Source organism: bacterium, from assembly GCA_012517375.1.
In the GTDB taxonomy this organism is placed as follows: domain Bacteria; phylum Hydrothermota; class Tepidihabitantia; order B3-TA06; family B3-TA06; genus JAAYVC01.
Map to the genome: position 1 here is coordinate 1 of JAAYVC010000029.1, position 41,931 is coordinate 41,931.

Genomic DNA, 41,931 nt, shown 5'->3' on the forward strand with positions numbered 1-41,931 from the left:
CGACCACTGCCCGTACAACGACACCGTTCGCCGCAACGTAGTAGTGCTTCTGACGCACGACGTTGGCGTAACCGAGATAGCCCTGAGCCCTGATTTCGACAACCCACCTGATCGCTACAATACAGGCAGGGCGGTAACGATAACGGCCACAGTCGAGAACTTCGGCTACAACCAGGAGAGCAACGTACCCGTGCGCTGCGAGATACTGGACAAGACAGCCGATCCTGACACGCTGGTCTATCACAACATCCAGACCATCGTGACGCTTGACTGGCGCGGCAACACGCTTGATAACTCCTACACTGCGGAAGTAACCTTCCCTGTGTGGACTGTTCCGAGCACTAACTGGTTCACCATCACCTGCAAGACCGAACTTGCTGGCGACATGTGCCCGGATGATGACTTCGAGGTTTTGAATCCAGGCGCAATCGATGAAGGAAAAACCGGACCTAAAGCCTACTTCCTGGAGGTCACGAATGCTATAAATGAAGGAGAAGCGCGGTTGAGGTTTGCCGTACTGCACTCAGACTGGGTAAAGATAAGCGTCTTCGATATAAACGGCAGGTACGTTGCAAGCGTCCAGAACAACCCCATGGAACCCGGCTACTACACGCGTACCTGGAACGGTAAAGATGATTCAGGCCGCAAATGCTCTGCAGGCATATATATTGTCCGCATGGAAGCTGAAGGATTTACGGCATCGAAAAAGGCAGTAATACTCAACTAAGCCCCTGAATCACACAATTAAGCGGTTGGCTAGAATGTTAAGCCAGCCGCTTTCTTTTACACTTTTGTATAACCGTACGCGTTCCCCCTCCTCCTCTTCACTCGCAAAGCCTTGAGGCACAAGGGTCTTTTTTATGTAACCTGGCACGTAAATTGCTCATTATTAAGATAAGAACTAAATCCCTTAGGAGGGGAAAAATGAAGCGTTTTTGTGTTGAAAAGGTTACATGTTTGTGGGTCTTAGGGATGCTGGGGTGTGTTATTTCATTGTTCGGGCAGATTCATGACCTTAAGTGTTACGAAATAATACAACCTGAGGGTGATTTTGTGCTTGCGGATTCGGCAATAGTGCCAGTGCTCGGAATCGCCAACCTGGGTTCATCGCCGGAGGAAAATTTCTACGTCTATATGCAATCGGTAGATATAGCTGAAGAGGATACTGTCTACGCCGAAAGCGTTCTTGTAAGCCACATAGGTGCGTATCCTGACTCAATTGAGGTCGAGTTCCCTGCCTGTCCGCCTGAAGGAAAATGTGACCCATACGATGGCGACTATGTCGATGGCGTTAAGTACGAGCTCCTAGGGATTCCGGAGGCTGAGTTAGACAAGGACCATTCGAATGACTCTTGCTTTGAAGAAGTCACTTCGTTACTTGAACATGATGTGGGAGTGACGGATTTGGACTTTAATCCTCCCCCACCAGACGGTGATTGTTATGAACCAGGAACAGAAGTTGTAATTACAGGTACAGTAGAAAACTTTGGCTTCAAAAGTGAGGAGAAAATTCCCCTTAGATTGGTGTTTTTAGATAAAACAGCGGACCCCGATACGGTAGTATATGAGTCGATTCAAACCGTTGAATTAATTGGGTCCAGATCGGATACCACGACTGGTGACTACTACCTCGACGTAATTTTTCCAGTTTGGGTTGTTCCTAGCAAAAACTGGTTTACCATTACATGCGCCACAAAATTAAATAATGATGAATGTCCTGATAACAATTTCGAATCATGTTCCTCAGATCCCTGTGCTGGTATTGAGAATGAGCAAGAAATAAAAACCTTAGAACTAGAGGCACCTCTTTACAGTAATGGAGTGTATATCATCAACTACTCCCTCCCCCTCTCATCCTGGCTAAGGCTGGACCTCTACGACGCATCGGGCAGGTTCGTGCGCAACCTGTACAACGACCCGTGCTCGGCAGGCACGCACACACTTACCTGGGACGGAAAGGACTCCGGAGGGAAGAGGGTGTCTTCAGGCGCCTACTTTGTGAGGTTGGAAGCAGGGGAGAATAAGTTGATTTCAAAAGTCGTTATGATAAGATAGGAGGAGATTTGAAGCACATTGTTATATCACTTGGCATATTCTCTCTTTGCTCAACAGGATATGCTGCGGTTGACCTTGTATGCGAGGCGATACTAGAGCCGTTGGCGGATTACGTTCTTGCGGACTCGGCTATCGTGCCGAAACTCAAGATAACCAACCTTGGCGACCAGGGAGCAAGTAACTTCTGGGTGAAGCTGATTATCGATGAAGTGTCTACAGGGGAAACTGTTTACGTCGCTAGCACTAAGATAGGCTACATAGGAGCAAACCCTGCAACAATCGAAGTCGAGATGTTGGAGTGGGCACCTGAGGGGAATTGCGAAGACGCTGATCCTAACGGATATGGACCATTCGTAGATTACGAGCTCCTAGGAATCCCGGAGGCAGCATTTGACACAGATCAAACCAATGATACTTGCTATGAAGAAGTAACCGCGTTACTTGAACATGATGTAGGGGTGGTCGAGATGGAGTTCGATCCGTATCCAAATTTACCCCCCGATTTGTACGTACCCGGAACAGAAGTGATAGTAACGGCTACAGTAGAGAATTTTGGATACCGGCCGGAAGCTGATATACCTGTCAGATTGGAGATTCTGGATAAATGCGCTGACCCCGATACCCTGGTTTATCATAATATTCAGCCGGTGAAGGCCATCGGCTGGAGAGGAGATAGCATTACAGGTATATACACGGCAAGGGTTGTTTTTCCTCGGTGGGTAGTGTCACATCTTAGTTGGTTTACGCCGATGTGCAAAACTGAGATGAAGGGTGACGAATGCCCGGACGATGATTTTACTGTATGGAATGTAAACTATTATTCAGAACCTGACGATCCTTGTTCAGGTTTAAGTGCCGAAGAGCATTCTGCCGTCGAAACCACGAGCCTTGAAGAGCCGCTTTTCAAGGACGGAACTTATATCATCAACTACTCCCTTCCCCTCTTTTCCTGGCTCAGGCTGGACCTCTACGACGCATCGGGCAGGTTTGTGCGCAACCTGTACAACGACCCATGCTCGGCAGGCAGACACACCATCACCTGGGATGGAAAGGACTCCAAGGGTCACAAGGTATCCTCCGGTGCTTACTTTGTCCGTATGGAAACCGGAGGGGAGAGCATAACGTCTAAGTTCTTAAATATACGTTAAGTTATGTACGTTAATAACTAGGGTTTTAACTGGGTTGACAGAAGGTCGATGTGTTACTAGAATACTAATAAATTATAAAACCTTTTAAGGAGGTTTCGTGAAGAAACTTTTCATCCTGGCATCAGGAGTATTGATTTTCTCGTCGGTCCTTTTTGCGAACTCAAAAATTCCTAAACTCGAAGAACAAGTCGCCCGCAATCCTAACAACGCCAAAGCGGTTTTCAATCTTACAAAAGAATACTGCCGTGCGGATTCGGTCGTTAAAGCCGTCGAAAGCTTCAAGCGCCTTGCAGCGCTTGATTCCAATCTTGCATCTGACGTGTTCGTTCGCGCAAAGGTCGCAATCTATCTGGGCCTAGAGCCTTTTTTCCCGCAGTTGATTACCGATTCAGTGTGCGAAGCTCCGCGCTTCAGCCAGGATGAAAAAAAGATACTGTTCCAGAGGAACACGGGCTGGGATTACAATGCAGGAATCATGGATGCGTTCAGCGGAAAAGGGTTCAAGATGCTGACAAAATCCGACTCCGGCTGCTACGGACCTTGCTTTGCCGGTTCGTATGATAAGATGTTGTATACCAGAAGAGCGGATGACCAGCAGGGAACAACAAAGCTGATATACAACGATCTTACCGGAGGTGGAGAAAAGGTCATTTTTACCAATCCTGGCGTCATGGAAACCATTGACTGGGCAGGCGAGGGTAAGCCTGTGCTTTTTTCGTACTACTCCATCGATACAAAGACCTGGGAGATAGGACTCTATGATGCGGAATCAGGAGAACTCAAACAACTAACGAATAATTATTATACTGACAGATATCCAAGATACTCGAGCGACGGCAAATATATCGTGTATACGGACGACCGGCTCATCGACTTTGATATCCGCATTATGGATACGAAAGGAAAAGTTGTTGAGAATTTAGATATTGGGCCAGGCAGAGATGTATTGCCGGTATTCGGCGATCACGACCGCAAAGTGGCATTTTGTTCCGACCGCAACGGCGGCAACCAGTTTGATATTTTCGTCTACGATCGCCGTACGAAGGATGTGATTCCAGTGACCTATCATCAGTCGCACGATCTTTTTCCGGATTTCTCTAATGATGGGAGCTGGTTAATATTCACATCAAACAGGGAACAGGACGAGATGGTTCATCCATATTTTGTTTCGTTGAACCAGCCGATCTCTGTTGAAAGACTTCTAGAGGAGATAAACAAAGAGGAACCCCAGGACGGAGGTTCTAATGATAATCAATCGCCGTAAGCTAATAAATGCTTTATTTGTTTTAACACTCGCCTTAATTCCTTGCGGACTGCTTCTGGGCGGTGAGCAGAAGCATGCGGTTGAGCTGCCCTTCAGCTCTCTCGGATTTGATACCGGAACCTATACTATGATTTCTTTTCAGGGAGGTCGCTACATGGCGCAACCAGGCGAGCCGTGGCTGCCATTCATGGTGAAGAGCTATGTTCTTCCGCAGGGAACAAGAATAAGCGGCGTAAAGCTTGAGGTTTTAAAGTCCAGAACAATCTATATTGACAAGCCGGTATATCCAGCGCAGCCTTTAAGACCGTTGAGTTCCACTAAATCGATTGGATTTGCAGCGCCTGCGGAAGAGATTTACTCGATGAATGAGCCTTATTCGGAATTCGCCGCTGAAGTCTTAAACGAAGGTGTACTCGAGGGACAAAGAATTGCCACAGTCGCGCTGTACCCTTTAAGGTACACGCCGGGCTCGGGCAAGCTTGAGATAGCCGAAAAGATGACGCTCTCGATTCAATATGAAAGAGACCCGTCATGGGTACCGACAACAATACCATCCCGCAGTATCCAGCAAAGCCTGAATTCAAGACTTGCGGCGATAGTTGAAAATCCTCAAGCCGGGGTCTTAAATTCAAACTATACGGCTCTTGGCAATGAATACCGTCATGTAATAGTAACTACATCGGCGCTTAAAGCCAATTTTCAGCCTCTTGCGGACTGGAATACAAAAAGAGGCGTAAGGGACACGGTCGTTACTCTTGAAAGCATAGTTTCGAGTTATTCCGGAAAGGACCCGGCTGAAAAGATAAGGAATTTCGTAAAATACGCCCATACGAACTGGGGACTTGAATATCTGATTCTCGGAGGTGATGCGTCAATAATACCAACACGTGATTGCTTCACAACGGCATCTGACGGAGACCATTACGATACGATACCGACGGACATGTATTTCGGCTGCCTTGACGGAGACTGGGATAAAAACAGGAACGGCACTTATGGAGAAGTAAGCGACGATGCGGATCTCTACGCCGAGGTAGCAGTCGGCAGGATAAGCGTCGTGAACGGAGTAGAGGCAGGGAATTTCGTCGCCAAACTGATCTCGTACGAGAATGCCCCGCCTTCAAATTATTCTAACAAGCTTATGCTTCCTTCGGAGGTTCTCTGGGAGGAACCGTACTACCCCGGTGATGCCACAAATAATGCTATAGCCGCTCTCGCACCTGCCGGCACTCAAATACAAAAGCTTTACGAAACCACTGGAAATATCAACAATGCTATGCTCAGGGATTCACTCAATGCAGGAGTGGGACTTGCCCACCATATGGCTCACGGCAACATCTGGATTATAGCGACAGGCCCTGATGCGTTCACTTCCGTGATGGCTCACGATCTCGTCAATGCCGACAGGGTTGCGGTATACAACGCCATTTCTTGTCTTGTTGGCGCGTTTGATTTCACGAACTGCATAGTGGAGGAATTCCAGAACGCGCCTGCAGGAGGTACTGTAGCTTGGATAGGCAACTCGCGCTACGGCTGGGGTATGCCGCCTATGCAGGGTCCGTCCGAAGATCTCGATGTGTCTTTCTTCCAGTCCGTCTACGGTAAATCCAACCCTGAAGCCGGATTGTCGCTCGTGGATTCAAAAGACGCTAATGCCGAATCATGGGGCTCAAGCGCCATAGGCCTCTGGTGCATATACGAACTTAATCTCTTCGGCGATCCTTCAATGCCTGTACATTACAGGCAGCCTTCCGATTTTACTGTCACATATCCGGGCCAGATCATCGAGGGGCAGCAGACTCTTCCGGTTAGTCTGTCGTCCCAGGTCGGATACCCTGTTGAAGGCATGCTCGTATGCGCGAGACAGGGAACCTCCGTATACTCCTGGGCTAAAACCGATGCATCGGGCACGGCATACCTGGACATAAATCCATCGATTGGTACGATAAGCATAACCGCAAGCGGAGCAAATCACCGTTTCTTCTCAAAAGACGGTATACCCGTTGGTTCGCGACAACCGCTTCTGGTCCTATCCCCTGATACGTTATGGATGGACGTTGATGCAAATGGACTTTCCGAGTATTTTACTATAGCTAATGAAGGATCCGATACGCTCAAAATCTCCTCGATATTGCCGAACAACACAAGCTGGATCAAATCAGTCACTCCTGCAAACTGCAGCGTTGCTCCCGGAGGGTATCAAGGCATTCAAGTTACCGTAGACACGACCGGTGTTAAAGACAGCATTTACCTTGGCTCCGTTCGAATCCTGAGCAACGACCAGGCAAGACCTACAGCTTATGAGCCTGTCAAGCTCATAAAGGGCGACTGGCCCGATATCGATATTGTTCCTGAGCCCTTGGTCTTTGATATGCCTGCAAATAATGATACAATTAGTTCCGCAGCAGTTTTCAACAAAGGCAGGGCTGATCTGCAGGTTACTTCAGTTTCGACAACAGATTCGTGGATTGTCGACATTCAACCCAATACTTTTAGCATTCCCTCAGGTGATTTCGCTACAGTGTACGTAATTGTAGACACATCCGGTCTCGGTTTCGGAACCTACAACGGCAAAATAACCTTCCAAACAAACGATCCTGACGAACAAACTAGGTCGCTTGCAGTAAAACTGAACATGGGTGAACCGGATATCGCGGTCGAACCGGATACGCTTCAGTTCTATGTATCATATGAGGATCCTTCAAAGAACATTACATCCGCAAATTCGGACGTACAAAACAAAGGCACAAGAACATTATCTGTATCCAATATCGTTCCTTCCAGGAGCTGGATACTGGTTGGAGACCCAAAGTCTTTCGAGATACAGCCTTTCTACTCTAAGTATGTGGAAGTGTCGGTAAACCCTGAGGGCTTGAAGCAGGGCGTCTATGACGCCTCCATTACTATCTCGTCTAACGATCCTGACGAGCCGTCCAAGAAGCAGCAGGTAAGGCTGCTTCTTGAAGAGGCGCCTCCCAAGATCGTTTGTTCGCCCGACACGGCTTTAATGGACAACAAGACGATGCGTGGAACGTTCTGGGTGTTTAACGAAGGTATGCGTGACCTTGTAGTTTCGAACATATCGAGTCCGACTCCCTGGATATACGGTCTCTTCCCGAAAGGATTTACCGTGCGCGGCCAGGACAGCGCCCAGGTTACCATGATTGGCGACGCATCCAAGGTCTCTCAAGGTCCCAAGATAGGAACGGTGGAAATCGAATCCAACGACACCAAAAAACCTTTAACGAAAGTTCCCGTTAAGCTGGGGCCGGCTTCCGGAATTGCCGAGGGTATGCCCCTGACATTCGAGCTTGTGCCGGTCGCTCCCAATCCGGTTTCATCGCGCTGCATGGTTACATATGCGGTTCCAAGGCAGTCCCAGGTTAGTCTTTGTGTATATGACGTTGCAGGAAAAAGGGTTCGTCTCCTTGAGCAAGGATTGGTAAAACCGGGCTACTACACTATTATCTGGAACGGCGAGGATGATGCCGGTCGGATGCTCCCCCAGGGGGTATATCTTTTGAGAATGGAAAGCCCGACCTACAAAGCCACGCAGAGATTGGTTCTTCTGCGTTAAATAGGTTAAAAGAGTCGCTGGATTACTGCCTGCATAGAGCACGGCGGGATTCAGGGTATCATAACAAGTGATATTTTACTTGACATTTGGTGATTTTTGCAGTATGCTTACGCTCACCAAGGATAAAAGTGAAGTTATTAGAATATCAAGCTAAGGTTTTTTTTACCAAAACCGGGATACCGACCCCGAAGGAGAAACCCGTCTCCTCTAAAACAGAAGCCCTCCAGGCTGCTGAAGAATTGGGTCTGCCGTGCGTTCTAAAAGCCCAGGTAGGCGTGGGCGGTCGGGGAAAAGCCGGAGGCGTCAAACTAGCCCGCACAATGGAAGAGGTTGCGGAGAACGCCGAAGCTATACTCGGCATGGAGATTAAAGGAGAGCGCGTAGAGCGTCTTTTGTGTTCGGAGGCTGTAGACATCAAACAGGAGTTCTACGCGAGCGTGACGACGGACCGCACCAACCGCAGGCTTGTGATGATGGTGTCGCCCGCCGGCGGAATCGACATAGAAGAAGTGGCAAGGACAACGCCCGAGAGGATACTCAAGATTCCCATTGACCCCCTTATCGGCCTTGCATCGTATCAATCTCGCAACGCTTCAGCCTTTCTTACGCGAGACCCGGGGATACAAAAACAAGTATCCTCAATTCTATCCAAACTCTATGCTTTATACACAGAGAGTGATCTGTCTCTTGCGGAGATTAACCCTTTAGTCGTTACAGGAGAAGGGAAAGTGATTGCTCTTGATGCCAAGATTATCATAGACGACAATGCGCTATACAGACATCCTGAATTCGAGGAGTATCGAATTCTCTCGCCTGACGAAGCGCTCGAAGAGGAGGCTAAATCGAAGGGCCTTTCCTACATAAAGCTTGCCGGAAACGTCGGCTGCATCGTGAACGGAGCCGGACTCGCAATGGCTACAATGGATCTCATAAAACGCTTCGGCGGCGAACCGGCAAACTTCCTTGATGTCGGCGGTTCATCATCCCCTGAAAAGATGCTTTGGGCAATAGAACTCGTTACACGCGACCCCAACGTTAGGGCCATCTTCGTGAACATCTTCGGCGGAATAACCCGGTGCGATGATATCGCGAGGGGTCTCCTTGACGCTGCATCCTCGCGCCAGCTTCCTCTTCCTGTTGTGGTCCGTTTAACTGGAACTAACGAAACAGAGGCGCGCAAGATGCTCGAAGGCACATCCTTCATTCCCGCTCGAGACATGGCTGACGGCGCGAAAAAAGCTATTTCTTCAGCCGGAGGGAAATGATGGCTGTCTTCGTTTCCAAAGAAACAAGGGTTATTGTTCAGGGTATAACCGGCCGCGACGGGCTTTTCCACGCTAAGATGATGCGTGAATACGGAACCTCTGTCGCGGGCGGCGTAACGCCAGGCAAGGGCGGTTCGAAGGTCGAAGATTTTCCCGTATTTGACTCAATGCATGAAGCCGTGGCTAAGACAGGCGCCAACACGTCTGTGATTTTCGTTCCTGAGAAGTTCGCAGCGGACGCAATAATAGAGGCTTCGGATTCAGGGATTGGTCTGGTCGTGTGCATTACCGAGGGTGTGCCCGTTCTCGATATGCTTAAGATTATAAGCTATATCTCAAAGAACGGAACCAAACTGATAGGACCTAACTGTCCTGGAGTTATCTCTCCCGGCAAATCAAAGGTAGGCATTCTGCCAGGTCATATTTTCAAGGAAGGCAACATAGGAGTCGTATCGCGCTCGGGAACCCTGACATACGAACTCGTAAGCCATATTACGAATGCAGGTCTTGGCCAGTCCACATGCGTTGGCATTGGAGGAGACCCCGTAATCGGCTCTAATTTTATAGATGTTCTCAAGCTCTTCAAGGATGATGATGAAACTAATGCCGTAGTGCTTGTCGGCGAGATTGGCGGTTCAGATGAGGAGGAGGCTGCAAAATTCATCAGAGAGGAGCTAGGCAAACCCGCAGTCGGGTTTATTGCGGGAAGAACCGCTCCAAAGGGAAAGCGAATGGGGCATGCCGGTGCTATAATATCGGGCTCCTCGGGCACTGCTGAGGAAAAAGTGGGTGCTCTTAAAGCCGCCGGAATCCCTGTTGCAGGCGAGCCGGCCGAGATTGCATCTCTTCTCAAGGATATACTCAAATGAAAATTAATCGCAAGGAGTTCGAGGTTCTTGTTCAGGAAGAACCTAAAGCTTTCATAAAGATATATAAAAGGCTCTGTAAAGGCTGTGAGATATGCGTATCTCTGTGTCCGAAGAGCATACTTTCACTGGGCGACGATCTGAAAGTTCACGTAGTCAATACTAAGGATTGCATAGCCTGCATGATGTGCGAGTGGCACTGCCCTGATTTTGCCATCTTTATCGAGAAGAAGGAATCTAAGAAATCATGAATAAAAAAACCTCAAACTCCAAGACTCCTGCCAATCAAAGAAGGTTGGTTTCAGGAAACGAGGCTTGCGCAGAGGCTGCACTTCTTGCCGGGGTTCGGTTCTTCGGGGGGTACCCCATAACTCCTTCCACAGAGGTAGCAGAGCGGATGGCCGAGGAACTGCCTAAAGTAGGGGGGGTGTTTATCCAGATGGAAGACGAGATAGCGAGCATAATGGCCATAATCGGAGCTTCGGCAGCCGGCGTACCTTCAATGACCGCTACATCCGGACCGGGGTTTTCTCTCATGCAGGAGGGTATTGGCTACGCCGCCATGACTGAGACCCCTATAGTCGTTATCAATGTCATGCGTGGCGGGCCTGCAACAGGTCTTCCCACAAAGGGAGCGCAGGGCGATTTCCAGCAAGCACGATGGGGAACTCATGGCGATCATCCTGTAGTGGTTCTTACTCCTAGAGGTGTCGAGGAGTGTTTTAACCTTACCATAAGGGCGGTTGATATTTCGGAGAGGCTGCGCGTTCCCGTTATCGTCCTTACCGATGAGTTCGTAGGGCATATGAGAGAAATCGTTGCTCTGCCGCAACGTGTTGAGGTTTATCACCGTCAAAGACCGCGCGTTTCGCCTGAAGAATACCTGCATTATGCGGACAATACGAGCTACAATGCCCCGTATGCGAGCTTTGGCGAGGGCTTCTCGATTCATCTTACGGGTCTCACGCACAGGGAGGATGGATTCCCTGTAAACGACGCATCTAAAATTCAATGGAACAATGAAAGGCTGCGTCATAAAATAGAAGACAACATTGCCTTCCTTGAGGATAATTTCATCGATGACGATCCCGACGCAGACACCTTGATAGTAGCTTTCGGCTCTTCTGCCAGAAGCGCTTACGAAGCGAAGCTTCTGTGGGATAAGCCTTTGTCCTACATCCGCCTCAAGACGGTTTGGCCTTTTCCCGACGCCACCGTGAGAAAACTTGCAGACGGAAGGAAAAGAGTAGTTGTTCCAGAGATGAACGACGGTCAGTTCTGCCGGGAGGTAGAGCGCTGCATCGGGTCAAGAGTAGAGCTTGTGTCCGTCACCCGGAACGACGGGTCCATGCTTACGCCCGGGGAGGTACTGGAGGCTTTGAAATGAGCGAGATTTCTTCATCCTCAATGCCCAAAACCCACGAGTATCTGAGAATGGATGACCGGTTTCCGCATGTATGGTGCCCAGGATGCGGGATAGGAATAATGTTCTCGGCGCTAATAAGGGCGATAGATTCGCTTAAGCTTCCCCGGGAAAAGATTGTTCTTGCCTCCGGAATAGGATGCACGTCGAGAATGCCTGGCTACCTTGACTCTGACACCTTTCATGTGCTTCATGGCAGAGCGCTTGCTGCGTCAACAGGCGTAAAGCTTGCTCGCCCCGACATGCACGTGATAACGGTTGGAGGCGACGGCGACATGCTTGCGATAGGCGGCAATCACTTCATTCATGCGGCAAGGCGTAATGTCGGAATCACCTGCATAATACTCAACAACTTTACTTATGGTATGACAGGTGGCCAGCAATCGCCTACGACTCCTGAAGAGATGTTCGCCTCGACTGCTCCTTACGGTGCTATTGACGAGCCTGCAGATGCTTGTTCGCTTGCGGTCGCGGCAGGCGCCGCATACGTCGCAAGGACAACCGTGCATAACGTCGTTCAGCTTGAGCGTTTCCTGAAAACCGCATTGGTTCACAAAGGATTTCGTCTGGTCGAAGTCGCGGCTCAGTGCCCGACTCTTTTTGGAAGGATGAATCGCATGGGCACCCCTAAGGAACTCCTTGAATGGATAAAAAATCGGACGATAACAATTGAATCGGCTAACAAGATGAGTAAGGAGCAATTAAAGGATAAAATCGTGACGGGTGTATTCGTGGATCGTGAAGTTGAAGACTACGGAGATCGATACGCCCGGCTTGTTGAGAAGGTCAAGAATGAGAACTGAAGTAAGACTTTCAGGAAGGGGCGGGCAGGGACTGATTCTTTCAGGCATTGTGCTTGCCGAGGCGTGCGGGGTGTATGAAAACAAAGAGGTTGTTCAGACTCAGAGTTATGGTCCTGAAGCCAGGGGCGGAGCCTCGCGTTCCGAAGTGGTGATTTCGGAAAGCCAGATTCGTTACCCTTACGCCTACGATGCGGATATCCTCGTAGCTCTTTCCCAGCCCGCGTTCGACAGATTCGCTCCATCAATGAAAAAGAATGGTCTCATCTTCGCGGACTCTTTCTACGTTCATTCCGATTCCAAGAACGTGATGTTTGTGCCGTTCACAGAGACGGCTCGAACCGAACTCGGCCGTGAAGTTGTTGCAAATATCGTGATGCTTGGCGCGCTCTCCTCCACTACCAAGATTGTTGAGCTCGATTCCCTCAAAAAAGCCATAGAACACAGGGTTCGCCCTGCGTTTCTTGATCTTAATCTCAAGGCTTTGGAAACGGGCTTCAGATTGGGCGAGGAGATATGGAAAAAACGCTCCTCATAATAAAACCGGATGTAGTCGCCCGCAATAAAACGGGAGAGATTCTGGCCAGGTTAGAAGCTGAGGGGTTTACGATTCTGGGTTTGAAACACATCCTGGTTTCGCCTCAAGAAGCGGAATTATTCTACGAAGTGCATTCGGGAAAATCTTTTTTCGAAGACTTGATCGAGTTCATGACGTCGGGTCCAATAATTGCATGTTGTCTTGGAAGAGAGAATGCTGTTCGTAGGCTGAGGGAGATAGTGGGTGATACGAATCCAAAAAAAGCGGAAAAAGGAACCCTTCGGGCTCTTTACGGAACGAGTGTCGAGCGTAATGGCGTTCACGCTTCGAATCCCGAAGAGGATCCTGAATCCGAGGTTAGTTTTTTCTTCTCAACACACGAGCTTCTTTCATAAGGAGGAGTTTGTATGCGTTGTAATTCGAAGCTCAAACCGTTCGCTGCAATCCTTGTATCAGGAGTTTTTCTCCTGCTTACAGTCTGCGGGCTTCCGATCCTTACCGACAGCTATGAGCCTAACAATTCATTCAGTCAGGCGGCAGCTATCTCTCCCGGAACCATAAAAGCGACAATTGAACCAGACAATGACGAGGACTACTACAAACTATCGCTTTCAAGCGCGGATTCCTTTCAGTTGAACTATGGACTAGAAGTGCCGTCGGTTATTACTGCGGAAGTAAGCCTGTTTTCATCATCTCAATCTCTTATGGACTATGTCAGAGCGGATACTGCCGGTCAGAGTCTTGCCGGACATATCAATATATCATCAGGAGATTACTACGTTAGGATCAGATCGGTCGATTTCAGCTCGTCTGATTCTGATTATACCCTGTCAATATCCGTTTTACCCTTGGGTAGTTAATGCCAAAAAGCCACGAATCAAGGCAATAACAAACCGGTAAATTTCTTAGTCGATAAGTGCATTGAAATCAATAAAGCAGTAAACACTGTCAATAAAGCCCTCAAAATCAGCCCTGGCTTTTTATGTTTTACAAGATAGCGGTAAATGCCTTTGAAATGGTGCATTTTAACGTATGTTCGGTCTATGCGTCGGATGTTCTCGCCAAGGTGATGGATTGATGCAGGTTTCGGAATGTACCATACTTCCCATCCGGCGTCTTTGATGCGCTTGCATAGGTCGAAGTCCTCTACATAAAAAAAGAACCCTTCATCGAACATGCCGATGTCATTAAAAACGTCCCTTTTGACCAACAGGAACATCCCCGTGCAAATATCAACCTGCTGGGTCTTTTCCATATCGGTATCGGTACAAAGAAAATATCTGCTGAAAGGGTTGTTTGGAAACAGCATTGTCAGAATCGCGCGTCGACCAAACAATAGACTCGTGTAATTGGGGAAGCGCCTCAGGTTTTCCTGGATTCTTCCGTCAGGATATAGAATTTTACCCGAGGCGGCTGCGCACATCCTGGTTTTTTCCATAAAGGACAAAACCTCATAGAAGCCATCCTTAAGGAGCTGTGAATCCTGATTCAAAAAGAGGATATAATCGCCTTCAGCTATCTTTGCACCCTGGTTACATGCGTGTGCAAACCCTGTATTCTTACTAAGAAAAATAAAGCGAATATCCTTGTGTATTATTTGAGACTGGATAACACTGCCGTCTCGGGACTTGTTGTCCACTATAATGACCTCGGTTTGTTCCGGAGGTATAGATGCAAGACATTTTTCTATGAGATGTCCGGGATTGTAAGTGGGTATTACTACTGATATCTTGGGCTTTTGCCTTGCAATCTTCATTATCGTCGGATTCTTTCGGGAAGGAGAAGATTCAGCGCCACAGCCTCAATTGCGGAACAAGAAAGAGCGCCTGCCAAACAATCCGGCGATTAAGCTTCGAGACGCCAACGCGGCGATCGCGGAATACAATCGGTATTTCCTTCACATTGAATCCTGCCAGCCAGACCCGGAAATCAATCTCTATCTGGAATCCGTATCCGTCAGCGGAGATGTTGTCGAGTCTTATCTCTTTGAATATCTTGGTCTTGTAGCATTTGTAGCCCGCGGTCATATCCTTTATCGGAGCGGAAGTTACAAATCGCGCGTAGAGGTTTGCGTAATGCGAAAGGCTCTTTCTTTTCTTCGGCCAGTCCACAACCTCTCCGCCCGGAATGTAACGTGATCCTATAACAAGATCGGCTCCATTCTCTAACTCCTTCACGAAACGAGGCAAATCCATAGGATCGTGAGAGAAGTCAGCATCCATCTCAAAGGCGTATTCGTATCCATTATCAAGCGCCCATCTAAAGCCTCTTATATAAGCAGTTCCAAGACCCATCTTCCTTGGTCTTTGTATCAAAAAAAGCTTTCTATCCGTTTTCATTCTTTCCTTTACGACATCCGCGGTTCCGTCAGGCGAGCCGTCATCTATGACAAGTATATCAGCTTCAGGAAGATAGGAATGCACGGCATCAAGTATACCGTAGCGCGATGGGTGTCTGTCCCCGCCTGAACGAGGCGAGATATTCTCTCTTTCGTTATATGTAGGGATAATCACCACGCCTTTCATTCCTTATTTTATTCGCATTATAGAATTTGTCAATTATCTATAAGCTATGCTTGACATTACTGAGATTCTTGCTATTATTAAGGTTAACAATAACGAACACGATTTTCAGAATAGAAGGAGATAGATTGGTTAAGATTCGTCTCAAACGAATTGGTGCAAACAAGAATCCACATTATCGGATTGTAGTGACTGATTCACGCAAGGCGCGTGATGGAGCCTACATAGAATCAGTAGGCAACTTTGATCCTCGAGGTGAACAGGCGTTTGCTCTTAACGAAGAGCGACTGGCGTACTGGCTTACACAAGGTGCAGCGATGTCTCCGCGTGTAACAGCACTTCTAAAGCGTCATAAAAAAGAAGCTAAGACGCCTGCCATCCATACCCCTGCAGAGGAGGAGGCTACGAATACTCAAACGGCCGCATCCCTCGATACCGGGGAACAACCTGAAACTGAACATGAATCCAGTGAAGGAGGAAAACAATGAAGGAACTGCTCGAATACATGGTCAAAGCGCTGGTTGACAACCCGAACAACGTCAGCATCGAAGAAATAGCTGGTGAAAAGACTATAATATACGAACTCAGAGTCGGAGAAGGCGACCTGGGCAAGGTCATAGGCAAGGAAGGTCGGATGGCAAAAGCTATCCGCACAATCCTTACCGCAGCATCGATGAAGAAGGGCAAAAGAGCCCAGCTCGAGATAATCGAGTAAGAGCCTCCACGAGGAGGTTTCCTGCAGATCACGATTCTTTCGGGACTACCAGAGTATCTGCAAGCTCCAATTGGATTGGGGCATATAAGAATCGCGCAGGATAAAGGGATAGTAAAGTTACGGATACTCAATCTGCGGGATTACGCATTGGACGCATACCGCACGATTGATGACGAACCCTATGGCGGTGGCGGCGGAATGGTGTTAAAGGTTGAGCCTGTTTGGCGTGCACTCTCCTCGCTAGAGTCTTTAACCTTAGGGCAAGGAGATTCTGCAACAGGCATCGAAAAATCATGGGTAGTGCTGCCGACACCGAAAGGAGTCAGGCTTAAGCAGGATGACTTTATAAGATTAAGTAAAAAAGCTCATCTTGTTTTCCTCTGCAGCAGATATAAAGGGATAGATGAACGAATAAGAGAGTGGGTAGATGATGAGGTATCGCTGGGAGATTATGTAATAGGCGGCGGCGAAGCAGCCGCATTGGTTATGATTGAAGGGATTGTAAGACTGCTTCCAGGCGTTGTTGGAGCGCATGAGTCAGTGGACACCGATTCATATACCTGCGGACTTCTATCGGCTCCGACTTATACGAGACCTGAGGAGTTTAACGGTAAGCGTGTACCGGACGTGCTTTTGTCCGGGCACCACGCGAAAATTGAAAAATGGCGCAGGAGTCAAGCGCTGGCTCTTACGTTAAAGCGTAGACCTGATTTGATTGCTAATTATGAATTCAGTGAAGATGACAAAAAATTGTTTTCGGAGGTATTAGGTGAACAAACTCGTAGAGATTGAAAAAGGCATGCTACGTTCAGATTTGCCTTCATTTGGACCTGGTGACACTGTAAAGGTTTCTTTCCATGTTCACGAGGGTAAAAAGGAGAAGATTCAGGCGTTTCAGGGCGTTTGCATCAAGATACACGGCGCTGGCCCTAACAGGTCATTCACTCTGAGAAAAGTATCTCAAGGTGTCGGGATTGAAAGGATATTTCCGCTTCACTCGCCTATGCTTGAAAAGATAGAGGTCGTCCGATACGGCAAGGTACGCAGAGCCAGACTTTACTATCTTCGTGACAAGGTTGGTAAGGGGCTCATGATAAAAGAGCGTATGATTAAAAAGGATGCAACAGAGGCACCTAAGAAAACAAGAAAAAAAACCACTAAACCCGTAGTTGAAGTAACCTCCAAGGAGGAATTAGATGCACAAGAATCTGGACCTCCAGGCGTGGCGGAGGGTTAGTCTTCTTTGCGGGGTTGATGAAGTAGGCCGCGGAGCCCTGGCAGGGCCGGTAGTTGCGGCGGCAGTAGTGCTGCCTCCGAAACTCGAAATAGAAGACGTTCGGGATTCCAAGAAACTCACGCCCAGGCGTCGCGAAGAGTTGTTTCAGCAGATAGCGACAAAAGCTTTAGGTATAGGAGTGGGATTCATACCTTCAGAAGAGATCGACGAAACAAACATTCTTCAAGCCGCCCTCAAGGCGATGCGCCGGGCATGCGAGAGACTCGCAATGAGGATAGAACCCGATCTCGTATTCGTTGACGGTACGTACAAAATCCCCGATTTGCCCTGGCCCCAGGAACCGTTCCCTCAGGCCGATGAGAACTCGATGTCGGTTGCAGCCGCTTCAATCGTGGCGAAAGTTCTCAGGGACAGATACATGGCGCAGCTTGACAATTCTTTCCCGGGGTACGACTTTGCGCGGCATAAAGGTTATCCAACGTCCGATCACGTCAAAACCCTTCGGCGTTTAGGTCCGTCGCCAATTCACCGCTTATCTTTTCGCCCATGCGTAGAATGCAGCGAAGTCAGGATACATAACATAGAAATTGAATAGTCAATATTCAGGGTCTCTAGCATGAAAATGGAGAGGTAGGAGTCTAACGTTGACAGGGGCGTAATTTTAACTAAACTCCCAAATCTTGAATTAACCGATGTTCCACTAGTCTAACAAACAAAATCGGTTAAAGCAGTTAATACAATGAGCAATGCGTAGTAAAACCCAGAAGAATTCCAGTTCTGGAGGGTTAGCGTAATTGGCAACGCAGCAGACTTGAAATCTGCCGCCCCTTGACCGGGGCTTGGGGGTTCGAGTCCCTCACCCTCCGTTACCACCCCACGAAGGTACTCAACACCTTCGTGGGGACCCTGAATGTTTTCTCTCTTGAATACATCGAAACATGGATAGTGAAATAAAACGTGATATTGTTTTGATTAATTTTAAGATGGGGGAAAGCCATCTGGAAACATTGACTTTCCAGTTATATCTATATAATTCAATCAATCGCATATAAACAAATACCATGGAGGTATAAATGGATCAGAATCCTGTCATGCAATCTTCAACAGATCCTATGCAGAAGATCCGCTACAGCATTGAAAAAACCCAGGGCTGGCTGAAGTTCCTCGGAATTCTTTCAATAATTGGCGGCGCCTTGCAGGCGCTTACCCTGGTAGGCATAATCGTAGCCTGGCTACCTATCTGGCTCGGCATAATCATGAATCAAGCCGGCTCGAAGGGCAAGGATTACGCAGACAGAGGAACACTTGAAGACCTTGTCGAATACAATGATAAACTCAAGAACCTCTTTACAATCTACGGTATCCTGGCGATAGTCGCTCTCATTGCGGCTGTGCTCGGCGGAATAGTAATGATTATTCTTGCAATAACGGGTGCATTTGTAGCTTCCCGCTATTTCTAAGAGTATCACGAAAAAAAGGGCGTCCTTAGGCCGCCCTTTTTTTTTACAAAGATTGGAGAGGTTGACAATCGGCGCGGGATAGAAGTCTTATCAGTAAATGTAAATTACAATAAAGGAGTGCAGACATGAATAACTATCCAGCTGAGGTTATGGTTGAAAGTTTTAAGTATGTCATTAACCGTTCAAAAGGGTGGACCCTGGCTTTGGGTTGGGTTGCGTTGGTCTACGGATTACTTTCAATAATTCGTGTGGCGGTTTCAGCTATAACTACTTTCAGTCTTATCGGCGTCTCATCCTGGAACTACCCCTTCATGATGAGTGCAGGAACCGGAATCATAGGCCTTGTCGTCTGTCTAATGCTTATTCCGCTCGGGGTAGTTCTTATCCGGGCGGAAGGGAATCTCAAGGCTTATCTGGCAAATGATGATTTTTCGTCAATAATCGTCTATCACCAAAGATTAAGGACATCTACAATTCTTGCTGTAACCGTACTCATCATAGATATACTCTCAGTGATAGTTATGGCTTTGTTCTGGGGTCTTATGGCGATGAGTTCGTTTTCGTTAATCGGTGATTGACTTTTTTTATTGCTCCGTATAATTCAACCTGGGAGAGGTGGCCGAGTGGTCGAAGGCGACCGCTTGCTAAGCGGTTGTACGGGTAACACCGTACCGTGGGTTCAAATCCCACCCTCTCCGTATTAACGTTGAACTCGGGATTTTTTAGAAAAAAAAATCCCGAGTTCAAAATCATCTTTTACTGGAGTAAAATGCCGCAGGGAGAAAACGACTCAAAAGATATGCAATCTAAGAAGTATGATTTTCGCGAACACCGCGCCTGTGGCGTTCGCGTACGCATTGCACCTTCGCCAACAGGAGCCATACACGTGGGGCTTGCTCGTTCAGCACTCTATAACTATCTCTTTGCTCGCAGACATGGGGGTAAGTTCATCCTGCGCATAGAGGATACGGATGTCGAACGCTCTACCCAGGAGTCCGCCGACGCCATAATCAAAGGTTTAGCATGGCTCGGCATCACCTTCGACGAGGGGCCTTACTACCAATCTCAGCGTCTGGATATCTACCGCAAGTACGCGGAGGAGCTCATACTCAAAGGCCACGCATACCGCTGCTACTGCACGCCTGAGCGTCTCGAAGAAGAACGAAAAAAGGCTGAGGCAGAGAAGCGTGCATGGAAGTACGACAGGCATTGTCTCAATCTTACCGCTGAAGAGAGAAAAAGCCTTGAATCCTCAGGAATTAAACCTTCGATTCGCCTCCAGGTACCCGAAGGCTCAACCGCTTTCAACGACCTCATTCACGGCGAGGTTACGCGCGATCACAAGGATGTCGAAGATTTCGTAATCCTGCGCTCCAACGGCGTGGCCATGTACAACTTTGCCGTTGTCGTGGACGACCACGAGATGAGAATCAGCCACGTTCTGCGTGCGGTCGAACACATCTCCAACACAACCAAACAGGTTCTCCTCTACAACGCATTCGGCTGGTCCTTACCCGAATTCGCCCACCTTCCCTTAATTCTCGGCGAGGATAAGAAGAAACTCTCAAAACGTCATGGCGCAATGTCCCTCGAGGAGTTTCGCTCACAGGGCTATCTTGCGGACGCGATGGTCAACTTCCTGGCGCTCCTGGGATGGTCTCCAGGCCAGGACCGCGAACTCATCTCCCGCGAAGAACTCGTCAACCTCTTCTCGATAGAACGAATCAATACATCCAATGCGATATTCGATATGCAAAAACTCTCATGGATGAACGGAGAGTATCTTCGCAAGCTCGAGCCTCGTAAGCTTTTCTCCGAGTTCAGCGAATGGCTCGTTTCCCGGTCCATCACTCTCTCAGCCGACCCGACCCTGGTCGCAAAAGCCCTGCCCCTGCTTGCAGAGCGTTCGCGCACGCTTGCCGAAATCTACGACGGTCTTCAACCCTACATCTCTGAAACGCTCTCATACGACGAGGATGGATTAAAAAAACACTTCCGCAAGGACCCCGAAGCCGTCCACAAACGCCTGACCCTCTATCGCGAGAAGCTTGCCGCTTTGCCGGAGTTCACGAAGGAAGCCGCGGAGGAAACGCTCCGTCTCCTCTGCGAAGAACTAGCCGTAAAACCTGGCGAGCTCATCCACCCAGTTCGTCTTGCGGTCACCGGCCGCACCGTAGGCCCCCCCCTGTTCGACTGCCTCGACCTTCTTGGTAGGGAACGCGTTCTCGCGCGACTGGCAAAGTTGCCGGAGTAGAATCGATCGAGTCTTACTTTCGTCGCGGCTTTAGTTAATATTAAGGGATGCTATAAGATTGACTTCTCTTCCCATCTCGATATCCTTACACCATGATTCCTGAAAAGCCTGTGAGCGCAAGAGCCTTCCGCTACTATGACCTCATCATGGCGGCGTTCGTTACCGTGCTCCTTGTTTCTAACATCGTCTCGACCAAGATAACGCACCTGGGTCCCTTCTCGTTCGACGCGGGCACACTCCTTTTTCCCCTCGCTTACATATTCGGCGACGTTCTCACCGAGGTATACGGCTACGCGCGCTCGCGGCGTGTCATATGGGTCGGGTTCGCGGCGAACTTACTCATGTCCGCCATAATCATGCTCGCTGGCGCGCTTCCTCCGGCCGAGGGCTGGCCTTACCAGGAGTCGTATATGAACGTGCTCGGGCTTACGCCCCGCATCGTTATCGCTAGTCTTGTCGCCTACTGGGCGGGCGAGTTTTCAAACTCCTTCGTGCTCGCGAAGATGAAGCTCGCAACGAAGGGTCGCTTTCTCTGGACGCGCACGATAGGCTCAACTATCGTCGGCGAGGCGGTGGACACAGCCATATTCGCCGTGGTCGCATTCCTGGGCGTGCTTCCCTCCTCCCTGCTTGTCACCGTCATCATCTCCAACTACGTATTCAAGGTCGGTGTCGAAGTAGTGTTTACTCCGCTGACATACCTCATCGTCGGCGGACTCAAGAGAGCGGAGGGAGTGGACTACTACGACCGCAAGACCAACTTCAATCCGTTCCTTTTGTCCAGTAAGAAAATCTCAGAGCCCGAAGCCTGAAGGTTTATCTCAACGTTCGAGATAGGAGGTTATGACATTGTTTTGAGTTGCAACTTTTGTAAAACGGCGCCGGCCGCATATGCAGGATAAGGAAATATCTTAATACGTGTGTAAGAAATCCCTAAATGAGCGAGGAGCAAGTGATGGCTGAATTTCCTTTGTTCATGAGAAATCCAAAAAACGCAATAGATCCCTCGATGCAATCCGAAGGAGTCGAAGGTTTCGTCTACGACGGAGCTGACGGTTCACAGATGGCGTTCTGGACAGCCTCCAAATCAGGCAAATCCTCGGAGCATACACATCCGTTCGACGAGTATTTCGTCGTCATCGAAGGCGAATGCGTCCTCTACATGAAGGGGGAGAAGATTGTGCTCCGGCGCGGGGATGAGTGTTTTATCCCTGTAGGTATCGCACATTCCACGGAGAATGCTCCAGGTACGAGAACGATTCACTCCTTTGGTGGCAAAAGGGCCGAACGTGCTCTAAAAAAGTGATATAAGCACAACCACAGGCTATTCGGTTTAATCCAACTGTTTACAGGCAACCATTGACGGGTATTTTTCGTCTTAGATTTATCATTCCGTAAACTTTTAAAGTCGGAGGTTTAGGTGGAACTCTTTCTTGTTTTATCCCTTTTTTCACTAAGAACGGTCGAAGCAATACGCGTAGATACGCCGCCTGTGATTGACGGTAAGTTAACGGAGCCTTGCTGGCTCGAGAATCCGGGTTTCAGCGACTTTATGGAGAACTGGCCCGTTCTTTGTGATCCTGCTTCGGAGTCCACTCGTGTGGTTGTCCTGTATGATGAGGATAACTTGTATATGGGATGTTTCTGCCCTTACAAGGACTCAAATCAGGTGGTCGCCTGGCTTGTGCCTCGCGGTTCGGTAGGAGACGGCGACGATATAACAATTACAATCGATACGTACAATGATGACCGCAATGCCTTTAGATTTGCGTTCAACCCGCTTGGCAATCAACGCGATGCATATCTTTCCGAGGGTGGCCGAAGTATAGACGAATCCTGGGACGGCGTCTGGTATGTCAAAACGTCAATAGAGAAATACGGGTGGTATGCCGAGCTGGCAGTCCCCTTCAAAACCCTGCGGTTCAAGCCGCAAGATGAGCAAATATGGGGCTTATGCGTTTCACGTTGGCTGGATAACAGGGCCGAGCGCGTTCTCTGGTCCGATTATTCGCCCGAGGACTTTGGACGCGGTACGATGATTGAGCGGTTCGGAACCATAACAGGAATCCACGGCATAAAACCGGGGCTTCACATGGAATTTCTTCCGCATCTTACGCAAACGCTGCACATGGGCAATACCGACCCAACCAGTGCAGGCTTTGAAGACATCTCACTCGTTCCAATCCAGAATGGAGTAATCGGTCTCGATTACAAATGGGCGGTTGCCTCGAATCTCACCATGGATATAACAACGTTTCCAGACTATGGACAGATTGAGGCCGACCCTGAAGAGATAAATCTCTCGCAATACGAGACTTATTTCTCAGAACGAAGGCCTTTCTTTACCGAGGGTTCGAGCATATTCGATTTTCCCTACCTCGATATTGTGTACACGAGACGCATCGGTAAGAGACTGCCGGATGGTACCGAGGTTCCTATCTTTGGCGGCGGCAAGTTTACCGGCAAGGTAGGGGGTACCGAATTGGGATTTCTTGAAGCCTTGACCGGTTCTTGTGAATATACTGACTGGTACGGTAATCAACTAAGAGAACCTCTCTATCTATACTCGGTAGGACGCGTTACTCAGGATATCTTCGGCCGCTCAAAGATAGGATTCATAGCGACCTCCAGAGACAAGATGGAAGGACCTTACAAGGGCGATCATGTCGCCGGGGTCGATACCAGGCTGAGGTTCACCGATGACTGGGACCTTGTTGTTGCCGGTGCTCGTACATTCTATTCCGACACCGCAGGCACGCCTGATTCACTCATGCGCCGCGGCGGGAACATATTAGGCATGGGCGTAACGCATGCCGGGCTTTTCACCTACGGAGCCGATTTGTTCTACACGGATTCCACCGCCAACATCAACGCCGTAGGCTATATCGGCCGTCCGGGGAGAATTAGCGGAAGTGTGGATTTTAACTACCAGAACTCATGGAATGATAAATGGATACGTTTCCTGAGCGCCGGTATATATCCCAATATCGGGAAGTCTTTAAGCGACAGTCTGTGGTCGTACGGCGCTTACTCAAGCGCATCTGCAACTCTCTATAACAACTGGGCGGTATGGCTGAATGGGTCTCTCGAAAACAGCTTTTTTTACGAAGATAACACCCAGCGCTTAACCAAAAATATTGGAACAGGATTCACTTCAAACTCGGCAAAAATCTTCTACGGCGGAGTGAGCGCAAACACGTGGGACCAGTACATCTATCAGAATGACCCTCTCTACTTCGGGCACGTAGTGTCGATAAACCCTAACTTTGGACTGCGAATCGCGAAGAATCTTTTCATCTCAGGCTACGCTGCTCTGAACAGAACGTTTTACGGAGACTGGACTGCCGACACCCTCTATTATCCCCAGTGGATGTGGACCGCAGGAGAGGGCATTCGCTACACGGCGACGAACAAGTTGAGCTTCAGGCTCAACCTAGAGCAGAATACAGACGCCGAGCGCTACAATCAGCAGCTTCTTGCGTCTTGGGAGATTGCGCCTTTGAGCTACCTCTATCTTGCTTCAACCATGAATCTTTCGGGCGATCCAAATACAGCCACTCCTTTAGATGTCGAGGTTTCTGAAGTGGCTTTTTATGCTAAGGTAGTATATTTATTCAGGATATAGATAGGGCTTCCGTCTCATGCGTCCTCAATCCCTAAAGAGGTTGTAAAGCCTCAGATTTCGAACAGCCGGGTCATCTGATATTATCATCGATCCTATCATTATATCATCATCCTGTCTTAGGAAAGTGATGTTGTTGTTTTTCTTTAAAAGACCAACAGGGATCAGAACCGCGGCCGGGTAAAAGCCTGAGCTGTCAATGAGCGCTCTCAAGGAATCCACGCAGGCTGTATCATTCAGAAGTTCAAGCCAGGCTCTTAAAAAAGGTTCCTTGAGTGAATCACGATAAGGGTCTCCCGGAGAGTGGATTACATGGGTATCCCCATTGATCGAGATAGCGAAGTCATTCCCGAAGTAAATGAACCCCAGAACGAATGCGGAATCACCTGGATTGTTTAAATCAAAGACATAATCAAGCGCCTTCTCGGGCAAGGGTATATACCACGAAGGAATGGTGTCATGGCCTAAATGATGTACCTTTTTGTCGAGAACAATGGTCTCGGGGACGTTAACGGAACAACCTATTAAGGCAATCATATAGACGAAAACACCTATGCGACCACAATGCATACTAACATCCTTATATCATTAGTTATATTATAAAAGGTTATATGTGGGAGTCAAGTCTGGGATTTATAGAGGATACTCTTGACTTAAAGCCCATTCCGGTTAGACTCCAAACGGAGGAAAACGATGCTTGACGTAGAAAAAGCCCTTGAGTACATAGAACTCGAAGGAACCGACCTCGACCGTTATCGCAGCCGTTTCCTCTTTCGGGGTGAAAGGGATGACGTAATGGCGACATGGCTTCTAGGTTCCTACCAGAATCAGGACGGCGGATACCCTCTCCACCTCGTTATAGGCGAGCAGTCCAACATCTCTGAAACGGCCAAGATAATCGCTCACTCGAGCCAGATGCAGCTGCTTCGCTCTCCATGCTGCCGCAAGGCGCTTGAGTACATAAGGAGTTGCCAGCATCCGGACGGTTTCTGGCAGGAAAGCTCCTCTCAGCTCGAACTGGGGGAGGAGATGGGCGGCGAGTGGGGAAGGTTGTGGCTTTCCGCATACGTCGGCCGGGCCTTGTGCATGGCGGCAGAGCAGGAAAGCGCGGAGGTGAAAAAAGTGAGAAACTACTTTCTGGGTTTGAGAGTAAACGGCAGTCAATTCACATCCTCTCCCTCCATTCATTTCCTAGCTCTCGGATTCTTTGCGTTGCTTGAAGGCCCGCAGTGCGGTCTTGTCAGGGAGGCGCTTCCCTATGCCCTGGCTAATTTTACCCGTTCCAAGGAGCCAAGGCTCATTACTGTTCAGGCGGAATGCCTCCTTGAAGCTGGCGTTGCGCCTGATGATCCGATACTCAAGGAAGCAGGAAGGAATCTAATCAAAATCCAGGGGTCGGACGGAGGCTGGGGTGAAAGCTATGAAGGATTAAGAATAAGAACAACAATAGACGTGCTGGGACTCTTGTTGAAGCTCGGAGCCTGGCGTCTTGTTGATGAGAATTGAAAAGGAGATTGAAATGACAAATCAAGAGTCAAGAGTCAATATGGTTTCAAAGCTTGACATAGGAAAGGCTTTCGAGCAAGCATGGGATATTTTCAAGAAAAGCTGGAAGCGACTCCTTGGACTCCAGGCCATCTCGGCTGCAGGCATCACGGTATTTTACGCTTTTTTCATGACAGGCTTGAAGTATTTCCTGCCTCAGATAGAGGAAAACGCCTTCGACAACTGGATTTTTCCTTTAGTAGGCGTTGGAGCGGCTCTGTTTATTCTTATGTTGCTTCTTTCGGTATGGATTACGGGTGCAAACTGCATCGTGGTCGATCGCGCCTCGACTGGCGAGAGTATCACGGTTACTGATGCGCTCAAAGCCGCATGGAGCTCATTCGGTAGATTGATTTCATTCTATCTCGTTGTAACCGGCGCTATCTTGCTTATCTATGCCGCGATAGGGATACCAATTGGATTCCTTATATCGGGAGCTAAAGGCGGAGAGGAGAGAGTGGCTGCCGTAATCCTACTAGTGGTCGTTCTGCTCTTTGTTTTCATGATAGGTCTTGCGGTTCTCAGCACATGGCTTTGGATAAAACTCGGTTTTGTTCCTTTCGCCATTGCAGTTGAACGTAAAAGCGTAGGCGATTCGCTGCGCCGCAGTTTCGGGCTTTCAAAGAACAACTTCTGGGCTTCTCTGGCGGTCATTTACCTTGGAAGCATGATCGTCGGGTTTGCGGTTTCCCTCGTAATTTATGCTATTTTTATACCGACAACATTTTTAAGCATCGCATCCATGATAAAGATGCATTCCGACGATTTCCTTCCCTTCGGATTCATCATCGGTATCATTATCGCCATGTTTATAGGTCAAACAGCAGCAGGAATGGGTGTCTGGCCGCTTTGGGGTTCGGTATACGCTAATTTGAGTAAAGCTTCAGACTCCCCTCAAAGCTAGAGGCTACCCCCAGCTTTCGTAAGAAACAATCTCTTCGAGGTTTTTGCGGTTTTTGAAGCGCGCCTGGTCGCGCGGGTAGCCAAGCGTAAGGAGCGCGGCGATCTTGTACTCCTTAGGGACGCCTAGAAGCTTCTTAACGTCCTCCTGATAGAAAGCGCCAAGCCAGCATGAACCAAGCCCGTATTCAACAGCGGCAAGAGTCATGTGATCCACAGCAATGGCGAGATCGACCGCATAAGAAGGAACGCCGCATGTCATGACCCTCTCGGGTTCAAGTGCGACTGCCGCAATGATAACCGGCGCTTCGGCGACGAACTGCTGCTCCTTAGCGGCTTTTGCCAGGGCCTTGCGCATCTTCTCATCCTTGACAACAACGAACTTCCACGGCTGCTTGTTGTTTGCTGAAGGGGCAAGTCTCGCTGCCTCGAGAACCTTCAAAAGTAGCTCCTGCGGAATATCTTTTTTTTCATACGCGCGTACGCTGCGTCTGTCTCTTATCGCTTTCGAAACGTCCATTAAGTCTCCTTGGTTTGAAAAAGTCTATCAATAAAATCCGCTATGTCAATAAATACGTCATCTGGAGCGGAGCATCTTCATTCGGTCCTCCCTTAATGCGGCCGTGAACGCCTTAACCATCTCCTCGGCGGTCTTGGCAGAAAGCATCTCATGCCTGACCTTACTACTCTCCATGGTCCTTGCGATTGCCGCAAGAATCTTTACTTGAAGATCCTCCTTGTCGTCCTCAGGGGTCAAAAGGAGAAAAACAAGATTAACGGGAAGCCCATCGGACGTATTCCACTCTATTCCCTTCAGGGAGCGTCCCAAGGTTAAAACCGGCTGAGAGACGGTATTTAATCTGGCGTGCGGGATAGCGATTCCCTTTTCCATGCCTGTTCCCAGAATGCCTTCACGGAAGTCGACAGCCGCGCAGGACTCGGCGGAGCCGGGCATTCCTTCATGAAGAGATATGGAGTTGCAGAGTTCTCCAATCGCCTCCCGGGGTGTGTTTCCGGAAAGCTCAGCTACTGCAGCGGTCTCCAGAAGGAAAAGACTGGCGTTGAAATCCTTTCTTAAGCCGAGAGAGAGGTAAAGCAAAGGCGATAAAAGAAGCGACGATATTATTGAAGCAACTACCACAGCCTCAAAAAGCTGGGTGTCAATCAAGCCAAATTGAAGGGCAAGCATTCCCATAATTATCTCCATTGCTCCTCCAGGGATATGAGCGACTCCCATAGCGACGGCTTCCCTTGACGGCATTCTTGACAGCTTTGCTCCTAGCCATGCGCCTGCGAACTTACCTGCGATAGCTACGGCCGAGACCAAAAGAACAAGCGTTGGATTGAAATTTGAAAGGAAGTCCACGTTTATGCCAATGCTTACGAAAAACAAAGGAACGAATACGGCGTTCACGAATTGAGAAACGGTTTCTCTTGTGCGTTCCATTATCCCCTTCGCTTCTCCCGCCAGTATGCCGGCGGCAAGGAAGCCGAATGCAGCATGGATGCCTATCGCCTGAGTCACCGCGCCGCAAATGGCTCCCATGACGACTATAAAGCTTAAGATAGAACCGGGTTTCGGAAGATGAGAGCGGTTGATCCATAGGACGGCTTTGGAGACAAGATACTTGCCCAGCGTAAAGCTAAGCAGGAGAAAAAGAGACGTTCCTCCGAATACCTTTAATGCATCAAGAAGGTTTAATCTTTGCTCCGCGCCGATCCCCAGAACTACGGTAAAAAGCGCCCAGCCGAGTATGTCCTTTACGGATGAAGAAGCAAGAGCGACCAATCCGAAGTCGCTTTTCAGAATCTCATAATCATGAAGAACCTTGACAAGAACCGGCACCGCAGAAATCGCGGTTATTGTCCCGAGTAGCAAGGAGAATACTACGGTTCCTGTAGCCGCCGATTTCACCATCGGCCGGATCAAGAAAGCCGCCGAAGCGCCGAGGATCAAGGGTGCAACCATGCTTGAAAGCCCGATTATCGCGGAAGAACGCTTTTCACGCCAGATTACGGATGCATCCACCTCGAACCCGGTCACCAGAAGCAGAAAAAAGACGCCGAGCCATGATGCGGTTTCAAACATGCTTTTCTGTGCCTGATCATCAGGAAAGAGGAAGGATTCAATGCCGGGGAGCAGTCTGCCAAGAACGGTCGGTCCGAAGATAATTCCTACGAGAATCTCGCCCACAAGCGCCGGTTGCTTGAGCCGCCTGAACAGCTCGCCTGCCGCCTTTGCAGAAAATAAAAGTATAACAATTTGTATAAGGAAGATGAGTATGTTATGCTCATTTATAAACCGCACGCTGCAATATACTCGTGTGGAATTGTTTGTCAATAAGAGATTCAGATCATATTAAAAAGGACCGGCGCTAGCCGGTCCCCTAAGAAGCTCTCAGTTTTTACTTATTTGCTAATTCCTTGCGAGCAGCTTGTACAGTATCGCCTTCTGAATGTGCAGGCGGTTTTCGGCTTCATCAAGAACAACGGAATGCGGTCCGTCGAGCACATCGTCCGTTATCTCATCGCCGCGGTGGGCGGGCAGACAATGTTCGACGAGCGCATCGGATTTTGCTAGCTTGAGAAGTTCGGCATTGACCTGATATGGAGCAAAGATCTTCTTTCTCGCCGCGGCTTCGTCTTCCTGACCCATAGAAGCCCATACGTCGGTATAAACAACGTCTGCGCCTTTTACGGCCTCCTTCGGGTCGCTCGTTATCACAAGCTCAGCTCCGGACTTTCTGGCATCCTCCTTAGCCTTTTCAACAAACTCGGGTTTTGGTTCGTAGCCCTTGGGGCAGCCGACCGCCATGTTAGCGCCGACTTTTGCAGCCGTGAGCATGAGCGAGTGCGCGACGTTATTGCCGTCGCCGAGAAACGCCATTTTCAGACCTTCGGTCTTGCCTTTATGCTCGTAGATGGTCAGGAAATCGGCCAGAGCCTGACATGGGTGCTCGGCGTCGGATAGCGCGTTAACAACAGGGGTATCGGCGTATTTAGCAAGATCCTCGACTGTTTTGTGGGCAAACGTTCTCGCGCTAATGGCGTTGACCCATCGGGAAAGATTCCTTGCAACATCGGGTACCGATTCGCGCTTGCCGAGTCCTATATCGGCGGGAGCAAGGTAAAGAACCTGGCCTCCCAATTGGAAGAACGCCACAGAGAACGTCACTCTTGTCCTCAAGGAAGGCTTCTCGAATACCAGCACCAGGGTTTTGCCTCTTGCAACCTCCATCTGCTTGTGCTTGACGTCAATTGCAGTTTTGAAGAGTTCCTTAATCTCTTCTCCTGAGAGATCACTAATGGATACAAGATCCTTCTTCAACTATCCTCCTTGGATGAGCAATATTTTGAACTGTTTATGGTTCGCTATTTTACTTTACTAAAACTACCTTCGTTTTAGTCTCTCCTGACTCTGAATATGTATGTACGAAGTACACTCCAGGGGCTAGAGTTCTGCCCAGATTATCTGTTAGCTTCCACTCAAACGGGGCGACGCAATGAGTCTCGGCTACTTTTCTTCCGGCCGCATCGAAAAGGACGGCATGTATGCTCGAACCGGCGGGAGCGGTAAAATGAAGGATGTCTTTTGCGACTGTCTCATTGACCGCTGCAGGCAATGTTCGAATGTCAGCGAGTTCGTGGACGCCGACAGTTTCCTTGCCAGCGAACCCTGTCAGGAGTATATCGTCAATGAACCATCCGTCCTCATTCTTCTCATTGTCGGATTGAAGAACGAATCTGAGCTGGAATTCCTTGCTGCCCGAGTACTCAGAGAGATCAAAATACTCCCTTACCCAGCTTTTTTGAGTCCTGCTCCAGCGTTTGAGAGTTGTCCAATCAGGGGAGCTTTCGGTTCTAACCTCAAGAAGACACCAATCGAAACCGTTCTCCATCTCGTAGTGATGCCAGAAGGTCAATTCAAGATTCAGCTTGTTCCGAAGATCAAACTTCCCGCTCTCAAGGTAGTAGAAAGCGTTGTTACCGTATAAACCGTCAGGGGAGTCGGTTATGCAGTATTTTTTTGAGTGAGGGCCCTTATCGGCGACGAAAAAGTTGGTATTCCATTCCGGTATCTGCTTGTCTTCGAACGTCTCGTCAATAAGAGTCAGCCGTTTTCCGACAGGCAGCAGAAGTTTGTGAGTGAATTCGGTTCCGGCTGCCGATATCTTTAATGTCAGTGGGATTGCCGAATCCGGTTTCGCTGACGGTGAGACTTTGACCTCCAGAAGGTCGTCGTCGTTGGAACCAGCTGCGTAGGGCTCAAGGGATGGAATTACCGCATTCGATTTCACGAGTTCCACCCTGGGGTCTGACTCACTCAACGAAAGTGAGATATCGCCCGTCGGGTCCTTAATGCCCATGTTTCTTACCCTGATAAGGATGCCTACCGTCTCTCCCGGAGAGATTTCTCCGTCGTCTCCTTCAAGCCATGTTACGTCCTCGAGCTCAGGATAAGCAGAGGCAGCCATTGAGGTAGCTGTAAGCATAGGTCTTGTTGCCTCGACCTGCTCGAATGCCAGTTCGTCCTGCCAGAAGTCGGTACCGATTTCCGGGGTTGCCGCGAAGATGCGGTTTTTTGCTTCCGTTTCTCCGTACATCCAGTCATCGGAATCGCCGTTAGTAACGTAAAGGCCGCTTCCACCCGGCGCGACGACGTAATGGCATGCCCTTGTTGCCGCCTCGCCCCAGTTGAAGAACTCCATGGAGTCGGGGGTTTCTTCTTCGATGTATCCCCAGGCGTAGATGAACAACCCGCTGTGGCTGTGGAAATTGAGGCACGCCACGAAATTATGAGCCTTGCAGAGATTCATTGTCGACTGAATTTCCGGTTCAGACCCCGGCTCAGGGCCCCGGTATGTGTCCGAGTTGGGGTTGGGCGATGAGCCTTCATTGTCGTATCCCCAGTTGTATGTGTAGTTCCTGTTGATATCCACGCCGCCGCCGGGCCTGCGATTCTTCCGGTACATCCCTCCTCCCCATGGGTTGTTCTCCTCGTTGTATAGATAACCGTCGGGGTTTACAACAGGCACAATCCATGTCTGTCTTGTATCCACGAAGTATGTCGCCAGCGGGTCATTGCCGTAGTTCTCGCAAAGCCATCTAGCCCACTCTACGGTGATGTTTGCTCCAATCGGCTCCCTTGCGTGGTGAAGACCGGTGAAAAGAACCTCCGGTTCGTCTTCCTGGGCCGCCACGTTGTCCGAGATCTTCACCGCCCACAAGTAATTGCTGTCCCAGGTGACATTCGAGACGTTGTTCGGCAGAGCCATTCTTTCGGAGATTATCTGGGGGTATTTTTCATGCAGTGAATCGAGGATGGCGTTGGCCTCTGCTAAAGTGTAGTAGTTGCCGAACGGGCCTTCTCCTGACATCTTCGACGCATAATACGATTCAAGATCCGCTACCTCAACATGATAGTTCAACCCTGATGCGCTTAGTTGTTGCAGATCTTCGTCCGTCGCTACAACCTCAGCCCAGTATCCTGGTTTAGACCGGATTACATCGAGGCCTGAGAGCGCCGATAAATTATTAATACCTTCCAGAGAAACATGAACACGGTTCCATCCTGCAAAAAGCATTGTTGCTGTCAACAGTGTAAAAAACAGGTATCTTTTCACTTCAACTCCTTTCAAGCCGCCTTGCAATAACGGTCAGAAACGCTCGCGTTATCCGACCCTTTTTGGACCAGATTACAAGGAGCGGCACCTTTTCTGATGTTGCTTCGGTGATGGACCTTCCAGCCATACTGTATATCTCTGTTTTTCGTTTTGAATCGTAGCCCTCTAGAGAAATAGCCTCGCTTTTATCCCAGCCTCCAAAACCTTCTTTCGCCAAAAGACTCGCAAGTCTTTTCTCCTCACGTTCCAGAAGTTTGCTGACGTTACGCTGCGTTTTTTCGCGGTAGGAGTTCGATTCATCCCAGTTCAGGAGCCTTGCGAATGTGATATAGCCGAGCGAATCCTCTTTCTCCGCAGCGATTTGCGCCGTAATGATTCCTCCATAATACGGTTCTATCCTTTTGTCAAGCAGTATGCGAACCCGGCGGAACGCATCTTCTCCGCGAATCTCTACGACATCGAGCGACTGCATCTTGTCTGAGAGCATCGTTATTACGCCTTCGAGCGTAGTATCTGCGCTGCCTACCCTAAGATCGTCTAGCGGGCGGACAGGCAGGGTGTTTTCGCGGAACGCAATCCTTGCAGAACATCCCGAAAGCGTGAGAAGCAAAAAAGCCGCCATGCTGCGCATCCGAAAGTATAATACAGCTTCAGTCTTAGTCAACATTTTAAGGTCAGGCGCCAGCGTTGACATGCTAGGGGCTTAAAAACATTGAATCTTGCTCATGTATGAAAAGCAATCTCGATTTCGCTCAGGGCATGAGCGTCAGGGGCCATTCAAAATCAATTGACATGCAATCGAAGCAGGAACAAACCATAGCGTTGGCAAAAATTCATATGTCAAGCGTTTCGCGCTTTCTTTGCCTGAAGATATCGAGAGTCTTAAACCCTTGCTCCTTCAAAAGCTCTAGCGCCCTTTTTGATGCGTAACCGATATCGTAGTATTTGTGCGCGTCCGAGCCGTACGTAGTACGTCCCCCTTTCGATGCAAGGCTGCCCAGAATTTCTTCTGCGGGATAGGGTTCCTCCGTATAGTGGCGCCATCCCGAAGTGTTCAGCTCAACAGCCATCCCTGATTTAACCGCCGCTTCGAGTATCTCCTCGGTCAGCTTATCGTAATCGTGTGGGCTGTATCCCTGGGGATAGTACATGTACTTGCGGATGTAATCGAGATGCCCCAGTATCTGGAACAGCCCGCTTTGAGCCGCTCCAAGAAGCGCTTCGTAGTACGGCGAGAAAGACTTTCCCTCCTCCTCGGTCATTCTTATCCATCTAGAGACAAGAACATCCTCCACGTAATGGACTGAGCCTATGGCGTAATCGAAGGGATGCGCATCGAGAAACGCCCTTATCTCTTCTTCTTTTCCGGGTATGAAGCCTATCTCAACCCCATACAGTATCTCCAGTCTCCCTTCGTAAAGCGAGCGCAATCTTAGAAGTTCGGCTCGAATCTCCTCAGCTCGGTAAAGCTCAACGAACGCCTCGTCCTCTTTGCGGAACTCGACGTGGTCGGAGAATCCGATAATATCCAGCCCTCTTGCGACCGCCGCCCTGCACGCCCGCTCCGCAGGAACCGCGGAATCCGGAGAAAAGGTCGTATGTATGTGAAGATCAACAGGCAGAGACTTCAGGGAAGGACTGATCTTATGCGCTCCCTCTGAATGGTTGGTTTTATTCAAGTTTCATCCTTGTTGACTGTAAAATCGGTTCTATTTTTTTCTATTAAGCCAGGCGTCGCGATTGACGATATTTGAAGGAATCTGTCCAGCGAAGACCTTCAATATCCCGTAGGCGCAGAGTTCCGCCATTGCAGAGCGAGCCTGGTAGGTAGCAGAACCTATGTGCGGGGCGAGAACGACGTTCTCCATCCCGAGCAAATCCGTCGTAATATCGGGTTCCCATTCGTAAACATCCAGACCCGCGGCTGCGAGTTTTCCTGCCTTGAGCGCCGCCACAAGGGCCTTTTCGTCCACTATAGGACCGCGAGCCGTGTTAACGAGCACTGCCGTAGGCTTCATGCGGAAAAGCTGATGAGCATCTATGAGATGCTTGGTGTATCGCGTCAAGGGTAGATGTATAGAGACAAAATCCGCCTCATGCAGAAGAATCGAGATATCCACCCTTGCGGCTCCCAGTTCCTTTTCAAGGAGTTCGTTTTTCGCCTCGTCGTAGTACAGCACCTTCATCTCGAAGCCCTTTGAACCCAGCGCAAAGCGCGTTCCGATTCTTCCTGCGCCTATCACGCCCAAAGTCTTTCCCCGAATCCCCTGGCCTAAGAGAAGCATGGGACCCCAGCCAATAAACCTGCCCGCCCGCGTGAACCGCTCCGCCTCTCCTATCCTTCTTGCTGCAGCAAACAACAGCGACCATGCAAGCTCCGCCGTTGCATCCGTGAGCACATCAGGCGTGTTCGTAACGACTATTCCCCTCCTCGAAGCCTCCGCGATATCGATGTTGTCGTATCCTGCGGCATAGTTGGCGATTACCTTGAGCGCCTGCGCCTGGTCCATGAGTTCGGCGTCAATCCTGTCTGAAAGAAGCGAAACCAGGGCGTCGGCGCTCTTAATCTTCTCCGAAAGGGTTTTTCTCGGAACCGGCATGGCGTCCTCGAAAATTTCTATCTCATGACCTTCCAATGCGTTGATTCCCTCTTCGGGAATCCTTCTCGTGATGTAAATCCTCATAAACCTAAATCTCCGGTTTTTTCCTTAGACCTCTTGCGCTTATCTCGCGGATGTTCTCCAAGATGCTCGCATGCAATATCCGTAACTACCCTTCCAGACGGCGTGCGGGCAATGAAGCCTATCTTAAGCAAAAACGGCTCGACCATATCCACTATGGTATCCTGCTCCTGCTGGAGTGTAGCGGAGATAGCCTCAAGCCCCACAGGACCGCCGCCGTAGAAGCGTATAATCGCCCGCAGGAGCGTTCTGTCCAGCGCCGTCAGTCCCACCTCATCCACGCCTTCAAGCTCAAGCGCCTTTTCAGCAACTTTCTTGCTTATCCTTCCGTCAGAGCGGACTTCAGCAAAATCCCTAACTCTCTTTAAAAGCGTGTTTGCAATCCTCGGGGTCCCGCGCGCGCGCCTTGCAATCTCAAGGGCGCCTTCGGACTCGACCTCTACCTTGAGTATCCCGGCCGAACGCGCGACAACGGTCGCAAGCTCCTGGTCTGTATAAAAATCGACCGCTCTCGTGATGCCGAAGCGCTCCCTCAATGGCGCAGAAAGAAGCCCTGGTCTTGTTGTCGCGCCGACAAGGGTGAAACGCTCAAGCCTGAATCTGTGGGAGCGAGCGTGCGCGCCCTTGTCGAAGATGAAATCTACCGCGAAGTCCTCCATCGCAGGGTAAAGAAACTCCTCAACCAGCTTGGGTAGCCTGTGAATCTCGTCTATAAAAAGCACGGAGCCGCGTTCAAGACCGGTAAGGTACGCTATTAGGTCGCCCGCTCTTTCGAGCGCCGGACCTGAGGTAGTCACAATCGAGGCGTCCATCTCCCTTGCGATAACGTTTGCGAACGTCGTCTTGCCGAGTCCGGGGGGACCGTGCAGGAGCACATGATCCATGGGCTCGCCTCTCTTCTTCGCAGCCTGGATGGCTATTGAAAGGGTCTCCACAAGCCGCGACTGGCCTATGCATTCGGAGAGTGTTTTGGGTCTTAAATCCCATGCCGACTTGGCGTCCTTCTCGACGTCCTCTAGCAGCAGGTCCTTCTTTGGTTCTTTTTCCTTATCTTCTTGCTCTGTATACCGCATCGAAAAGCTCCTCCGGGGTCGCTATCCCCGGGTTTTCCTTCAGGGCTTCCTCAACCATCATCACGGCTTCGGCGCGCTTGTACCCGAGCTGGGTTACAAGCACCTCAGTTACAGACAATCTCAATTCATCCTCGGATGTCAGTTCTCCTGCCTCATCCTTTTCATCCATCCTTATTAGCGCATACTTTGCCATCTTGCCCGAAAGCGTGGCTGCAATCTTCTCGGCCTTCGATTTTCCTATTCCCGAAAGCCTGGTGAGCAGCGAAACGTCCTTGGCCTCAATCGCCCTTGCGATAGTTCTCAAAGGCATTGTCAGGGCTTTCGCGGCCGCGGTAGGGCCTATATCCTGCACGGTCAAAAGCTTCGTGAAGAACTCTCGCTCCACTTCGTCCCTGAAGCCTATAAGCATCGGTCTAGGAGTGCGCTCGGTCTGGTGCATGTATATGAAGAGCGACAGCTCGCCCGAATCCTCAATGGGCATACGGGATATGCCCATTTCCCTCCAGATTATATCGGGCAGCCTGACCTCGTAGCCCACGTCAGCAACGAGAAGGGTAATGGTCTGGGAATCCTCGTCTTTCGCAATAAGACGGCCCTTAAGATATCCAATCATCTCTTGCGAAGTGTAGCCAGAATCGAGGCTGCAGTCAATGCCACAGCCGCGGCATCAGCGATGTGCGTTGGTTTAAGAACACCGTCGAGCTCGAGCCATTGGGATACCGCCCTCTCTATCTGTTGTTTCTGGGCATTCCCGTAGCCTGTAAGCGATTGCTTAACCTCCCGGGGAGTTATCTCCGCGATATCGAGGCCTTTATTGTATGCTGAAAGAAGAATAACTCCGAGTACTTTTCCCAGCGAAAGGCCTGACTGCGGGGTGTCGCGCCTGACGAATGCCGTCTCAACAGCCAGGACCTCGGGTTTATGCAGTTTGATTATCGTTTCTATTTTTTTTGAAATAATCGCCAATCGCGCCGGCAATAGGTCGTCGGGCTGGGTGCGTATTAACTCCTGATGCAGTAGCTTCAAGTCGCCGCAATCGGCTTCAATGACAACCGTTCCGGTCGAAGCAAGCCCCGGGTCAACACCCAGTATTCGCATGTCTTAAACCTCCAACCTTCACCCCCTTCGAGCAAGAGAGAAACAATCAGCCCTCGGCCGCGGCAAGTTTCTCCATAATGGCTTCAGGTATGTCAAAGTTTGCGTAGACGTCCTGGACATCATCAAGGTCCTCTAAACCGTCGATGAGCTTTAAGACCTTCTCCGCATCCCTTTCAGAGAGAGTAACCGTGTTTTGGGGTATCTGCGTAAGCTCAGAATGGAGTATCTCCACTGATTTTTCGCCGAGCGCGCTGCGCACCGATGCAAATGCCGCAGGTTCCGTGCGGATTTCGTATATCTCTCCGTCCTTGCGGAAGTCTTCGGCGCCGGCTTCAAGTGCCATCTCAAGAGCCTGGTCTTCGGGATATTTATCTGCTGCAATATGAATGATGCCGCAGGATTTGAATTGCCAGGCCACGCTTCCAGCGCCGCCGATGTTTCCGCCGTGGCGCGAAAGAACGTGACGAACCTCGCTCAAGGTGCGGTTTTTATTGTCGGTAAGCACCTTGATAACGATGGCTACGCCTGCAGGGCCGTAAGCCTCGTAGGTCACTTCCTCGTAGGTTACGCCCGGCAGTTCGCCGGTGCCTTTTTTTATGGCCCTTTCGATGTTGTCCAGGGGCATGTTTGCGGCACGAGCCGTATCCACGGCGGTTCTCAGACGCGGATTCGCGCCGGGGTCGCCGCCGCCCATCTTTGCCGCGGTCGTTATCTCGCGGATGATCTTTGAAAAGAGCTTACCGCGTTTTGCGTCAAGCGCGGACTTTTTGTGCTTTATCGTGGCCCACTTGGAATGGCCTGACATTCAACTTTCTCCTTGTTGATTGCTTTAATTATCAGTCGTTGTCGGTTCCGTACATGATTCCTATCGTTGTCTTGTTGGCGTTATCATCGGAGACCGATACTGTAACGACGGCGCTGAGATTTCCCTTCTTGAGGGTTATTATATAGCTGTCGCCTTCTTCGCTTGAGCCTGTGAGCACGCCTTCGTTGGACCAGCCTTTTGATTCAAGCTTCTCGTAGTATTTGCTTACGGTTGAGACAGAGGCGCTCGTTTCCATTGTGGCTATTCCGCCCACGCCTTCGGCGCCTGAGCCAGAAAATGACCCAAGGAACTTCGAGCCGGGATATACAAGCTCCTTGGGTAGATCCTTGGGAGCCTTGCCGGTGATGTTTATGTCTACATCGCCGCCGCCCTGGGATTCAAGACCGCGCTCTAAGGCTCTTTCCGCCATTTTTTCGGGTGAGCAAGGTGCGCAGCAGTTCAAGGCAAAGCCTGCTGCAACTAATACTACTGCGAGAAGAATGAATGTTTTATTCATTGTACTCCTCCAATGGTTAGGGTTTTTACTGTTATAAAATCTCTTACCCAAACACACATCCTGATTTTTAACCTCTACGCCCGAGCGTAGGCTTTCGGACCTTCGGTATAAAGATCGGCTCCGTATATGTCGTTAGTGACAATGGCCGGAAAACCCTTGACCTCAAGCCGTCTTATCGCCTCAGCGCCCAGTTCGGGATAAGCGATTATCTCAGCGGACTTAATCGAGCGCGCGATTAGCGCCGCAGCTCCTCCTACTGCAGTGAAGTATACGGCTCCGAACTTCTTCATTGCCTCAAGAACGTTCGCCGAGCGCGGGCCCTTGCCAATCATACCCTTGAGACCGCGCTCTATGAGCAGCGGCGCGTACGCATCCATTCGGCCCGAGGTGGTTGGTCCTGCAGAGCCTATAGGGTATCCTGGAGGCGCGGGCGAAGGTCCCACGTAGTATATTATCTGACCTTCCAGGTCGAAAGGCAGTTCCTTGCCTTCATTAATAAGTTCCACCAGACGCTTGTGGGCAGCGTCCCTTGCCGTGTATATTACGCCTGAGATGAGAACGCCGTCGCCCGAGTGAAGCTCGGCAATCTTCTCATGCGTCAAAGGCGTTGTTACGATTTTCCGTTCAGACATACATTTCCTTTTAAGGGACTATATCCATAACCCGTGAATTGTCAATATGTTTACAGCCCCAAAAAGCTAGCTAAGAGCTTTTGGGGGACCGCCTCCTGCTCCTTTTTTGCCTAGCCAAAATGATTGTCAAGGCCGGCTTCCCATAACATACCAACGTCATTCTGAGAACGCTCCTTGCGTCCGAAAGTCCGAAGGGCGAACGGGGGGGGACCCTTCGCCTCAATTAGGGTTGTTTCTCAAGGATGAGGTTTTTTTTTGAGATTAAGGCGATTGCTTCGATTGCTTGAAGCGGCGCTCGCAATGACAGCTACATTGTCGTCTTCCTTCCTCCTCTGGTGATGAGGGCGACGATCCCTAAGAGCGCTCAGGGAGGGGTATCCCCGCTTCGTTAGACAAGGGGCTTAAGCCCCTCGTCCCTTTTCGCTTTCTTTCGGCTCCTTAGGCTCGGCAAGCATCCTGATGACGACCGCAACCGTCCAGCCCAGTGCGAATGCGGCAAGGGCGGATTCGGCGACCATTATGGCATATAACCATAATCCAGAGCCAATCTTCGGACCGGCGAGAAGAGCAACGATGCCAACGAGCATGGTGATGGCGGGTACAATAATTGCGGATTTTATTATCTTTTGGAAATGCTTGTCAATTTCCTTGAACTTATTAATATCGTCAAGAAGTAATCTCATTTGTTCCCTCCAATCTCTTCCCTTTACTGGTTCCTCAGGTAGATTTACGATTTGACGCATATAGTCAATGACATTAGCTTCCGGTTCAAGGTTCTCTGCGGCAATAAACGTATTGGCCATTTTCTCTCGCTTTTCAATATCTTGAGAATTAAGCATAGTCTTAAGTAGAGCCGAAAGACTTCTACCTCTATCATACAATTCCTTGATTTGATTTTTTAGCATCTGCCGCCTATAAATATAAAACATCGCGGTGAGCGCAATCAGCGCGGCAAATGCCTGAGCTATGGCTGAGGAAAGGTAGTTGTAGGCTGTGAAAAGATTGCTTGCGACGCTAGTGTCCATAAATAAAGGATACGCGGCGTAAAAAAGAAGTCAAGAGTAATTAGGCAGACAGCAGACGAGGGGCTTAAGCCCCTCGTCTCTAATTCAGGGTTCCCGCAAAGCAACGAAGCAGATTTGCGGGGCGACAATCGTAGCACAAATTTGACATTAATAGCACGCCTGGATATACTTCTCTGAATATGCACAAAGATGCCGATCACGCTATGAAACAACTTACCGACGAGGAAGCGCTGGACTATATCGAACGCTTTCACGGCCACATAGGGCCCTATGTTGTCCTCGGATACCGGGCAGGGCTAATCGCCTTGCGCGAGCTTGGCCAGGATCCGTTCACCAAGCGCGCGTTCAGCTTCACCGGCTTCAAGCCCCCGGTTTCGTGCTTTACCGACGGCGTCCAGCTTGGATCGTGCTGCACACTGGGCAAAGGCAACATACGCGTTGAGGATATGGCCCAGGCGCGCGTCCGCTTCGAGCGAAAGGACGGCTCCAAAACGGTAGAGATATCCCTCTTGGAAGAGACAGGACTCCGCATATCGGGCGCTAAGAGCTGGGAAGATTCGGAGGAGCTTGCGCGGAAGATGATTCTTGAGCCCGACGAACGACTTTTTGCGATAAAGGTGGATGAGCGGGTTTAGGACTCCTCAGCTCAAAGCCATAGGAATCGCTCATACGCCTTTTGCGAATCCCGGAGACGTGGAACGTCCGCAATCCGCAAGGGGGAGGGTCGAGATATTCAGCCGGTATGCGGACGGCCTCAAGGATATCGATGGATTTTCACACATCATCCTGATCTGGCTCTTCCACAAATCCAAGGGTACGGAACTACAGTGCTGTCCAACCCGGTACCGCATCCCTCCGCCCAGGGGTTTATTCGCCACCCGAAGCCCGTTCCGCGTCAATCCCATAGGCCTGACCGTTGTCAAGCTTCTTGAACGCGAAGGCTCCGTCCTCCATGTAAAAGGCGTAGACATGATAGAGGGCACGCCCGTGCTCGACATCAAACCCTACACCCGGCGCGACCGCAAGTCCAATATCTCAGCAGGATGGCTGGACGAGGTGAAGATGCCGAACCGAGAAAAGATGCGTGATAGACAGCTTTAACTCTTTCAAAACCACTATCGGATAGTCATTATACATTACTCAAAAAGATACCATATACTACACTGTTAATGCCGTAAAAACTGGATTAGATATTAATCCTCTTGACACATAAAAGAAATCTGATTATGATTCTGGCAATGCGCGTCGAGTCCCTGAGGAGCGAGCAATGAGCAGGAAGGTGCAA

The 41,931-nt window shown here is 49.7% G+C and carries 45 protein-coding genes and 2 tRNA genes; 30 read left to right on the forward strand and 17 right to left on the reverse strand.

The window, feature by feature from the left end; all coding sequences use genetic code 11:
- The 13 genes from GX441_03695 to GX441_03755 form a co-directional block, all read left to right on the forward strand.
- Positions 1 to 727: T9SS type A sorting domain-containing protein (locus tag GX441_03695; protein ID NLI97748.1), on the forward strand; the 727-nt coding region annotated here is incomplete at its 5' end.
- A 197-nt stretch (positions 728 to 924) separates the two neighbouring features.
- Positions 925 to 2,055: a hypothetical protein gene (locus tag GX441_03700; GenBank protein ID NLI97749.1), complete on the forward strand. Its 1,131-nt coding sequence runs from the start codon at positions 925 to 927 to the stop codon at positions 2,053 to 2,055.
- A gap of 8 nt (positions 2,056 to 2,063) precedes the next feature.
- Positions 2,064 to 3,203, forward strand: coding sequence for a hypothetical protein (locus GX441_03705; protein ID NLI97750.1), 1,140 nt, complete (start codon positions 2,064 to 2,066; stop codon positions 3,201 to 3,203).
- A 97-nt stretch (positions 3,204 to 3,300) separates the two neighbouring features.
- Complete coding sequence (locus GX441_03710) at positions 3,301 to 4,467, forward strand: hypothetical protein (protein NLI97751.1); 1,167 nt, start codon at positions 3,301 to 3,303, stop codon at positions 4,465 to 4,467.
- Positions 4,448 to 8,044: a hypothetical protein gene (locus GX441_03715; protein NLI97752.1), complete on the forward strand. Its 3,597-nt coding sequence runs from the start codon at positions 4,448 to 4,450 to the stop codon at positions 8,042 to 8,044. The genes GX441_03710 and GX441_03715 overlap by 20 nt, the downstream gene beginning before the upstream one ends.
- 128 nt (positions 8,045 to 8,172) lie before the next feature.
- Positions 8,173 to 9,309 (forward strand): ADP-forming succinate--CoA ligase subunit beta, encoded by a 1,137-nt coding sequence (gene sucC / locus GX441_03720; protein ID NLI97753.1) that lies wholly within the window; start codon positions 8,173 to 8,175, stop codon positions 9,307 to 9,309.
- Entirely contained in the window at positions 9,309 to 10,178 is an 870-nt protein-coding gene (gene sucD, locus GX441_03725; protein ID NLI97754.1) for a succinate--CoA ligase subunit alpha, read from the forward strand. Before sucC ends, sucD begins: the two co-directional genes overlap by 1 nt.
- Positions 10,175 to 10,426: a 4Fe-4S binding protein gene (locus tag GX441_03730; protein NLI97755.1), complete on the forward strand. Its 252-nt coding sequence runs from the start codon at positions 10,175 to 10,177 to the stop codon at positions 10,424 to 10,426. Before sucD ends, GX441_03730 begins: the two co-directional genes overlap by 4 nt.
- Positions 10,423 to 11,562 carry a 2-oxoacid:acceptor oxidoreductase subunit alpha gene (locus GX441_03735; protein ID NLI97756.1) on the forward strand — a complete coding sequence of 380 codons (1,140 nt, stop codon included), beginning with the start codon at positions 10,423 to 10,425 and terminating at the stop codon, positions 11,560 to 11,562. Before GX441_03730 ends, GX441_03735 begins: the two co-directional genes overlap by 4 nt.
- Positions 11,563 to 11,582: 20 nt before the next feature.
- Entirely contained in the window at positions 11,583 to 12,401 is an 819-nt protein-coding gene (locus tag GX441_03740) for a 2-oxoacid:ferredoxin oxidoreductase subunit beta (protein ID NLI97757.1), read from the forward strand.
- Entirely contained in the window at positions 12,391 to 12,936 is a 546-nt protein-coding gene (locus GX441_03745) for a 2-oxoacid:ferredoxin oxidoreductase subunit gamma (protein ID NLI97758.1), read from the forward strand. The genes GX441_03740 and GX441_03745 overlap by 11 nt, the downstream gene beginning before the upstream one ends.
- Positions 12,915 to 13,331 carry a nucleoside-diphosphate kinase gene (gene ndk, locus GX441_03750; GenBank protein ID NLI97759.1) on the forward strand — a complete coding sequence of 139 codons (417 nt, stop codon included), beginning with the start codon at positions 12,915 to 12,917 and terminating at the stop codon, positions 13,329 to 13,331. The genes GX441_03745 and ndk overlap by 22 nt, the downstream gene beginning before the upstream one ends.
- 12 nt (positions 13,332 to 13,343) lie before the next feature.
- Positions 13,344 to 13,796 carry a hypothetical protein gene (locus tag GX441_03755; GenBank protein ID NLI97760.1) on the forward strand — a complete coding sequence of 151 codons (453 nt, stop codon included), beginning with the start codon at positions 13,344 to 13,346 and terminating at the stop codon, positions 13,794 to 13,796.
- Positions 13,797 to 13,813: 17 nt separating this feature from the next.
- Here GX441_03755 and GX441_03760 read toward each other — a convergent pair whose 3' ends face one another.
- A complete protein-coding gene (locus GX441_03760; protein ID NLI97761.1) occupies positions 13,814 to 14,692 on the reverse strand; it encodes a glycosyltransferase family 2 protein in 879 nt (292 codons plus the stop codon).
- 31 nt (positions 14,693 to 14,723) lie between these two features.
- On the reverse strand, positions 14,724 to 15,461 hold the full coding sequence (locus GX441_03765) for a polyprenol monophosphomannose synthase (protein ID NLI97762.1): 738 nt from the start codon (positions 15,459 to 15,461) through the stop codon (positions 14,724 to 14,726).
- A gap of 125 nt (positions 15,462 to 15,586) precedes the next feature.
- Between GX441_03765 and rpsP the strand changes: the two genes are divergently transcribed.
- From rpsP to GX441_03830, 13 genes are all read left to right on the forward strand, one after another.
- Complete coding sequence (rpsP, locus tag GX441_03770) at positions 15,587 to 15,946, forward strand: 30S ribosomal protein S16 (protein NLI97763.1); 360 nt, start codon at positions 15,587 to 15,589, stop codon at positions 15,944 to 15,946.
- Complete coding sequence (locus GX441_03775) at positions 15,943 to 16,173, forward strand: KH domain-containing protein (GenBank protein ID NLI97764.1); 231 nt, start codon at positions 15,943 to 15,945, stop codon at positions 16,171 to 16,173. The genes rpsP and GX441_03775 overlap by 4 nt, the downstream gene beginning before the upstream one ends.
- A gap of 21 nt (positions 16,174 to 16,194) precedes the next feature.
- On the forward strand, positions 16,195 to 16,965 hold the full coding sequence (gene trmD / locus GX441_03780; protein ID NLI97765.1) for a tRNA (guanosine(37)-N1)-methyltransferase TrmD: 771 nt from the start codon (positions 16,195 to 16,197) through the stop codon (positions 16,963 to 16,965).
- Positions 16,943 to 17,410, forward strand: a complete 468-nt coding sequence (rplS, locus tag GX441_03785) for a 50S ribosomal protein L19 (GenBank protein NLI97766.1) — start codon at positions 16,943 to 16,945, stop codon at positions 17,408 to 17,410. Before trmD ends, rplS begins: the two co-directional genes overlap by 23 nt.
- On the forward strand, positions 17,370 to 18,005 hold the full coding sequence (locus GX441_03790) for a ribonuclease HII (GenBank protein ID NLI97767.1): 636 nt from the start codon (positions 17,370 to 17,372) through the stop codon (positions 18,003 to 18,005). The genes rplS and GX441_03790 overlap by 41 nt, the downstream gene beginning before the upstream one ends.
- Before the next feature lie 184 nt (positions 18,006 to 18,189).
- Positions 18,190 to 18,276, forward strand: a tRNA-Ser gene (locus GX441_03795).
- A gap of 207 nt (positions 18,277 to 18,483) precedes the next feature.
- A complete protein-coding gene (locus GX441_03800; GenBank protein ID NLI97768.1) occupies positions 18,484 to 18,870 on the forward strand; it encodes a DUF5362 domain-containing protein in 387 nt (128 codons plus the stop codon).
- 125 nt (positions 18,871 to 18,995) lie between these two features.
- Positions 18,996 to 19,448, forward strand: coding sequence for a hypothetical protein (locus GX441_03805; GenBank protein NLI97769.1), 453 nt, complete (start codon positions 18,996 to 18,998; stop codon positions 19,446 to 19,448).
- 31 nt (positions 19,449 to 19,479) lie between these two features.
- A tRNA-Ser gene (locus GX441_03810) sits at positions 19,480 to 19,568 on the forward strand.
- Positions 19,569 to 19,669: 101 nt separating this feature from the next.
- A complete protein-coding gene (locus GX441_03815; protein ID NLI97770.1) occupies positions 19,670 to 21,124 on the forward strand; it encodes a glutamate--tRNA ligase in 1,455 nt (484 codons plus the stop codon).
- 92 nt (positions 21,125 to 21,216) lie between these two features.
- Complete coding sequence (locus tag GX441_03820) at positions 21,217 to 21,936, forward strand: queuosine precursor transporter (GenBank protein NLI97771.1); 720 nt, start codon at positions 21,217 to 21,219, stop codon at positions 21,934 to 21,936.
- 143 nt (positions 21,937 to 22,079) lie between these two features.
- On the forward strand, positions 22,080 to 22,430 hold the full coding sequence (locus GX441_03825; protein NLI97772.1) for a cupin domain-containing protein: 351 nt from the start codon (positions 22,080 to 22,082) through the stop codon (positions 22,428 to 22,430).
- 114 nt (positions 22,431 to 22,544) lie between these two features.
- Positions 22,545 to 24,749 (forward strand): carbohydrate binding family 9 domain-containing protein, encoded by a 2,205-nt coding sequence (locus GX441_03830; protein ID NLI97773.1) that lies wholly within the window; start codon positions 22,545 to 22,547, stop codon positions 24,747 to 24,749.
- 24 nt (positions 24,750 to 24,773) lie between these two features.
- Here the strand turns inward: GX441_03830 and GX441_03835 are convergent, their stop codons facing one another.
- The gene (locus GX441_03835) at positions 24,774 to 25,316 is read right to left on the reverse strand and encodes a hypothetical protein (GenBank protein ID NLI97774.1); all 543 of its coding nucleotides are present in this window, start codon (positions 25,314 to 25,316) and stop codon (positions 24,774 to 24,776) included.
- Between the two features lie 123 nt (positions 25,317 to 25,439).
- On the opposite strand from GX441_03835, the gene GX441_03840 reads away from it, so the two are divergent.
- Together GX441_03840 and GX441_03845 are read left to right on the forward strand one after the other, a co-directional pair.
- Positions 25,440 to 26,252: a terpene cyclase/mutase family protein gene (locus GX441_03840; protein ID NLI97775.1), complete on the forward strand. Its 813-nt coding sequence runs from the start codon at positions 25,440 to 25,442 to the stop codon at positions 26,250 to 26,252.
- A gap of 13 nt (positions 26,253 to 26,265) precedes the next feature.
- Positions 26,266 to 27,195: a hypothetical protein gene (locus GX441_03845; protein ID NLI97776.1), complete on the forward strand. Its 930-nt coding sequence runs from the start codon at positions 26,266 to 26,268 to the stop codon at positions 27,193 to 27,195.
- Between the two features lie 3 nt (positions 27,196 to 27,198).
- On the opposite strand, the gene GX441_03850 is transcribed toward GX441_03845, so the two are convergent.
- The 14 genes from GX441_03850 to GX441_03915 form a co-directional block, all read right to left on the reverse strand.
- A complete protein-coding gene (locus GX441_03850) occupies positions 27,199 to 27,711 on the reverse strand; it encodes a nitroreductase (GenBank protein ID NLI97777.1) in 513 nt (170 codons plus the stop codon).
- Positions 27,712 to 27,768: 57 nt separating this feature from the next.
- Positions 27,769 to 29,499 carry a PTS transporter subunit EIIA gene (locus GX441_03855; protein NLI97778.1) on the reverse strand — a complete coding sequence of 577 codons (1,731 nt, stop codon included), beginning with the start codon at positions 29,497 to 29,499 and terminating at the stop codon, positions 27,769 to 27,771.
- Positions 29,500 to 29,607: 108 nt separating this feature from the next.
- On the reverse strand, positions 29,608 to 30,519 hold the full coding sequence (gene argF, locus GX441_03860) for an ornithine carbamoyltransferase (GenBank protein NLI97779.1): 912 nt from the start codon (positions 30,517 to 30,519) through the stop codon (positions 29,608 to 29,610).
- A gap of 49 nt (positions 30,520 to 30,568) precedes the next feature.
- Positions 30,569 to 32,815 carry a hypothetical protein gene (locus GX441_03865; GenBank protein NLI97780.1) on the reverse strand — a complete coding sequence of 749 codons (2,247 nt, stop codon included), beginning with the start codon at positions 32,813 to 32,815 and terminating at the stop codon, positions 30,569 to 30,571.
- 1 nt (position 32,816) lies between these two features.
- Positions 32,817 to 33,446 carry a hypothetical protein gene (locus tag GX441_03870; GenBank protein NLI97781.1) on the reverse strand — a complete coding sequence of 210 codons (630 nt, stop codon included), beginning with the start codon at positions 33,444 to 33,446 and terminating at the stop codon, positions 32,817 to 32,819.
- A 202-nt stretch (positions 33,447 to 33,648) separates the two neighbouring features.
- On the reverse strand, positions 33,649 to 34,494 hold the full coding sequence (locus tag GX441_03875; protein ID NLI97782.1) for a histidinol-phosphatase: 846 nt from the start codon (positions 34,492 to 34,494) through the stop codon (positions 33,649 to 33,651).
- A 30-nt stretch (positions 34,495 to 34,524) separates the two neighbouring features.
- Entirely contained in the window at positions 34,525 to 35,499 is a 975-nt protein-coding gene (locus GX441_03880) for a D-glycerate dehydrogenase (protein NLI97783.1), read from the reverse strand.
- Positions 35,496 to 36,569 (reverse strand): Holliday junction branch migration DNA helicase RuvB, encoded by a 1,074-nt coding sequence (gene ruvB / locus GX441_03885; GenBank protein NLI97784.1) that lies wholly within the window; start codon positions 36,567 to 36,569, stop codon positions 35,496 to 35,498. The genes GX441_03880 and ruvB overlap by 4 nt, the downstream gene beginning before the upstream one ends.
- Positions 36,544 to 37,182 carry a Holliday junction DNA helicase RuvA gene (locus GX441_03890; protein ID NLI97785.1) on the reverse strand — a complete coding sequence of 213 codons (639 nt, stop codon included), beginning with the start codon at positions 37,180 to 37,182 and terminating at the stop codon, positions 36,544 to 36,546. The genes ruvB and GX441_03890 overlap by 26 nt, the downstream gene beginning before the upstream one ends.
- Entirely contained in the window at positions 37,179 to 37,667 is a 489-nt protein-coding gene (locus tag GX441_03895; protein ID NLI97786.1) for a crossover junction endodeoxyribonuclease RuvC, read from the reverse strand. Before GX441_03895 ends, GX441_03890 begins: the two co-directional genes overlap by 4 nt.
- Before the next feature lie 46 nt (positions 37,668 to 37,713).
- Positions 37,714 to 38,472 (reverse strand): YebC/PmpR family DNA-binding transcriptional regulator, encoded by a 759-nt coding sequence (locus GX441_03900; GenBank protein NLI97787.1) that lies wholly within the window; start codon positions 38,470 to 38,472, stop codon positions 37,714 to 37,716.
- 31 nt (positions 38,473 to 38,503) lie between these two features.
- Positions 38,504 to 38,989, reverse strand: coding sequence for a hypothetical protein (locus GX441_03905; GenBank protein ID NLI97788.1), 486 nt, complete (start codon positions 38,987 to 38,989; stop codon positions 38,504 to 38,506).
- 74 nt (positions 38,990 to 39,063) lie between these two features.
- Positions 39,064 to 39,621, reverse strand: a complete 558-nt coding sequence (locus GX441_03910; GenBank protein NLI97789.1) for a Fe-S-containing hydro-lyase — start codon at positions 39,619 to 39,621, stop codon at positions 39,064 to 39,066.
- Between the two features lie 401 nt (positions 39,622 to 40,022).
- Positions 40,023 to 40,646, reverse strand: coding sequence for a hypothetical protein (locus tag GX441_03915; protein ID NLI97790.1), 624 nt, complete (start codon positions 40,644 to 40,646; stop codon positions 40,023 to 40,025).
- A gap of 179 nt (positions 40,647 to 40,825) precedes the next feature.
- On the opposite strand from GX441_03915, the gene GX441_03920 reads away from it, so the two are divergent.
- Both GX441_03920 and tsaA read left to right on the forward strand, forming a co-directional pair.
- The gene (locus GX441_03920; protein NLI97791.1) at positions 40,826 to 41,281 is read left to right on the forward strand and encodes a formylmethanofuran dehydrogenase; all 456 of its coding nucleotides are present in this window, start codon (positions 40,826 to 40,828) and stop codon (positions 41,279 to 41,281) included.
- Positions 41,268 to 41,747: a tRNA (N6-threonylcarbamoyladenosine(37)-N6)-methyltransferase TrmO gene (gene tsaA / locus GX441_03925; protein NLI97792.1), complete on the forward strand. Its 480-nt coding sequence runs from the start codon at positions 41,268 to 41,270 to the stop codon at positions 41,745 to 41,747. Before GX441_03920 ends, tsaA begins: the two co-directional genes overlap by 14 nt.
- The last annotated feature ends 184 nt before the right edge of the window (positions 41,748 to 41,931 follow it).

What these genes read in the sequence shown, in the direction of transcription:
- GX441_03700 (NLI97749.1), top strand. Translation starts at nt 925, where the DNA reads ATGAAGCGTTTTTGTGTTGAAAAGGTTACATGTTTGTGGGTCTTAGGG.
- GX441_03715 (NLI97752.1), top strand. Translation starts at nt 4,448, where the DNA reads ATGATAATCAATCGCCGTAAGCTAATAAATGCTTTATTTGTTTTAACA.
- sucD (NLI97754.1), top strand. Translation starts at nt 9,309, where the DNA reads ATGGCTGTCTTCGTTTCCAAAGAAACAAGGGTTATTGTTCAGGGTATA.
- GX441_03730 (NLI97755.1), top strand. Translation starts at nt 10,175, where the DNA reads ATGAAAATTAATCGCAAGGAGTTCGAGGTTCTTGTTCAGGAAGAACCT.
- GX441_03735 (NLI97756.1), top strand. Translation starts at nt 10,423, where the DNA reads ATGAATAAAAAAACCTCAAACTCCAAGACTCCTGCCAATCAAAGAAGG.
- GX441_03740 (NLI97757.1), top strand. Translation starts at nt 11,583, where the DNA reads ATGCCCAAAACCCACGAGTATCTGAGAATGGATGACCGGTTTCCGCAT.
- GX441_03745 (NLI97758.1), top strand. Translation starts at nt 12,391, where the DNA reads ATGAGAACTGAAGTAAGACTTTCAGGAAGGGGCGGGCAGGGACTGATT.
- ndk (NLI97759.1), top strand. Translation starts at nt 12,915, where the DNA reads ATGGAAAAAACGCTCCTCATAATAAAACCGGATGTAGTCGCCCGCAAT.
- GX441_03755 (NLI97760.1), top strand. Translation starts at nt 13,344, where the DNA reads ATGCGTTGTAATTCGAAGCTCAAACCGTTCGCTGCAATCCTTGTATCA.
- GX441_03760 (NLI97761.1), bottom strand. Translation starts at nt 14,692, where the DNA reads ATGAAGATTGCAAGGCAAAAGCCCAAGATATCAGTAGTAATACCCACT.
- GX441_03765 (NLI97762.1), bottom strand. Translation starts at nt 15,461, where the DNA reads ATGAAAGGCGTGGTGATTATCCCTACATATAACGAAAGAGAGAATATC.
- GX441_03775 (NLI97764.1), top strand. Translation starts at nt 15,943, where the DNA reads ATGAAGGAACTGCTCGAATACATGGTCAAAGCGCTGGTTGACAACCCG.
- GX441_03790 (NLI97767.1), top strand. Translation starts at nt 17,370, where the DNA reads ATGCACAAGAATCTGGACCTCCAGGCGTGGCGGAGGGTTAGTCTTCTT.
- GX441_03800 (NLI97768.1), top strand. Translation starts at nt 18,484, where the DNA reads ATGGATCAGAATCCTGTCATGCAATCTTCAACAGATCCTATGCAGAAG.
- GX441_03805 (NLI97769.1), top strand. Translation starts at nt 18,996, where the DNA reads ATGAATAACTATCCAGCTGAGGTTATGGTTGAAAGTTTTAAGTATGTC.
- GX441_03815 (NLI97770.1), top strand. Translation starts at nt 19,670, where the DNA reads ATGCAATCTAAGAAGTATGATTTTCGCGAACACCGCGCCTGTGGCGTT.
- GX441_03820 (NLI97771.1), top strand. Translation starts at nt 21,217, where the DNA reads ATGATTCCTGAAAAGCCTGTGAGCGCAAGAGCCTTCCGCTACTATGAC.
- GX441_03825 (NLI97772.1), top strand. Translation starts at nt 22,080, where the DNA reads ATGGCTGAATTTCCTTTGTTCATGAGAAATCCAAAAAACGCAATAGAT.
- GX441_03835 (NLI97774.1), bottom strand. Translation starts at nt 25,316, where the DNA reads ATGCATTGTGGTCGCATAGGTGTTTTCGTCTATATGATTGCCTTAATA.
- GX441_03840 (NLI97775.1), top strand. Translation starts at nt 25,440, where the DNA reads ATGCTTGACGTAGAAAAAGCCCTTGAGTACATAGAACTCGAAGGAACC.
- GX441_03845 (NLI97776.1), top strand. Translation starts at nt 26,266, where the DNA reads ATGACAAATCAAGAGTCAAGAGTCAATATGGTTTCAAAGCTTGACATA.
- GX441_03850 (NLI97777.1), bottom strand. Translation starts at nt 27,711, where the DNA reads ATGGACGTTTCGAAAGCGATAAGAGACAGACGCAGCGTACGCGCGTAT.
- GX441_03870 (NLI97781.1), bottom strand. Translation starts at nt 33,446, where the DNA reads ATGCGCAGCATGGCGGCTTTTTTGCTTCTCACGCTTTCGGGATGTTCT.
- GX441_03880 (NLI97783.1), bottom strand. Translation starts at nt 35,499, where the DNA reads ATGAGGATTTACATCACGAGAAGGATTCCCGAAGAGGGAATCAACGCA.
- ruvB (NLI97784.1), bottom strand. Translation starts at nt 36,569, where the DNA reads ATGCGGTATACAGAGCAAGAAGATAAGGAAAAAGAACCAAAGAAGGAC.
- GX441_03890 (NLI97785.1), bottom strand. Translation starts at nt 37,182, where the DNA reads ATGATTGGATATCTTAAGGGCCGTCTTATTGCGAAAGACGAGGATTCC.
- GX441_03895 (NLI97786.1), bottom strand. Translation starts at nt 37,667, where the DNA reads ATGCGAATACTGGGTGTTGACCCGGGGCTTGCTTCGACCGGAACGGTT.
- GX441_03900 (NLI97787.1), bottom strand. Translation starts at nt 38,472, where the DNA reads ATGTCAGGCCATTCCAAGTGGGCCACGATAAAGCACAAAAAGTCCGCG.
- GX441_03905 (NLI97788.1), bottom strand. Translation starts at nt 38,989, where the DNA reads ATGAATAAAACATTCATTCTTCTCGCAGTAGTATTAGTTGCAGCAGGC.
- GX441_03910 (NLI97789.1), bottom strand. Translation starts at nt 39,621, where the DNA reads ATGTCTGAACGGAAAATCGTAACAACGCCTTTGACGCATGAGAAGATT.
- GX441_03915 (NLI97790.1), bottom strand. Translation starts at nt 40,646, where the DNA reads ATGGACACTAGCGTCGCAAGCAATCTTTTCACAGCCTACAACTACCTT.
- GX441_03920 (NLI97791.1), top strand. Translation starts at nt 40,826, where the DNA reads ATGCACAAAGATGCCGATCACGCTATGAAACAACTTACCGACGAGGAA.
- tsaA (NLI97792.1), top strand. Translation starts at nt 41,268, where the DNA reads ATGAGCGGGTTTAGGACTCCTCAGCTCAAAGCCATAGGAATCGCTCAT.